General features: G+C 70.5%; 49 protein-coding genes and 1 pseudogene (2 of these 50 running past the window's edge). 29 read left to right on the top strand and 21 right to left on the bottom strand.

What is annotated here, in order from left to right; all coding sequences use genetic code 11:
- The 3 genes from A3CQ_RS64220 to A3CQ_RS0117810 all read left to right on the top strand — a co-directional run.
- Nucleotides 1–1389 carry the 3' portion of a hypothetical protein gene (locus A3CQ_RS64220; protein ID WP_020512306.1) on the top strand. 54 nt of this gene lie to the left of the window's left edge, so the window shows 1389 of its 1443 coding nt (coding positions 55–1443); its start codon lies off the left edge, out of view; the stop codon is at nt 1387–1389.
- A 126-nt stretch (nt 1390–1515) separates the two neighbouring features.
- Nucleotides 1516–2346: a siderophore-interacting protein gene (locus A3CQ_RS0117815; RefSeq protein WP_020512305.1), complete on the top strand. Its 831-nt coding sequence runs from the start codon at nt 1516–1518 to the stop codon at nt 2344–2346.
- A gap of 51 nt (nt 2347–2397) precedes the next feature.
- A complete protein-coding gene (locus A3CQ_RS0117810) occupies nt 2398–3600 on the top strand; it encodes a CynX/NimT family MFS transporter (RefSeq protein ID WP_020512304.1) in 1203 nt (400 codons plus the stop codon).
- Here the strand turns inward: A3CQ_RS0117810 and A3CQ_RS0117805 are convergent.
- Complete coding sequence (locus A3CQ_RS0117805) at nt 3597–4637, bottom strand: alpha/beta fold hydrolase (protein WP_020512303.1); 1041 nt, start codon at nt 4635–4637, stop codon at nt 3597–3599. The two genes, A3CQ_RS0117810 and A3CQ_RS0117805, sit on opposite strands and share 4 nt — an antisense overlap.
- 77 nt (nt 4638–4714) lie before the next feature.
- Nucleotides 4715–7336, bottom strand: coding sequence for a hypothetical protein (locus tag A3CQ_RS0117800; RefSeq protein ID WP_020512302.1), 2622 nt, complete (start codon nt 7334–7336; stop codon nt 4715–4717).
- A gap of 139 nt (nt 7337–7475) precedes the next feature.
- On the opposite strand from A3CQ_RS0117800, the gene A3CQ_RS0117795 reads away from it, so the two are divergent.
- Nucleotides 7476–8264, top strand: coding sequence for a class I SAM-dependent methyltransferase (locus A3CQ_RS0117795; protein ID WP_040432545.1), 789 nt, complete (start codon nt 7476–7478; stop codon nt 8262–8264).
- 51 nt (nt 8265–8315) lie between these two features.
- Here the strand turns inward: A3CQ_RS0117795 and A3CQ_RS0117790 are convergent, their stop codons facing one another.
- From A3CQ_RS0117790 to A3CQ_RS0117780, 3 genes are all read right to left on the bottom strand, one after another.
- Entirely contained in the window at nt 8316–8735 is a 420-nt protein-coding gene (locus A3CQ_RS0117790) for a hypothetical protein (RefSeq protein ID WP_020512300.1), read from the bottom strand.
- A 59-nt stretch (nt 8736–8794) separates the two neighbouring features.
- Nucleotides 8795–12841, bottom strand: coding sequence for an SGNH/GDSL hydrolase family protein (locus A3CQ_RS53250; protein ID WP_020512299.1), 4047 nt, complete (start codon nt 12839–12841; stop codon nt 8795–8797).
- A gap of 76 nt (nt 12842–12917) precedes the next feature.
- Nucleotides 12918–15572 (bottom strand): AfsR/SARP family transcriptional regulator, encoded by a 2655-nt coding sequence (locus A3CQ_RS0117780; protein ID WP_026205817.1) that lies wholly within the window; start codon nt 15570–15572, stop codon nt 12918–12920.
- Between the two features lie 179 nt (nt 15573–15751).
- Here A3CQ_RS0117780 and A3CQ_RS0117775 point away from each other — a divergent pair, with 179 nt between their 5' ends.
- Nucleotides 15752–16534: a polysaccharide lyase family 7 protein gene (locus A3CQ_RS0117775; RefSeq protein ID WP_020512297.1), complete on the top strand. Its 783-nt coding sequence runs from the start codon at nt 15752–15754 to the stop codon at nt 16532–16534.
- Here A3CQ_RS0117775 and A3CQ_RS0117770 read toward each other — a convergent pair.
- A complete protein-coding gene (locus A3CQ_RS0117770; RefSeq protein WP_020512296.1) occupies nt 16521–17339 on the bottom strand; it encodes an LLM class flavin-dependent oxidoreductase in 819 nt (272 codons plus the stop codon). The genes A3CQ_RS0117775 and A3CQ_RS0117770 overlap by 14 nt on opposite strands.
- 234 nt (nt 17340–17573) lie before the next feature.
- Here A3CQ_RS0117770 and A3CQ_RS0117765 point away from each other — a divergent pair, with 234 nt between their 5' ends.
- Nucleotides 17574–19637, top strand: coding sequence for a M4 family metallopeptidase (locus A3CQ_RS0117765; protein ID WP_157296022.1), 2064 nt, complete (start codon nt 17574–17576; stop codon nt 19635–19637).
- Between the two features lie 24 nt (nt 19638–19661).
- On the opposite strand, the gene A3CQ_RS0117760 is transcribed toward A3CQ_RS0117765, so the two are convergent.
- Entirely contained in the window at nt 19662–21482 is a 1821-nt protein-coding gene (locus tag A3CQ_RS0117760; RefSeq protein WP_020512294.1) for a M15 family metallopeptidase domain-containing protein, read from the bottom strand.
- A gap of 107 nt (nt 21483–21589) precedes the next feature.
- Here A3CQ_RS0117760 and A3CQ_RS0117755 point away from each other — a divergent pair, with 107 nt between their 5' ends.
- From A3CQ_RS0117755 to A3CQ_RS0117740, 4 genes are all read left to right on the top strand, one after another.
- Nucleotides 21590–21862, top strand: coding sequence for an NfeD C-terminal domain-containing protein (locus A3CQ_RS0117755; protein WP_020512293.1), 273 nt, complete (start codon nt 21590–21592; stop codon nt 21860–21862).
- Between the two features lie 17 nt (nt 21863–21879).
- A complete protein-coding gene (locus A3CQ_RS0117750) occupies nt 21880–23004 on the top strand; it encodes an SPFH domain-containing protein (protein ID WP_245577254.1) in 1125 nt (374 codons plus the stop codon).
- A 95-nt stretch (nt 23005–23099) separates the two neighbouring features.
- Nucleotides 23100–23855 carry a M23 family metallopeptidase gene (locus A3CQ_RS0117745; protein WP_020512291.1) on the top strand — a complete coding sequence of 252 codons (756 nt, stop codon included), beginning with the start codon at nt 23100–23102 and terminating at the stop codon, nt 23853–23855.
- A gap of 99 nt (nt 23856–23954) precedes the next feature.
- The gene (locus tag A3CQ_RS0117740; RefSeq protein ID WP_020512290.1) at nt 23955–24458 is read left to right on the top strand and encodes a CAP domain-containing protein; all 504 of its coding nucleotides are present in this window, start codon (nt 23955–23957) and stop codon (nt 24456–24458) included.
- Nucleotides 24459–24506: 48 nt separating this feature from the next.
- Here the strand turns inward: A3CQ_RS0117740 and A3CQ_RS53245 are convergent, their stop codons facing one another.
- The gene (locus A3CQ_RS53245) at nt 24507–25913 is read right to left on the bottom strand and encodes an aminobutyraldehyde dehydrogenase (RefSeq protein ID WP_020512289.1); all 1407 of its coding nucleotides are present in this window, start codon (nt 25911–25913) and stop codon (nt 24507–24509) included.
- The gene (locus tag A3CQ_RS0117730) at nt 25910–27187 is read right to left on the bottom strand and encodes a glycosyltransferase (RefSeq protein ID WP_020512288.1); all 1278 of its coding nucleotides are present in this window, start codon (nt 27185–27187) and stop codon (nt 25910–25912) included. Before A3CQ_RS0117730 ends, A3CQ_RS53245 begins: the two co-directional genes overlap by 4 nt.
- 101 nt (nt 27188–27288) lie before the next feature.
- On the opposite strand from A3CQ_RS0117730, the gene A3CQ_RS0117725 reads away from it, so the two are divergent.
- Genes A3CQ_RS0117725 through A3CQ_RS0117715 form a run of 3 tightly spaced genes read left to right on the top strand, consistent with a single transcriptional unit; the run spans nt 27289 to nt 30034 of the window.
- A complete protein-coding gene (locus tag A3CQ_RS0117725) occupies nt 27289–27900 on the top strand; it encodes a TetR/AcrR family transcriptional regulator (protein WP_020512287.1) in 612 nt (203 codons plus the stop codon).
- Nucleotides 27897–29096, top strand: coding sequence for a hypothetical protein (locus A3CQ_RS0117720; RefSeq protein ID WP_020512286.1), 1200 nt, complete (start codon nt 27897–27899; stop codon nt 29094–29096). Before A3CQ_RS0117725 ends, A3CQ_RS0117720 begins: the two co-directional genes overlap by 4 nt.
- Nucleotides 29093–30034: an SIS domain-containing protein gene (locus A3CQ_RS0117715; RefSeq protein ID WP_020512285.1), complete on the top strand. Its 942-nt coding sequence runs from the start codon at nt 29093–29095 to the stop codon at nt 30032–30034. The genes A3CQ_RS0117720 and A3CQ_RS0117715 overlap by 4 nt, the downstream gene beginning before the upstream one ends.
- Here the strand turns inward: A3CQ_RS0117715 and A3CQ_RS53240 are convergent.
- Nucleotides 30019–30441, bottom strand: a complete 423-nt coding sequence (locus A3CQ_RS53240; RefSeq protein WP_020512284.1) for a hypothetical protein — start codon at nt 30439–30441, stop codon at nt 30019–30021. The genes A3CQ_RS0117715 and A3CQ_RS53240 overlap by 16 nt on opposite strands.
- A gap of 53 nt (nt 30442–30494) precedes the next feature.
- On the opposite strand from A3CQ_RS53240, the gene A3CQ_RS53235 reads away from it, so the two are divergent.
- Entirely contained in the window at nt 30495–31022 is a 528-nt protein-coding gene (locus A3CQ_RS53235) for a YbhB/YbcL family Raf kinase inhibitor-like protein (RefSeq protein ID WP_157296020.1), read from the top strand.
- Here the strand turns inward: A3CQ_RS53235 and A3CQ_RS0117700 are convergent.
- Nucleotides 31019–31615 (bottom strand): hypothetical protein, encoded by a 597-nt coding sequence (locus A3CQ_RS0117700; protein WP_157296018.1) that lies wholly within the window; start codon nt 31613–31615, stop codon nt 31019–31021. The genes A3CQ_RS53235 and A3CQ_RS0117700 overlap by 4 nt on opposite strands.
- Nucleotides 31616–31743: 128 nt before the next feature.
- On the opposite strand from A3CQ_RS0117700, the gene A3CQ_RS0117695 reads away from it, so the two are divergent.
- Complete coding sequence (locus tag A3CQ_RS0117695) at nt 31744–32379, top strand: HNH endonuclease family protein (protein WP_020512281.1); 636 nt, start codon at nt 31744–31746, stop codon at nt 32377–32379.
- Here the strand turns inward: A3CQ_RS0117695 and A3CQ_RS0117690 are convergent.
- The 3 genes from A3CQ_RS0117690 to A3CQ_RS0117680 all read right to left on the bottom strand — a co-directional run bounded on the left by A3CQ_RS0117690 (nt 32376) and on the right by A3CQ_RS0117680 (nt 34757).
- On the bottom strand, nt 32376–33407 hold the full coding sequence (locus tag A3CQ_RS0117690) for a LysR family transcriptional regulator (protein WP_026205813.1): 1032 nt from the start codon (nt 33405–33407) through the stop codon (nt 32376–32378). The two genes, A3CQ_RS0117695 and A3CQ_RS0117690, sit on opposite strands and share 4 nt — an antisense overlap.
- A gap of 209 nt (nt 33408–33616) precedes the next feature.
- Nucleotides 33617–33829 carry a DUF397 domain-containing protein gene (locus A3CQ_RS0117685; protein ID WP_026205812.1) on the bottom strand — a complete coding sequence of 71 codons (213 nt, stop codon included), beginning with the start codon at nt 33827–33829 and terminating at the stop codon, nt 33617–33619.
- A gap of 40 nt (nt 33830–33869) precedes the next feature.
- Nucleotides 33870–34757: a helix-turn-helix domain-containing protein gene (locus tag A3CQ_RS0117680; protein ID WP_020512278.1), complete on the bottom strand. Its 888-nt coding sequence runs from the start codon at nt 34755–34757 to the stop codon at nt 33870–33872.
- A 230-nt stretch (nt 34758–34987) separates the two neighbouring features.
- On the opposite strand from A3CQ_RS0117680, the gene A3CQ_RS0117675 reads away from it, so the two are divergent.
- The 3 genes from A3CQ_RS0117675 (at nt 34988) to A3CQ_RS0117665 (ending at nt 37848) form a co-directional block, all read left to right on the top strand.
- Nucleotides 34988–35626, top strand: a complete 639-nt coding sequence (locus A3CQ_RS0117675; protein WP_020512277.1) for a GOLPH3/VPS74 family protein — start codon at nt 34988–34990, stop codon at nt 35624–35626.
- A 62-nt stretch (nt 35627–35688) separates the two neighbouring features.
- Nucleotides 35689–37221, top strand: coding sequence for an APC family permease (locus A3CQ_RS53230; protein ID WP_245577253.1), 1533 nt, complete (start codon nt 35689–35691; stop codon nt 37219–37221).
- 12 nt (nt 37222–37233) lie between these two features.
- A complete protein-coding gene (locus A3CQ_RS0117665; protein WP_020512275.1) occupies nt 37234–37848 on the top strand; it encodes a GNAT family N-acetyltransferase in 615 nt (204 codons plus the stop codon).
- Nucleotides 37849–37861: 13 nt separating this feature from the next.
- Here A3CQ_RS0117665 and A3CQ_RS0117660 read toward each other — a convergent pair whose 3' ends face one another.
- On the bottom strand, nt 37862–38413 hold the full coding sequence (locus tag A3CQ_RS0117660) for a GNAT family N-acetyltransferase (protein WP_026205811.1): 552 nt from the start codon (nt 38411–38413) through the stop codon (nt 37862–37864).
- Between the two features lie 498 nt (nt 38414–38911).
- Between A3CQ_RS0117660 and A3CQ_RS0117655 the strand changes: the two genes are divergently transcribed.
- Nucleotides 38912–40015, top strand: coding sequence for an alpha/beta fold hydrolase (locus A3CQ_RS0117655; protein ID WP_020512273.1), 1104 nt, complete (start codon nt 38912–38914; stop codon nt 40013–40015).
- 112 nt (nt 40016–40127) lie between these two features.
- Here the strand turns inward: A3CQ_RS0117655 and A3CQ_RS0117650 are convergent, their stop codons facing one another.
- Nucleotides 40128–41183, bottom strand: a complete 1056-nt coding sequence (locus A3CQ_RS0117650) for a LacI family DNA-binding transcriptional regulator (protein WP_020512272.1) — start codon at nt 41181–41183, stop codon at nt 40128–40130.
- Nucleotides 41184–41307: 124 nt separating this feature from the next.
- Between A3CQ_RS0117650 and A3CQ_RS0117645 the strand changes: the two genes are divergently transcribed.
- Both A3CQ_RS0117645 and A3CQ_RS53225 read left to right on the top strand, forming a co-directional pair.
- On the top strand, nt 41308–42846 hold the full coding sequence (locus tag A3CQ_RS0117645) for a GGDEF domain-containing protein (protein WP_020512271.1): 1539 nt from the start codon (nt 41308–41310) through the stop codon (nt 42844–42846).
- A 21-nt stretch (nt 42847–42867) separates the two neighbouring features.
- Entirely contained in the window at nt 42868–44319 is a 1452-nt protein-coding gene (locus tag A3CQ_RS53225) for an acyltransferase family protein (RefSeq protein ID WP_084699126.1), read from the top strand.
- Nucleotides 44320–44511: 192 nt separating this feature from the next.
- On the opposite strand, the pseudogene A3CQ_RS64425 reads toward A3CQ_RS53225, so the two are convergent.
- From A3CQ_RS64425 to A3CQ_RS0117620, 4 genes and pseudogenes are all read right to left on the bottom strand, one after another.
- Nucleotides 44512–45405 (bottom strand): annotated as a pseudogene (locus A3CQ_RS64425) (AF_0692 family protein); the annotation flags it as partial.
- A 417-nt stretch (nt 45406–45822) separates the two neighbouring features.
- On the bottom strand, nt 45823–46488 hold the full coding sequence (locus A3CQ_RS0117630; protein ID WP_020512267.1) for a response regulator: 666 nt from the start codon (nt 46486–46488) through the stop codon (nt 45823–45825).
- A complete protein-coding gene (locus A3CQ_RS0117625; protein ID WP_020512266.1) occupies nt 46485–47558 on the bottom strand; it encodes a sensor histidine kinase in 1074 nt (357 codons plus the stop codon). The genes A3CQ_RS0117630 and A3CQ_RS0117625 overlap by 4 nt, the downstream gene beginning before the upstream one ends.
- A gap of 11 nt (nt 47559–47569) precedes the next feature.
- The gene (locus A3CQ_RS0117620; protein ID WP_020512265.1) at nt 47570–48355 is read right to left on the bottom strand and encodes a DeoR/GlpR family DNA-binding transcription regulator; all 786 of its coding nucleotides are present in this window, start codon (nt 48353–48355) and stop codon (nt 47570–47572) included.
- A gap of 108 nt (nt 48356–48463) precedes the next feature.
- Between A3CQ_RS0117620 and A3CQ_RS0117615 the strand changes: the two genes are divergently transcribed.
- The 5 genes from A3CQ_RS0117615 (at nt 48464) to A3CQ_RS0117595 (ending at nt 53843) form a co-directional block, all read left to right on the top strand.
- Nucleotides 48464–49756: an alpha-glucosidase/alpha-galactosidase gene (locus tag A3CQ_RS0117615; RefSeq protein ID WP_026205809.1), complete on the top strand. Its 1293-nt coding sequence runs from the start codon at nt 48464–48466 to the stop codon at nt 49754–49756.
- Between the two features lie 85 nt (nt 49757–49841).
- Entirely contained in the window at nt 49842–50723 is an 882-nt protein-coding gene (locus tag A3CQ_RS0117610) for an SIS domain-containing protein (protein ID WP_020512263.1), read from the top strand.
- Nucleotides 50724–50752: 29 nt separating this feature from the next.
- Nucleotides 50753–52075: an ABC transporter substrate-binding protein gene (locus tag A3CQ_RS0117605; protein WP_040432542.1), complete on the top strand. Its 1323-nt coding sequence runs from the start codon at nt 50753–50755 to the stop codon at nt 52073–52075.
- Complete coding sequence (locus A3CQ_RS0117600; protein ID WP_020512261.1) at nt 52075–53019, top strand: carbohydrate ABC transporter permease; 945 nt, start codon at nt 52075–52077, stop codon at nt 53017–53019. Before A3CQ_RS0117605 ends, A3CQ_RS0117600 begins: the two co-directional genes overlap by 1 nt.
- Entirely contained in the window at nt 53019–53843 is an 825-nt protein-coding gene (locus A3CQ_RS0117595) for a carbohydrate ABC transporter permease (protein WP_020512260.1), read from the top strand. Before A3CQ_RS0117600 ends, A3CQ_RS0117595 begins: the two co-directional genes overlap by 1 nt.
- Nucleotides 53844–53885: 42 nt before the next feature.
- Here the strand turns inward: A3CQ_RS0117595 and A3CQ_RS0117590 are convergent, their stop codons facing one another.
- The gene (locus tag A3CQ_RS0117590; protein ID WP_157296014.1) at nt 53886–54791 is read right to left on the bottom strand and encodes a carbohydrate kinase family protein; all 906 of its coding nucleotides are present in this window, start codon (nt 54789–54791) and stop codon (nt 53886–53888) included.
- 195 nt (nt 54792–54986) lie between these two features.
- On the opposite strand from A3CQ_RS0117590, the gene A3CQ_RS0117585 reads away from it, so the two are divergent.
- From A3CQ_RS0117585 to A3CQ_RS0117575, 3 genes are all read left to right on the top strand, one after another.
- Complete coding sequence (locus A3CQ_RS0117585; protein WP_020512258.1) at nt 54987–55988, top strand: 1-phosphofructokinase family hexose kinase; 1002 nt, start codon at nt 54987–54989, stop codon at nt 55986–55988.
- On the top strand, nt 55969–56817 hold the full coding sequence (locus tag A3CQ_RS0117580; protein WP_020512257.1) for a class II fructose-bisphosphate aldolase: 849 nt from the start codon (nt 55969–55971) through the stop codon (nt 56815–56817). Before A3CQ_RS0117585 ends, A3CQ_RS0117580 begins: the two co-directional genes overlap by 20 nt.
- Nucleotides 56818–56892: 75 nt before the next feature.
- On the top strand, nt 56893–56916 hold the 5' end (the start) of the coding sequence (locus A3CQ_RS0117575) for an ArnT family glycosyltransferase (RefSeq protein ID WP_020512256.1). 2112 nt of this gene lie beyond the right edge of the window; the window shows 24 of its 2136 coding nt (coding positions 1–24); it begins with the start codon at nt 56893–56895; its stop codon lies off the right edge, out of view.

Here is a 56916-nt window from a genome sequence, read left to right as displayed (position 1 = left end):
CTCGCGGTCGGTGCGGTCATCGCCGCGCTGGGCGCGGTCGTCGCGTTCACCACGATCTCCAGCGCCGCCGAGAACGACGCGCCCGCGGGCAGCGGGGCCGGCAAGGTGGTCAACGGGCAGGTGATCCTCACCGACACATGCGTGGACAGCAAGCTGGAGGCGCACGACGGTTTCCAGAAGGGCGACCGCTGCGTCTCCACCGAGTTCGGCGAGGTCAGCTCCGCGGCGAACAACACGTCGCTGCTGATCACCGCGGCGCCCCGGCAGGTCACGGTCAACACGCCGTTCACGCTCAAGGTCAGCACCCGGAACCTGGTCCGCGACCGCTTCCTGGCGGCCGGCAAGGGCGGGTACTACGTGGAGAGTTCCGTCCTGGCGAACGGTATCGAGCGCGGCCACTTCCACACGGCATGCCGGATGCTGCCGAACACGACCGAGGCCCCCGACCCGTCGCCGGTGCCCGCGTTCTTCGTGGCCACCGAGGACGGCAAGGGCAGCAAGACCCCCGACGAGGTGACCATCCAGGTGCCGGGCATGCCGGCCATCGGCACCGCGCAGTGCGCCTCGTGGGCCGGTGACGGCTCACACCGCGTGCCGATGATGGAGCGCGCCAACGAGACGCCCGCCATCGACGCGGTCCGGATCACGGTCCGCGCGGCCCGCGGGAACAACGGCGGCGGCGGTAATACTGGCGGCGGCAACACCGGCGGCGGGAACACGGGCGGTGGCAACACCGGCGGTGGGAACACGGGCGGTAATACTGGCGGCAACACCGGCGGTAACAACAACGGTGGCGGGAACACGGGCGGCAACAACAACGGCGGTAACAACGGTGGCGCGACCACCGCCCCGACGCAGCCGCCGACCCAGGCCACCACCGCGCCGACGACCGGCGCCACCCAGCCCACCACCAAGGACGACTTCACCCCGAAGGCGACCCCGACCACCAAGAAGCCGGCCACCTCCACCACCAAGAAGGCCGAGTCGACGACCAGGACGACATCGCCGAGCACCGAGAAGACCGAGGCGCCGGCTTCCACGCGTACGGGAGACAACGACGCGGCCTCGGACGAGACGAACTCGGACGACACCGCCCAGAGTGAGAACACGCAGGAAGCGAAGCCGAAGGCGAGCAAGAGCTCGGCGGCGGCCACCGGCGGCGACTACACCTACTCGAACGACGACGGCGTCGCGAACTCGGGCAACGAGCCCCCGACGGTCGACCAGGTGGCCGCGAAGACCACCAACACCGACTCCAAGAGCGGCGTGCTCGCGCTGACCGGCAACAACACGGTCGCCTTCCTCGGCGGCGCGGTCGTGCTGATGCTCGCGGGCCTCGCGGTCATGGCGCTGACCCGCCGGCGCCGCCCGGGCACCCCCTGGGAGTAAACAGCCCGGAAAACGAAAAGGGGCGGTCCGCACGATGCGGGCCGCCCCTTCCGGCGTGTTAGGTGAATGAATGTGAGGGTAGCCTTACCGACGACGAGGCGATCAGCCGAGCGGAAGAGGATCAGCATGCCGAACAGGCCGGCGCGGCCCGCCCACCGGGCGACCGTCACGCGAGTCGAGCAGCTCACCCCGCACATGGTGCGCGTCGTTGTGGGCGGCGAGGGGCTCCGGGCGGTGAACGCGGGCGAGTTCACCGACCACTACGTGAAGGTGCTGTTCCCGCGGCCGGGCGTCACCTATCCCGAGCCGTTCGACCAGAGCGTGATCCGCGAGACGATGCCGCCCGAGACGTGGCCGGTCGTCCGCACGTACACGGTCCGTCGCTGGCTGCCCGAGATCCCCGAGATGTGGCTCGACTTCGTGGTCCACGGCGACGAGGGCATCGCGGGACCGTGGGCGGTCGGCGCCCGGCCCGGCGACCAGGTCACGTTCATGGGCCCCGGCGGGGCGTACCGCCCGAGCCCCGACGCCGCGTGGCACCTGCTGGCCGGCGACGAGAGCGCGCTGCCGGCGATCGGCGCGGCGCTGGAGGGCATGCCCGAGGGCGCGATCGTGCGCGCGTTCATCGAGGTCCCCGGCCCCGACGAGGAGCAAAAGCTGGAGACTTCCGCCGACGCCGAGATCGTCTGGCTGCATCGGGGCCGGCGCCGGGTGGGCGAGCTGCTCACCCAGGCGGTGCGGGCCTGCGAGTTCCCGCCCGGCAAGGTGCAGGCGTTCGTGCACGGCGAGGCCCACCTGGTCAAGGACCTGCGCGCCTTCCTGCGCAAGGACTGCGCGATCCCGCTCGACCAGCTGTCGATCTCCGGCTACTGGCGGCTCGGCCTGAACGAGGACGGCTGGCAGTCCTCGAAGCGCGAGTGGAACCAGCAGATCGAGCGCGAGCAGGAAGCGGTGTGAAGGCGGGCACTCCCTGACGCGTTTCCGGCGTGTAACGCCGATGATGTGTAAGTGGTGAACGTCGAAGAGGAGCTGACCAGTACACGGCCCGCACGCACGCGGGCCGTCGTCGTCGCCGTGGTCGCCCTGCTGCTGGCCGCCGTGAACCTGCGCCTGGCCGTCACCAGCATCGGCCCGGTGCTCAGCGAGATCCGCTCCGGGCTCGGCATGAGCTCGACGGTCGCCGGCCTGCTCACCTCGATCCCGGCGTTCTGCTTCGCGGTGCTCGGCCTGGCCGCGCCCCGGCTGGCCCGCCGGTTCGGCGCCGCCCGGGTCATCATCGTCGGCCTCGCCGTGCTGGCGGGCGGTCTCGCGCTGCGCGCCTACGCGCCCAACACCGCCCTGTTCCTGCTGCTCAGCGTGGTGTCCCTGGCCGGGATCGCGGTGGTCAACGTGCTGCTGCCGATGGTGGTGAAGGCGGAGTTCCCCACCCAGGTCGGCACGATGACCGGCCTCTACACGGTCGCGCTCAATCTGGGGGCGACCCTGGCCGCCGCCGCGACCGTGCCGCTGACCGACGCCTTCGGCGGTGACTGGCGGCTGGGCCTGGCCTGCTGGGCGGTGCTGGCCGCGATCGCGCTGCCGGCCTGGATCCCGCTGGCCCGGGAGCGCCACGACACCTCAGCCGTGGCGGGGACTCACGACCTCGTGCGCGTGAGCCGGCACCCGGTCGCCTGGGCGCTGGCCGTGTACTTCGGGTTGCAGTCCACCTCGGCGTACGTGATCATCGGCTGGCTCCCCCAGATCTACCGGGACGCCGGGCTATCGGCCGACGAGGCCGGCCTGCTCTTCGCCTCGACCTCGCTGCTGGGAGTACCGCTCGGCTTCGTGCTCTCCTCGGTCGCGGGCCGAGTGCGCAGTCAGAGCGTGATGGCGGCGGTGCTGGCCCTGTTCGGCGTCGCCGGCTACCTCGGCCTGTGGTGGGACCCGGCCGCCGCGCCCTGGCTGTGGGCGGTCCTGCTGGGCGTCGTGAACACGGCGTTCCCCCTGGTCCTGACCATGATCGGGCTGCGCGGCCGCAACCCGGCGACGGTCGTCCGGCTCTCCGCGTTCGCCCAGGGCGTGGGGTACCTGCTGGCCATCCCCGGTCCCATCCTGGTCGGCCTGCTGCACGACCACACGAACGGCTGGCGGGTACCCCTGGCCCTCATGGTCGCCCTGATGATCCCCCAGGGCATAGCCGGCGTCATCGCCGGCCGCGACCGCCAGGTCTAGAGCACCTTCAGCAGCTCGGCCGCGACCTCGGTAGGGCGCTCCACGTGCGGGGAGTGGCCGCAGTTCTCGTAGACGACCTCGGTGTACGCACCGCCGGCCGCGGCGTAGCGGTCCAGGACGGCCCGGGTCTGGCTCACCATGGGCTGGGGTGGGCAGGCGTCGGCGCCGGGCCAGCCGGGGACCGCGCCCAGCGAGCCCAGGTAGGCGAGGTCGAAGAACGAGGTGTCGGAGACGATCGCGTCCTTGTCGCCGCGCACCCACGTGATGGGCGGCTTGGCCGGGACCGCGACCAGGTCGGCGGCGACGTTGAAGTGGTTCGGCGCCATCGTGTTGAGGACGCCCCGGTCGCCGGGGGCCATGCCGGGCCAGTTGTCGCTCGGCTTGCTGTCGCCCGGGTAGTTGTCGTCGCCGATCGCGGTCGAGAGGACCGTGTCGAGCAGCAACTGCTCGTCCTCGCCCAGCGACGCGGGGTCGGCCACGTAGGCGCTGCGCAGCACGCTCAGCGGGCTGGTCGGGCCGTCCGCCCCACGGTCGCCCGAGGCGATGCGGCTGACGAACACGGGGTTCGCGGCGCCGCCGCCGGTGCCGGCGAAATCGGCGGTGGTCGGGGTGCCTTCGAGGTCGCGGGTGCCGCCGAAGCCGTACGGGCTCAGTGGCGCCTCCAGCAGCAGCGCCGACACCCGATCCGGGTGGTCGATCAGCAGTTGCATGGCCACGCCGCAGCCCATCGAGTGGGCGCCGACCGTGACCGGGCCGCCGCCCGGGAACAGCGACGGGTCGTCCAGCAGGGCCGCCACGTCGTCGGCGAAATCGCGCAGGCCGCGGGTGGCGTCGACGGGCGCGGTCTCGGAGCGGCCGTAACCACGCAGATCGGGCGCCACTATCCGCACCGTGGGCGGCAGGTGCCGCAGCAGCGGCCGCCAGAAGTCGGCGGACGAGCAGTTGCCGTGCACCAGCAGCACGGGGGTACCGCCGGCCGGGCCGGCGAGCAGGACGTTCAGCGAAATGCCGCGGACGGCAACCGTTACCTCTTCCATCGCCGAAGCGTCCCACCACCGGCCCGGTCCGGGCAGTGTGTTCAGCCCACATATCCTCGCTTCTACCAGCGGGCTCCCTACAGCCGGAACGCCCACAGGCCGCGACCGTGCGTCGCCGCGTACACCTTGCCGTCGGGTCCGATCTTGATTTGCAGGGTCACCGTGGTCGGCAGGCCACGGCCGAGCACCGACCAGCCGGTGCGGTGCGGCGCGCGGTAGAAGACGCCGGTGTCGGTGCCGAGCACCAGGCCGCCGCCGGAGACCATCTTGATCGAGTTGGCCGGCACGTCCGGCAGGTTGCCGGAGATGTCGGTCCAGGTGGCGCCCGCGTCGCGGGACTCGAAAACGTGGCCGACACCCGCGCCGGGTCCCTCGGTCCACTTCCGGGAGAAGCCGTTGACCGCGATGAGCACGTGCCGCGGGTCGGACTTGTCGATGTCGATGCCCGCGATGTACCGGTTGGGCACCGTGCCGTCGACCGGCAGGGTCAGCTGGTGCCAGCCGGTCCCGTCGGTGCGGCCGACCGCGATGCCGCGCGCGAATCCCTGGTTGTTGCAGGGGCCGCACCAGGCCGCGTACGCCCAGCCGCCCGAGGTCGCCACGGCCGTCGCCACATGCCCGGCCCCGAGGTCGGTGAGGCTGGTCCACTGTTCGCCGTCACGGATCGCGTACCCGAGGGTGTTGAGCCAGACGTGCTGGCCGCCGGCGACCCAGACCCGGCTGTTCCGCGGGTCCTGGGTGATCGGGGCGATGAACCGCGCCAGACCGTCGTCGGCGTCCGGCGGGGCCACCTCGTAGCTGGTGGCCAGCGACGGGTCCTCGGTCCACGACCCGTCGTTGACCGCGCAGTTGTTGGTCACCCAGACATCCAGGTAGACGTACTCCTCGGCGATGTTGCAGCCGTTTGCGGGGTCGACGATCGTGTCACCGCCGTCGCCGCCGAAGTCGGAGCCCATCACCCGGTCGCCGGGACGCAGCACCGACTCGCCGTTGTCCTGCAGGCCGCCGGAGATCGCGAGGCCGCCGCGGTCCCGTCCGCTGTCGACGGAGTAGTACTGCAGCACGTCCATCGTGCCGTCGTTGAGCGAGGTCCAGTCGGTGCCGTGCCAGTACTGGTCCAGGTGCCCGCGAACCGGCCGCTGGTAGACGCCGCCGTCGTCGCCCACCACGACATAAGGCTTGCCGTGGTCCCGGCCCACCGCGACGGAGTGCTGGTCGGCGTGCACGGTCTGGTGGCAGTCGCCGGTCTGCTTCGACGGGTCGATGCTCCAGCAGGGGAAGTCGAAGTTCCAGTACGGCCCTGGAGTGGTCCAGCTCATGCCGCTGTCGGTCGACTCGAAGACCTCCTCGAGACCGGCCCAGACGTGCGTGGGGTCGGCCGGGTCGACCTGGAGGAACTGGTTGTACCAGGCCTGGATGCCCGGCATGTAGCCCGGATCGGTCAGCGCCGAGCCGGACGCGGCCAGCTCGAGGTAGTCGGCGCCGAGCACCCACGGCCCGAACGGCGAGCCGCTCTTCGACACGTAGAAGCCGCCGAGCGCGCTGTCCGGGTTGGTGGCCAGTTGCGTCGGCGACTGCTCGATCGCGTACAGCCGCGAGCCGTCGGCCGCGGCCGCGAAGGTGACCAGGCCGACGTCGCCGGACCCCGAGGGAAGTCCCGCCAGCGTCGTTCGCTGCCAGCTTCCTCCGGCCGTACGCGTGTAGAAGCCGTTGTAGTCGTCGCCGCTCCGCCAGCCGGCCGCGATGATCACGGTGCCCGGATGCCGCGGGTCGACGGCGAAGTCGTTGACGATGTTCTTGTACGGCGCGTTCGGGTCGGCGGCGCTCGCCCCGCCCGGCAGGAAGGCCGGGTTCGGCGCGAACACCCGGGTCCACGGCCCGTGCAGGTTGCTCAGCGAGTGGGTCCAGGCGCCGCTGCTGGTCGCGGCCCAGACGGTGTTCCCGATGAACCGCAGCTTGCGGATGATCGTGCTCTCCAGCTCGGTGCCGCCGACCCGGTCGGCCGGGCTGAAGGACCCGGAGCGCGGGTTGCCGAGCACGTAGACGCCGGTGCCGACGAACGACGTGGCGCTCGTGTTGGCCTCGCCGGTCGCGTACCAGAGCCGGCCGCGCGAGTCGAGCCGCAGGTCGCCGGTGGACGGCGAGGGCAGCTTCTCGGAGATCGGCCGCCAGTGGCCGCCGCCGCTGCTCGACCGCCACACGCCGCCGTTGGCCGCGCCGGCGTAGACGTACCCGGAGTTGTCGGCGGCCAGGCCGGTGACGCGGCCGGTGACCAGGCCGGCGCCGCCGGACGAGTTGCTCTCGATGTCGCGGTAGCGGGGATCGTCCGAGTTGTACTTGATGTCGGTGAGGTGGTTCCAGGCGCCGGGCGTGCTCGGCAGGCTCTGCTGTTGCTGCCAGGCTGCCGAGTAGGCGCCGGGCGCGACGATCCCCGGCGCCGAACGGGCCTCGGCCCACTGCTCGGCCTGCTCGGCGATCTCCTCGGGGTCCTCGCCCCCGCCCTCGTCCTCGTCGGCCGCGGCCTTCTGACCGGTGGCCGCGAGCGCCCGCACCTGGGCGGCGTGCTCGGCGGCGGCCTGTTTGAGGTGGCGGTAGGGCATCGGGCGGGCCGAGCCGCCCGGCCCGGCCGCCGCTATGCCGGCCGGGGATATGACCAGGATCAATGCCGTGGCGGCCACGGCGACGAGACGAGGCTGCATTGCCCCTCCTTGACTACGCTGCGCGTCTGGCTGGTGACCACGCGCCCGCGCGAATCGTTCTCGCCTTTCCTGGGCCTGGGCAAGACCGTCCTACGAGTTGTAGGGGAAACCCTGTAGGCAAACCGGTACCTTCCTCCACATGGGAGACGTGTGGGCGGTGGCCGGTGGTTACGAGGCGTACGTGGGTCGATGGAGCCGGCCGGTCGCGGCCGAGTTCGTCCGCTGGCTCGGGGTGCCGGCCGGTGGCCGGTGGCTGGACGCCGGCTGCGGGACCGGCGCGCTGACCGGGACGGTGGTCGCGGCGGCGTCCCCCGCGGGCGTGACCGGCCTCGACATGTCCACCGGATTCCTGGCCGAGGCGCGGCGCGGTGCCGGTGGCCAGGCCTCGTTCGTCGCCGGCGACGCCGCCGCGCTGCCGTTCGCCTCCGGCCGCTTCGACGCGGTGGTCAGCGGGCTCGCGCTCAATTTCGTGCCCGGCCCTTCGCGGGCGGTCGCGGAGTTCGCGCGGGTCGCGGCGCCGGGCGGGACGGTGGCGGCCTACGTCTGGGACTACACCGACGGCATGCGGATGATGCGGTACTTCTGGGACGCGGCGCTCGAGGTGGACCCGGCCGCCGCTGACCAGGACGAGGGCCCGCGCTTCCCGATCTGCAAGCCCGGGGCGCTCGCCCAGGCGTGGGCCGACGCGGGCCTCGGCGAGATCGGGACCCGCGGCGTCGAGATCCCGACCGTGTTCGCCGATTTCGACGACTACTGGCGGCCGTTCCTAGGCGGCCAGGGCGCCGCGCCCGCCTACCTCATGCGCCTGCCGCCCGAGCAGCGGGAGGCGATCCGCGCCCGGCTGGACGCCCGTCTCCCCCGCCGCCCGGACGGCTCGATCGCAATGACCGCCCGGGCCTGGGCGGTGCGAGGCCAAGCTCCCCGCTAGGGCCTGAGCGGAGGCCCGGGCCGCGGTCCGGCCCGGGCCTCTACGTCAGGATCAGAACGCGTACGTCCAGTCGCCGTCGGCGTAGGCGCCGTTGACGTACTGGTAGGTGGTGGCGAAGCCGATCTTGGCGATGTTCTCGCTCGCGCTGAGCGTCACGTGCCGGGTGGAGCCGATCGAGCCGCCGTTGCTCGCGGAGCGGCAGGTGTTGGGCAGCTGGGCGGGCGCTCCGTTGTTCAGGAACTGGTCGGCGCAGATCTGGAAGCTGATCGACGCGCTGGAGTCCCGGTAGATGTAGACGTCCGCCGTGTACGAGTAATTGGTGAAGGTCACCGTGCCCCAGCTGGCGCCGTCGGCCGACGAGTTGCTGAAGCTCTTGGTGACCGCGGCCTGGGCCGGCGTGACGGCGAAGGCGCTGACTCCGAGCGCGACCGCGGTGGCCACGGCGGCGGTGAGCAGGCGGGTGGATTTCATGACGTGCCTCTTTTCCTGAAGGGTTTCCCCGTCGCCCCAGCGGCGCGGGAGAGAAGTGGTCACTGGTAACCGATCGCCACGAGGGCGTTGGTGACCGCGTCGCCCTGGCGAACCGCGCCGCTGGGCTTCGGGTGGAAGCTCGAGCGGCTCGCGCAGTCGTTCCCGGGCAGCCAGGTGAAGTCGCACTGCTCGACGTCGACGCCGTCCAGTTCCTCGAAATCGCCCGGCCCGGTCTGGCCGATGACCAGATCGTTGATGTCCACGGTCGGCGGCGGGGTGGACGTCTCGTCCTCCATGCAGGCGCCGTGGTTGCCGAACCCGGCGATCATGTCGACGAAGTTCGCCGTGCCGCTCGTCCAGCTCTGGGTCTGCCGGCCCACCATGGCGGACTGCTCGGTCCTCATCTGGTCGGCGAGCTCGTTGAGCATGGTCATCTCGGCGTCCGAGAAGCTGAACAGCGCGCAGGTACGCCCGTGCCGTTCGGCGAAGATCTTCGGATAGCCGACCAGCACGATCCGGGCGTTGGACGCCTTGGTGTGCACCTGCTGGATCAGGGTGGCCGTCCTGAGCTGGGCGTCCCGGATTTTCTGTTCGTAGGCGGCGCGGTTGAGCGTGCAGTCGGTCCGGCCGCACTGGGCGAGAACGTCGGGGAAGCCGGCGTCGTTGCCGCCCGCGGAGAGCAGCACCAGGGTGGTGTCCGCGCTCAGCACGCCGGAGTCCACCTGGTTCTTCTCGAAGAACTGCCCCTCCGCCTGGCCGTGCAGGGATTCCAGGTCCGGGGTGTTGGTCCAGTACGACTTCGTGGAGGTGTCGGTCATCTTCTCGGCGGTCGCCCCGGAACAGGAGACGAACTGGAAGTCGAGCGAGGGGTCGAACTTGTCGGCCAGCGTGCCCACGCCCGACGTCTGACCCGGCAGCTTGATCAGCCGTGGCCACGCCTTCGAGCTGCGGCGGCAGGCGTTCCAGTAGTAGGTGTCGAACCCGAGGTCGGTCTCCCGGTCGTACGCGCCCGAGCCCTCGCCGGACTGGTACGAGTCGCCGATCGCGACGACCATGTGTCTCGGCTTCTGCGTCAGCGGTACGAAGGCGGCCGCGTCCCAGGCGATGTCCTGGTTGCCCTGTCCGTCGCCGGTGAAGTTGCTGAGCTCGAGCCCCTGCTGGCTGACCGTGCCGAACCGGTAGGTGCCCAGCTCGATCCAGGTGTCCTTGGCGGCCCGGTTCATGGAGATGAAGCGGTCGCGGTCGGTGCCCGGGCCGTTGCCGGTGTGGATGACGTAGTGCGCCTGCTGGGTCCAGGCGCCCTCGTCCGGGATGTGCACCATGACCTGGGCCCACCCGGTGAGCGAGGAGCCGGGCGTCCAGGTGCCGGTCACCTTGAGCGATTGGGTGGAGGGCGTCTGCGTCTGCGTGTGCGTGAACCAGAAATGGCCGCCGAAGCCCGCACCGATCTGATGGAAGTCCACCTTCGACGGATAGGCGCCGGACTTGTCGGCGAACTTGAGGGAGAAGGTGCCGCCGCGGGTCACCCCCCAGCAGCCGTTCGGCCCCTGCGGGTTGCCGGTCGGGTTGTCGCTGGTCATGAGGTCGTCGACGATCCGGGCGCCGGCCGGCAGCTTGGTCGTCGAGCACTCCTCCGGGTGGATGTTCGTCGCGTACGGCCGGGGCTCGACCGCGGTGTACACGCGCGACTCCCCGCCGCAGAGCTGGGTGCAGTCGACCCACTGGACACTCTCGTGCCACCAGCAGTAGGTCAGGTCGTCGATCTGGCACGGCCCGGCCGGCTGGTCGTCGTAGGGCGGGGCCGGCTTGTGCGGCGGCGCGGCCGGGTCGCAGTGGTTGATCGTCGCCACGCAGGCGATGTTGTGGCCGGGCTGCGCGTCGACGAAGGTGGTGTCCCCCGGCGGCCACAATCCCGTCTGGTACGTCGAGGTCCAGTTCCCGCCGTTGAGGTAGTCGGGCAGGATGACCGATTTGTGGGCCCAGCCCATGATCCGCTCGGGGTAGGACCAGTCGCTCGGGTGCTTGGCGTTGTCGTAGCCGATGTTGTCGTTGTGGGTCGGGGTGTCCAGCGGCACGACCAGGTACGGATGCCGGTCGGCCGGGAAGAGCGGGTTGGCCGGGTTGTTCACCCAGCCCAGGCCCCACGGCCCGTTGCCGGTGTTCGGGTGCAGCCCGGTGTTGTACGCCCACACCGCGAAGAACCAGTTCTCGATGAACTGCGGGTCGCCGTTGTTGGCGATGATGTGCGCCGCCTGCAGGTCGGCCCACGCCTGCTCGAGCATGTGCGCCGAGGCGGCGATGTTGGTGGCGTAGTCGATCACGACGGCCTTCTGCTGCAGGTCGGTGAGCCCGCCGGCCGCGTTCGTGTCGATCGTCCGCATGCCCGAGGTGATCTGCCCGACCCCATAGCCGCAGTCGTACGTGCCCGTGCCGATGCTGTTCGGGTCCTGGCTCTTGTTGAGGGCGTAGAAACCGGAGGACGTGAGCGGATTGCCCGAGGAGCCGTCGGTGACGTGCCAGCTCGCCTGCCGCAGGTTCGACTCCTGCGCGAGGACGCCGAGCAGCACCTGGGCCGGCAGCCAGCGGGTCTCCCCGGCCTGCGTCTTCGGCATCATCGGCGTGAAGAGGCTCTGCGGCGAGAACTGCGGGAGCCCACTGTTGAGCCAGTTCGCCGCCCGAGTGATATTGAGCTGGCCGTGCGAGGCGAGGTCGGCCGCCCACTCCACCTGCTTCGGGGTCGGCTGATAGACCTGGATCGCCGGGTCGTTGCGGGGCACCGCGCAGGTGCGGTTCAGATCCCACGGCGTCGTCGACGGGTCCGTGGCGGCGAGGCTGCTGGCCTTGGGGGCGGCGGCGGCCGAAGAAGGAAGGCCCGGGGACGACCGAGTGCCCGCCGACGACAGCGACGGCCGCAGGGAGAACTTGAGCGCGGCGCCCCCGGTCAGCCGGGCCGAGATGCCGACCTGGTCGGGCTCGCCGTCGACCGCCGCGCCCGAGGACGACGCCGCCGCCTCGGTGTGCGAGCTGGCCGAGAGCACGGTCAGCTCGCCGAGGCCGGAGACCTCGCTGTCCACCGGCGCGTCGACGCTCTGCCAGCCGGACGGGCGGGAGCCGGACCAGCGCACGCCGGCCGGGTCGCCGACCACGAACACCTTGCCGGCCGCGCCGGGCCGGAGCCGGGCGGCCCCGACGGGAGCGGTCGCCACGGGCCGGACCCGGCCGCCGGCGAGCCGGTCGAACCGGGTGGTCTTGCCGTCGTTCAGCTCGTACGTGAGGGCGCCGGCGCCGTCGGAGGTCAGCCGGTACGGCGTGCCCCGGGTCGGCGCCACCAGCGTGGTCCCGCCGTTGCGCACCCGCACGACGCCCGAGCCGGACGCCGCGTACAGGTCGCCGCCGACCACGGTGGGCGAGGTGACCTGCCCGCGCAGGGTGTGCGACTGCCGGGTCTTCCCGGTCGCCGTGTCGATCACGGTGATCCGGGTTCGCGGCGCCTTCTCGTCCCCGGTCAGGGCCGAGACGACCGCGGTCTCGCCGGCGTTGCAGGCCGGGTTGTAGTAGGCGAGGCTCACCCGCTCGGCGAGCTTGGTGACGGTGCCCGAGTCGAGGTCGACGATCGCCGCGAAGGCGCCGCCGGTCATCAGGTCGGCCTGGTTGGCGTACTGCCGAGGGGCGTAGACGACGACCGCGCGCCGCTGGGACCCGGTCACGCAGTACTGGCCGATCCACTGGTCGGTGTCGATGCCGGGCTCGGCGAGCGTCGCGGCTGTCCGCCAGTGGTAGCCGTCCCGGCGATCGGCCACCAGCAGGTGCAGCCCGGTCTCGTCGGTGGAGGTGGTCACGCCACGGTCGGCGGCGGTGCGCCAGTGCGGCCCGAGCACCCGGTCGGGATCGGTGACCCGGTCGGGCCCGGCCGGATCGGCCGGGTCGGGCGGCGGCGCGACTGCGGTGGGCGCGGCGGCGGCTTCGTCGGCGGAAGCGCTCGGCGGCGTGGAAGGCCCGGCGGCCTGCGCCGGAACCGCGCCGGAAGCCGCGGCCAGCGCCGCGCATAAACCGGCGATCGCGACGGGGCTTCTTCGGAAGACATGCAGCCTGCGGATGGTTTTCACGATCTCGCTCCTTCGCCGCTGGTCGATGCCTGTGCATCGTGCGGGAGGGCGTTTGCAGATCGTTTGCAGTCGATGGCTACGGCGAGATCTTGGCCCGGATCCGGAGCGCGTTCGGGTGATCGAGCCGCTCGAGAATGGCCACGGCCTCGCGCCAGGCGTCCACGGCGTCGGCATCCCGGCCCTCGGCGGCGTGCGCGTCGCCGAGATGGTCGAGGATGTCGGCCTGCTGGAAGAGGTCTCCGGTCTGCCGGTGCAGCGTCAGCGCCCGGTCCAGGGCCGCGATCGCCGGGCCGAACTCACCCCGGCGGTGATGGATCCAGCCGATGCTGTCCCAGGTGGCGGCCTGCCCGTACCGGTCCTCCAGGCGAGTCGCCAGCGCCAGCGCCGCCTGGCAGTGCTCGATCGCGTCGTCGTACTCGCCGAGATGGGCCTCGAACCAGCCGAGCGCGTTCAACGCCCGCGCCACGCCGTGTTCGTTTTCCACCAGCCGGTACAGCTCGAGCGCCGCCGAGATCTCCCGTACGCAGTCCTGGTAGCGGTCCCGCTGCTCCCACATCCAGGCCATCGCGAACAGCGTGTTGGCCCGGCCGGTCAGGTCGCCGACCGTGGCGTAGAGCTCGATCGCGGCGGCATAGTGCGGCTCGGCCTCGGCGAACCGGCCGGTCTGCACGTACGCGCGGGCGAGCAGCCGCTCGGCGAGAGCCTCCGCGAGCGGCTCGTCGCACCGGCGGGCGGCCTCGACCGCGCACCGCTCGGCGATGATCCAGTCGTCCCAGTACCCGCGCCGGTCGAGGTGGTCGACCATCGTCCACGGGATCTGCCAGCCGTACTCGGCCGGCTCGGCGGGATGCCGGAGCACGGCCATGAGGTTCGCGTGCTCGGCCGCGAACCAGGCGAGCGTCTCCTGCTCGTCGGCGAGCGACTCCGGGAAGACGTCGGCGCCGGCCGGCTTGAGGTCGAGCGGCTGGCGCTGCGGGTCCAGCAGCATCGCCCCGGCCCGGCCGGTGTGCAGATAGTGGTCGAGGAGCCGCTGGCGGGCGGCGTCCCGCTCGCCCGGCTCGACCAGCGAGGCCGCGTACTCGCGCAGCAGGTCGTGCAGGGCATACCGGTTCGGGCGGTGCTCGGTCAGCAGGCTCGCCGCGGTCAGCTCGTCGAGCGTGGCGACGGCGTTCTCCCCGGCGAGGCTGTCCACGGCGGCGGCCGAGATGTCGGGGCCCAGGTGCGCGCCGAGCAGCCGGAACAGCCGCGCCGCCGGCGGGGTGAGCGCGTGATAGGACCAGGAGAAGACGGTACGGGGGTCGGCGCCGGCGTCCAGCCCGCGCAGCCCGTCGAGCCGGGAGCGGGACAGCTCGTCGGCGACCACGGCCAGCGAGTGGCGGGTCGCGGCGCGGGCCGCCACGGTCGCCAGCGCGAGCGGCAGCCCGGCAGTCGCCGTTACGAGAACTCGCACCGAGTCGGCGTCGTGGGCGACCCGGATAGCGCCGAGGCGCCGGGCCAGCAGCGCTTCCGCCTCGTCCGGCCGCAGCGGCGCCAGCGCGAGCGGTACCGCGCCGTTCGCCGCGACCAGGCCCGGGATGCGGTTGCGGCTGGTCACGACCACGGTGCAGCCGGCGCCGCCGGGCAGCAGCGGGCGGACCTGGGCGGCGTCGCGGGCATTGTCGAGCAGCAGCAGCATCCGGCGCTCGGCGAGCTCGCTGCGCAGCAGCGCCGACCGGGCGGCGAGCCCGACCGGGATGCGCTCGGCCGGGATCAGCGCGACCAGCAGGTCGCGGGCCGCGTCGTCGGGGGTCATCGCGCCCTCCGGGTCGAAGCCGCGCAGGTTGAGATAGAGCTGGCCGTCGGGGAACCGTTGCCGGGTCCGATGTCCCCAGTGGATCGCGAGCGCGGATTTGCCCACCCCGGGCGGACCCGAGATCACCACCATTTCCCGTACGCCGTCGAGCCGCTCCGTTTCGGACCGGCGCCCGGTGAAATCGGCCGGCGCGGCCGGCAACTGCGCCGGGACGTGCCGCGCCGCCGGCCCGCCTCGGAGGATCTTGGCGTTGAGCGCCAGCAATTCCGGGGACGGGCGGCCGCCCAACTGCTCGGCGATCGCATCGTGGGCACGGGCGTAGTGCCGGAGGGCGGCCGCGGACTGACCGGTCTCGGCCAGCGCGGACATCAGCACGGCCACCAGCGGCTCGGCGGTCGGGTGCTCGGCGACCAGCGGATCGAGGACGGCGATGGCCTGCTCGCGCCGGCCGAGACCGGCCAGCAGGCGCCCGTACTGGGCGAAGGCGTCGAGGCGTTCGCGGGCGATGACGTCGCGGACGCCGGCGGCCCAGGCGCCGGGCACCCCGGCCAGCGCCTCCGGCTGCCAGCCGTCGAGCGCGCCGGCGAACAGATCCACCGAGCCGGTGTCGGCGGCCAGCCTGACCTGCTTACGGACGAGATGCAGGTCGATGAGATCGGGGTCGATGTCGAGCAGGTAGCCACCCGCCACGTGGTGCAGTTCGCCCGCGCCCGGTACCGGCTCGAGGACCCGCCGCAGCCGCGTGACGTAGGGCGCGACGGCCGTCGCCGATCGGGGCGGCGAGCCCTCCCAAAGGCGCTCGGTCAGCGCCTCGACCGAGACCCGCCGGCCCGGCGTCAGCAACAGCGACGCGAGAACGCAGGACTGTTTTCCCCGGCCAGGATCAATCTCCCCCGAATCCGTCGTCAACCGCACGGGCCCCAGCAGCCGCCATCTCATTCCGCCCCCGTACTACTCATCGGCCATCAACGATGCTCTCACTGGCGGCCGCGGGTGCGGTGCTCCCGGCGTACGGGAAAAGGGTCTGGATTTTTAAGGTTGTTTAAGGTCAGATCGGGACGGAACGCCTTACTGTTAGCTACCTTGCCAATTCCCCGACGGCACCCCGAGGTATCCCCATGAACAAGCGGAAGCTGCTCGCCATCACCTTCTCCGCCGCGGTGGTCGGCACGCTCGGCGTTCTCGGCATCACCAACGCTTCGGCCGCCACGCTCGACCCCACGCTGCCGCCCGGCGGCAACTTCAACCTGTCGGTCTGGCAGCTGCAGTTGCCCACCGGCTCCCCCGGCAAACCGGACACCATCCAGCCCGCCCAGCTCAAGGGCGTCAACGGCTACAGCAACCCGGCCTACTTCTGGACCGACAAGACCGACGGGTCGATGACCTTCTGGGCGCCGGAGAAGGGTGTGACCACGCCGAACTCCAACTACGCCCGGTCCGAGCTGCGCGAGATGAACGCGAACGGCAGCGCCGCCGACTGGACGCTGGCCGGCAACCACACGCTCAGCGCCCAGCTGCGCATCCCGTCGGTCACCAAGAACGTCTGCGTCGGCCAGGTGCACCTCGGCTCGGGCGGCAGCTCGACCAAGCCGCTGCTGGAGCTGTACTACCGCCCGAACGGCGACATCTACCTGGGCACGGAGAACTCGCCCGACGGCGGGCAGACCCTGCACAAGGTCGGCAACGTGGCGCTCGGCGTGAAGTGGACCTACGTCATCAACGTGACCGGCAACAAAATCAACCTGACGGTCAACGGGACGAAGACCACGTACTCGATCCCGTCCTCGTTCAACGCGTACCGCCAGTACTTCAAGGCCGGCTCCTACAACCAGTCCTCGTCGGACAGTACGACCAATGGCGCGAAGGTGAAGTTCTACGCACTGACCATCACGCATTCCTGAGCAGCTCGACCACCGGGGCGAACTGTTCCATGAACAGGCCGCTCACCCCGATGTACGAGACGTCGAACTCCTCCCGGCGCCGGCAGAGCAGGTCGGCGATCCGCTCCGCCGAGCCGGTGAGGAAGGCGATGCCGCCGGCCTCGGCCATCGCCCGCGCGTCGCCGCCGACCATCCGGGACGCCCACGGCGGGATCTCGGCCGGCGACGGCGCCACGGCCGCCACGTTCAGGTGCAGCTCGATCTCGTCGAAGCGCTCGCCGGCCGCGTCGCGCAGCACCGACACCGTGCGGGCCAGCTCCGGCTCGGTCGCCTGCGGTCGCAGGCCGAGCGCCACGATGTCGGCCTGCGCGGCCGCCAGTCGCAGCATGCGCGGGCGGCTCGCCGCGAGCAGCACGGGCGGCGCTTCGTCCAGCTTGCGCACCGCGGCGATCGTCTCGGCGACCCGTTCGATCCGCGCTCTTGGCGTGCCGAACTCCGCGCCCAGCACCTCCGCGTCCCGCTCGGCGCCCGGCCGGCCGCCACCCAGCCCCAGCTCGAAACGGCCCCCGCTGAGCTGCTGCAGAGTCTCGGCCTCCCAGGCGACCAGCCCGGGCGGCCGGTTGGGCGCGCTCAGCACGTACGTCCCCAGGCGTAGCGTGCTCGTCACGGCGGCGGCCGCGGCCAGCGCCGGGAACGGGGCGAACGTGTTCAGGGTGTCGGGGATGAGCAGGGTGTCGTAGCCCAGCTCCTCGGCCCGCCGCGCGGTGCCGGCCCACTCCGCGCCCGAGGGCGCCTTACCTGCGACAACTCCGAAGCGAAAGTCCATGGGGAGCATCCTTCGCCGCGGTGGCCGCGGGCGCGTCCGCCCGGGGGCTACATCGCTCGTACGACCTAAGTCGTATGACCCGGAAAACGTTCTCTGGACGGGCGCAAGGGTTTTCCCTGTTCCCAAAGACATGTATCGATGCCTAGCGTCTCACCTCAAGTCGTCCAGGCGTGACCCATCGTCACACCGGACCTTGAGCCTGCCCAAACCCCCGGGCGGGAAAGGAGTACCCGCGTGAAACGTCGAACCCCCCTGATCATCGCGCTGGCGGCCGGAACAGTGGCCGCGACAGCCGTGGTCGCGGTGGCCCAACCGGCCACCGCACAGCCGGTCGACCCGGCCGCCGCGGCCAAGACGGCGGCCACCAAGGCCGACGCGCTCGTCGCGAGCAAGCCGGCGGTCCTGCAGGCGAGCGGCTACGACACCTTCCAGCAGCAGAAAGTCGTCTCGTCGCACGGCCTCAACTACGTCCCCTACACCCGTACCTACAAGGGCCTTCCGGTCTTCGGCGGCGACTTCGTCGTCATGACCGACGCCAACGGGGCGACGAAGTACACCTCGGTCGCGCAGTCGAGCCCGATCGGCGAGCTCTCCACGACGCCGAAGATCGCCGACACCGCCGCCGCGGCAACGGCCAAGAAGCAGCTGAAGTCGGTGTCCAAGGTGGAGGGCACCAAGCTGGTCGTGGTCGCCGCCGAGGGCAAGGCCGCCAAGCTGGCCTGGCAGACGACGGTCAACGGCATCGGCGCCGAGGGCGTCAGCCGGCTCACCGTGAACGTCGACGCCCAGACCGGCGCCGTGCTCAGCACCCAGGAGCACGTCACCGACGTCACCGGCTCGGGCACCGGCTGGATCAACGGTTCGGTCTCGATCGACACCACCCTGTCCGGCTCGACGTATTCGATGCAGTCCTCGACCCAGTCGACTCTCAAATGCCAGGACGCGGCATCCAACACGACGTTCACCGGCTCGGACAACGTCTGGGGCAACGGCACCGGCACCAACCGGGAGACCGGCTGCGTCGACGCCCTCTACGTGGCCGAGAAGCAGACCTCGATGCTCTCCACGTGGCTGGGCCGGACCGGGCAGAACGGCTCCAACGGCGCGTGGCCGCTGCGGGTCGGCCTGAACGACCAGAACGCGTACTACGACGGCACCCAGGTGCAGATCGGCAAGAACACCGCCGGTCAGTGGATCTCCTCGGCGGACGTGGTGGGCCACGAGCTCGGCCACGGCATCGACGACAACACGCCCGGCGGCATCTCCGGCGGCAACACGCAGGAGTTCGTGGCCGACACCTTCGGCGCGGCGACCGAGTGGTACGCCAACAACCCGAACGACCCGCCGGACTACCTGGTCGGCGAGGAGGTCAACCTGGTCGGCAGCGGTCCGATCCGCAACATGTACAACCCGGGCGCGCTGGGCGACGACAACTGCTACTCCTCCAGCATCCCGTCGGAGGAGGTCCACGCGGCGGCCGGTCCCGGTAACCACTGGTTCTACCTGCTCGCGCAGGGCACCAGCGGCAACGGCCAGCCCGCCAGCACGACCTGCAACAGCAGCACGGTGACCGGCCTCGGCATCCAGAAGGCCATCACGATCATGTACAACGCGATGTTGCTGAAGACGAGCAGCTCGTCGTACCTGAAGTACCGGACCTGGACGCTGACCGCGGCCAAGAACCTGTACCCGGGCGACTGCACCGCGTTCAACACGGTCAAGGCGGCCTGGACCGCCGTCAGCGTGCCGGCCCAGACGGCCGACCCGACCTGCACCGGCAGCACCACGTCGCCGACCAGCTCGCCGACGTCGTCGCCGACCTCGAGCCCGACCGGCGGCCCCTGCACCTCGGCGCAGCTGCTCGGCAACTCCGGCTTCGAGAGCGGCGCCACCACCTGGTCGCAGACCAGCGGCGTCATCTCGACCGCCTCGGGCACCAACGTTCCCTACGCGGGCAGCTACTTCGCCTGGCTCGACGGGTACGGCACCACCCACACCGACACACTGTCCCAGTCGGTGACGATCCCGTCCACCTGCTCGACCGCGACGCTGAGCTTCCAACTGAAGATCACGTCGTCCGAGACCACCACGTCGACGGCGTACGACAAGCTGACGGTCAAGGCGGGCTCGACCACCCTGGCGACGTACTCCAACCTGAACAAGAGCGGCTACACGCTGCGGACGTTCGACGTCTCCAGCCTCAAGGGCCAGACCGTTTCGATCTCGTTCAGCGGCGTCGAGGACTCCTCGCTGCAGACGTCGTTCCAGATCGACAACACCGCGCTCAACGTGAGCTGATCTCCACCAAGGGCCCGGCTCCTCTTACCGAGGGGCCGGGCTCTGCCCTGCCGTCTTGAGGAACTTGCGCCCCTCGGCCAGCTCGAAGTGCATCGGGTCGGACCCGCCCCGCCAGGCCATTCCGGCCTCGAAGCCGTGGCTCACCATCGCCTTGATGAACGCCAGCCCGTAACCGTGCTGCCCGCTGAACTTCCCGGAAGCGGCGTCCGACGAGCCGCCCTCCTGGTCGGGCGTGAAGAAGCCGCCCCGGTTCTCCGGCATCAGCCCGAGCAACTGGTCGATCGCCGGGTCGTCGGTGGCGAGCTTGCCTCGGAACACGAACCCGTTCGTGTTGTTCATCAGCCCGTCCTTCATGCCGCGCAGCGTGATCAGCTGGAACTTCTCGTCGATCAGCTCCTGCACCTGCTTGCGGCCCTTCGCGAGGGACGCCTTGTCGGTGCCGCCACCCAGCTCGGCCGCCTTGTCCTCGCGGTACTTGCGGCGGGCGGCGATGTCCTCGAACGCCTTCTTCCGCGCGTCGGCGTCCTTGAGCGCCGCGGCCTTCGCCACTTTCGCCTTCAGCCCGAAATCGCTGGTGAGCTGCTCCTCGTCGATCCCGGCCTGCGCGAAGTGCCGGTCGATCGCGTCGATCCGCTCGTCGATCTTCTTGGTCCACGGCTCGAACAGTTTCGGCAGGTCGGGGACGATCGCGGTGCGGACCTTGTCGTAATGCTCCTGCGCGTCGGTGATCGCTTTCTTCGCGGCGTCGATCTCGTCCTTGGTGGCCTTCGGCTTCTTCCGGGCGGCCAGCCTGGCCAGCGCGCGCTGGGCCGTGATCACCGCGTACCGGGCCTGCTCGAGCTCGCGGAGCCGGTCCAGCGTCTCGTCCGGCAGGTCGGTCTTGAACTTGTCGGAGGCCTCGGTGAGCCGGGTGTACTCGGCGTCGACGGAGTCGAGCAGCTTCTTGGACTCGGCCGGATCGGCCGTGCCCTGACCCATCTTGATCTCCAGGTCGATCCGGGTGTCGGACTCGACGCTGGCCTTCATGTCGGGCCGGCCGCCGGTGACGATCTCGAACAGCTTGATCAGGCGCTCGTCGGTGATCCGGGGCGTCTGGTAGGCCCGCCAGTCCACGGCGAAGCCGACCGCATGCGTGAACCAGGTGCGCCCCTTCGTACCCCGGCTCAGGTGGTCGCCGCGCATGCCCAGGCCGACCGTGGTCTTCGGCATCGGGATGCCCTGCGCCTCCAGCTCGGTCTTGACGGTCGCCAGGCGGTCGCGGACCGAGGAGTGCGCCCACAGCTCGTCGCCGTCGCCCACGTCGATCGGCGCGATGTCCTGGAAATGCTTCTGGATCACGGCGTCGTCGTCGCCCATCGCCCAGCGCATGGTCCGCATGAACGTGACCCGGTTGCGGGCCTGTGCCTCCGCCAGCCGCTGGTCGCCCTGGCCGGCCGCCTTCTCCTGGTCGGGAGTGAAGTTGTCGATCTGCTGCTTGATGTGCCCGGGCAGGCTCTCGATCCAGTCGATCGGCGGCGGTTCCACCGCCTTCGCCGGCGTCGTCGTGTGTTGCGCTCCGGGGTTCGGCGCCGGCTGCTTCTGCTGTACGGGGGAAGCCTGCGTCGCCCCGGGTGCGGGGGCGGCACTGACCCCCGTACCGGATGAGGAGCCCAGCCATTGTGCGACCGCGCGGTTGCCCGCCGGCCCGCCGAGGTTCGCGACGTTGTCGCGGCCGACGGCGGCCGGACCGGGACCGCCCAGCAGGTCCGCCGCCTCCCGGTTGCTGACCGGAGCCGGCGGCCGCACCACGACCGGCGCGGGCTCCTGGTCTGCCGTTTCCTCCGCCGCGCGGAGACGTTCCGCCATTCCGCGACGGTAGCCCGCGAGGGTCGATCGCGGCTCGCCCACAAGTTGTCGGCTACACGTCGACCGGGGGCAGGCGAAGGCTCGCGGGGCAGGAGCACAATGCAGTCGTGGCGAGTCAGACGCTGGTCGGCAGGGTGGGCACGGTGATCACCGCGATCCGCGGCGGCGAGCGCGCCGGGGAGGTGCGCCTGCTGGTGGACGGCATTGCGCACTACTACCTGGCGTACGCGGCCGAGCCCTTACCGACCGGCACGGAGGTCCTCGTCATCAACAACCGTGGCGCGCGCCAGATCGACGTCGAGCCATGGCCCACTGTTCCTCCAGGTTCTAGTGCGCCGCCGGACGGGATCGCCCGCGGCTTCTTCGAAGAAGGGCTGTAGAAGTGTTCGGTTATCGGGTGCCCGCCCCCAACGAGGCGTTGCTGATCAGCGGCCGGAAACAACGGGGTGCGGACGCGTTGCCGTTCAAGATCGTCACCGGGCACGGCGTGTTCGTCGCGCCCATCTTCTCCAAGGCCACCCGGCTCACCCTGGCCATGCAGGAGGCCGAGGTCGTCGAGGACTGCTACACCCAGCAGGGCCTCACGCTCGCAGTCCAGGCCGTCATCGCCTTCAAGGTCGGCGACGACCACGAGTCGATCGCCGCTGCCGCCCGCCGCTTCCAGGGCGACCAGGGCCAGATGTCGACGCTGGTCGGGCGGATCTTCTCGGGCCACCTGCGCAGCATCATCGGCAGCATGACCGTCGAGTCGATCATCCGCGAGCAGCAGACGCTGGCCGACGCGATCGTCGACGCCAGCAAGACCGAGATGGCGCGGATCGGCCTGGCCGTCGACTCGCTGCAGATCAGCAGCATCGACGACAAGGGCGTCGGCTACATCCGGGCGCTGGCCGCGCCCCACCAGGCGCGGGTCAACCAGGAGGCGAAGGTCGCGCAGGCCGCCGCCGACCGGCAGAGCGCGGAGGCCCAGCAGGAGAGCGTCCGGCACCAGGCCGAGTACGCGCGGCAGACCGCGATCGCCCAGGCGCAGTACCAGGCCGAGATCGACCAGGCCCAGCAGACCGCCGCCCAGGCCGGCCCGCTCGCCTCCGCCCGCGCCGCCCAGGAGGTGCTCGCCGAGCGTGCCCTGGTCGCGGCCAAGAACGCCGAGCTGCGCGAGGCCGAGCTGATCGCCGAGGTGGTCCGCCCGGCCGAGGCCGAGGCCCAGCGGATCCGCGCCCTGGCCAGGGCCGAGGCCGACGCCACCAAGCTGTCGGCCGAGGCCGCCGCCGCGCAGGACCGGATCGCCCTCGACCAGGCGATCATCGAGAAGCTGCCCGACATGCTGCGGGCCGCCGCCGAGGGCCTGCAGGGGGCGAACGTCACGGTGCTCGACGGCGCCGAGGGCCTCAACAGCGTCGTCGCGTCGCTGGCCGCCCAGGGCCTGACCATGCTGGAGACGATCCGCAACGGCCTGCACGTCGAGCCTGCGGGCCGGCCGGGCAATGCGGTCGCCCCGATCAGCCCCAAGTCTGTCGCCTGAGAATTACTGACACCCCGGCCCGGCCGCCATCTCGCGGCCGGGCCGTTATATTGGGCCGTCGGTCCGGTCGCTCCCGAGTAGGAAAGAACGAGCTGTTGCCTCTCTCCATCCGGAAACTCGTCCTCGTCGGTCTGAGCGTCGCCACGGTCGCGGCCTGCTCCTCACAGCCGAAGGCCGAGCCGGTCTGGGCCGGCTCCGAGCAGGGCCTCGAAACGCCGGCCATCATCCCGTCGGCCACGGCCCCGGCCCCGACGCAGGCGTCGGCCGCCGCGCCGAACGCGAAGGTCGTGCAGTCGCCGACCCCGAAAGCGTCGTCCAAGGCCGCCGTGAAGGTCACCTACACGTTCCCGGTGATCGGCAAGAGCTCGTACGCGCACACCCACCACGACTACCCGGCCACCGATGTGATGACCGCCTGCGGCCATACCTTCGTCGCCGTGACCAGCGGCGTGGTGCTCGCGACCAGCAAGAAGGACACCTGGACCGCCAAGGTCAACGCCGGCGCCACCCGGGGCGGCCTCTCGGTCTCGATCCTCGGCGACGACGGCGTCCGCTACTACGGCTCCCACCTGTCGGCCGTGGCGAGCGGCATCAACCCCGGCGTCCGGGTCAAGACCGGCCAGACCCTCGGCAAGACCGGCGACACGGGCGACGCCAGCGCCTGCCACCTGCACTTCGGCATCTCCCCGCCGTGCGCCAGGACCGGCGACTGGTGGAACCAGCGCGGCACCGTCTACCCCTGGCCCTTCCTCGACTCCTGGCGGGCCGGCGGCCAGAAATCCGCCGTCGCCACGGTCAAGGCCTGGCAGAGCAAGCACGGCTGCCCGAAAGCTCCGACCGTCGACAGGTAGCGCGTCGGTTCGGCCCCCGGTGCAGGGTGGTTGATCGACTCACGGGGGTGTGCTCCGCCCCGATCGGTAACACGTCACCGATCGTAGGAGGAGCACCACGTGAAGCGTCTCGTCGTCATCGCCGCCCTCGCCGCCGTTCCCGCGCTCGTCGCCGCTCCGGCGTTCGCCGCCGACTCGCCCCGCAAGGCGGTGAGCAAGCCGTCGGCGGAGGTCATGACTTCGTACGAGAACGAGGTTGTCCGCCTCACCAACGTGCAGCGGACGGCCAAGGGGTGCCCGGCGCTGCGGATCGACGACCGGCTCGTGAAGGCCGCCCGCGGGCACAGCGCCGACATGGTGACCGAGAACTACTTCAGCCACACCGGGTCGGACGGCAGCAACTTCGTCGCCCGTGAGGTGGCGGCGGGCTACCCGCGCCGCGGCGCCTCGGCCGAGAACATCGCGTGGGGCTACCGCACCCCGAAGGACGTCGTCACCGGGTGGATGAACAGCTCGGGGCACCGCGCCAACATCCTCAACTGCGGGAGCGTCGCGGTGGGCGTCGGCCTGGCCTACACCAACGGTGGCGCCGCGTACTGGACTCAGGATTTCGGACGCAGCTGAAAGAGGCGGTGGCCTGCACTGGCGGGCGCAGGCCACCACCGGCGGACCTCAAGCCGGCCGGAACGAGTCCCGCGCGACCGGCGCCGCATGCTTGATCATCAGATGGCGGGTCACCGAGTACTCGCCGACCGCCTCCTGGCTCATGTCCTTGCCGAAGCCGGAGCCCTTCACCCCGCCGTGCGGCGCCTCCGACGCGATCGGCAGGTGATCGTTGATCCAGGTCACGCCGACGTCGAGCCGGTGCGCGACCCGCAGCGCCCGGGCCACGTCCCGCGTCCAGATCGACGAGGCCAGACCGTACCGGGTGTCGTTCGCGAGGCGTACCCCCTGGTCCTCCTCGTCGAACGGCACGACCACCACGACCGGCCCGAAGATCTCGTCCTGGACGATCTCGCTGCGCTGGTCGGCGTCGAGCACCAGCGTGGGCGGGAAGTAGAACCCCGGCCCGCCGGGCACCTCGCCACCCACGGCCACCCGGGCTCCGTCCGCGACGGCCCGGCGGACAAATCCGGCGACTCGCTCCCGGTGCTCCGCGGAGATCAGCGGGCCAATGTCTGATTTGTCGGACATCGGATCGCCGGCCCGGACGCGGCCGAGCGCGTCGGCGAGCGCGTCGACGGCAGCGGCGTAGACGGATCGCTGAACGTAGACCCGGGTGGCGGCGGTGCAGTCCTGCCCGGTGTTGTAGGTCGCCCCCATCGCCACGCCGCTCGCCATCTCGGCGAGGTCCGCGTCCTCGAAGACGAGCGCCGGCGCCTTGCCCCCGAGCTCCAGGTGCACGCGCTTGAGCCCGTCCACGGCTCCCCGCATGACCTCACGCCCGGTGGCGGTCGACCCCGTCACGCTCACCATGTCGACCCCGGGATCGCGTACGAGGGAAGAACCGATCTCGGCACCGCCCGTGACCACGCCGACCAGCCCTCGCGGCGCCCCGGCCTCCTCGAAGAGGCGCGCCAGCGCCAGTGTGCTCCGCGGCGTCCGCGGCGCCGGCTTGATCACCACGGCGTTCCCGGCCGCCACCGCCGGACCGATCTTCCACACGGCCATGACCAGCGGAAAGTTCCACGGCGCGATCGATCCGACCACGCCGATCGGACGCCGTATCAGCATCGACGTGTACCCGGACGAAAGCACACCCGCGCCCGTGCCGTCGAGCGAGCGCGCCGCTCCCGCGAAGAACCGCAGGTTGTCGACGCTGAACGGCAGCTCCCCGTCGCGCATCACGGCCAGTGGCTTTCCGGTCTCCTCGACCTCGCGCTGGGTGATCTGCGGAGCGTCCCGTTCGACCAGATCCGCCACCTTGAGCAGCACCTTCGCGCGCTCGCCGGGCGTGGCCTCCCGCCACTGCTCAAAAGCCGCGCGGGCCTCGGCGACCGCTTTCGCCACGTCCGCGACCTCACTGTCCGCGATTTCTTCCAGCCGTACGCCGTCAGCGGGGTTGACGAGTTCGGTCACTGCGCGTCCGACCCGATCTTCTCGATGGCGTCCGCGGCTACGCGCAGTCCGTCCGCGGCCCGGATCTCGGCGGAGTCCTTCTCGAGCCGGTCGCGCAGCGCCGCGTCGCCGAGCAGCCGGTCGATCGCGGCGTACAACTGCTCGTCGGTGAAGCCGTACGTGTCCAGCCGCAGCCCGTAGCCGCGCTCGTGCACCCGCTGCGCGTTGTCGTACTGGTCCCAGAAGAGCGGCAGCACGATCATCGGCTTGCCGAAATGCATGGCCTCGGTGGTCGTGTTGTTGCCGCCGTGGGTGATCACCAGGTCGACCATCGGCAGGATCGTGGTCTGCGGCAGGAACTCCGCGCCGATCATGTTGCCGGCCAGCTCGATCTCCTCGTGCAGCGGGCCCTTCGACACGATGTACCGGTGGTCGGTCTTCGCGAGCGCCGCGATGATCCGCCGCATCAGCGCGACGTCGGCCGACCCGAGCGAGCCGAGCGAGAAGTAGATCAGCTTGTGCCCGTCGGCGAACCCCTCGGGCAGCTCCCACGCGTCGTCGGTCTCGCGCACCGACGACTCCAGCCGCTTCCAGGTCGGGCCCAGCCGCCGGGAGCCGATGTAGTCGAGCACGCCCGGGTAGACGTACAGGTTGAGGGCGCCCTCGTGGATGAACTCCAGGTCGGGCAGCGCCGGCGCGCCCTGCTCGACGACCCAGTCGTTGAACTGCTCCCACATCGGACGGTGGGTCCGGTCGTACTCGGCCAGGAAGTCGGCCCAGCCCTCGCGGTCGTCGGCGGGGTATCCGGAGAAGACCGGCGCGATGTCCGGCCCCTTCACCTCGAGCGGGTTGCACGAGACGATCCGCACGAACGGGACGCCCGCCGTGGTCAGCGCCGGGAACGCGACCACGTTGTCCTCGACGATCACATCCGGCCGGACCCGCCCGATGATCTCCAGCAGCCGCGGTTGGCAGAACTTCGCGCCGTCGATCAGCTCCTGCCAGACCGGCTTCACCCACGTCTCGAGCTGGTCGATCGTCGGCTTGCGGAACTCGGGCGCGGTGTCGCGGATGAAGTCCTTCCAGAACTGCCCGGCGTCCTGCGGCTCGTCCGGCGCCGGCGCCAGGCTCACGAGGTCTTCCTCGAATCCGAGCGCGGTGAGCTTGCCCTCCCACGACGCCTCGGCCGCGAAGACCACCCGATGCCCGCGGCGGCGCAACACATCGCCGATGCCGATGCAGTTGTTGGTCGGCCCGTAGGCGCTCTCGGGCATGAACAAGACCGTCAGGGCCATCGAGCCTCCTTTGTTGAAGGCCGATTCAACAAGCGCTCTTGCGCATAGTCAATACGCAGAGCCTATGGTGGTGCGGCTCGTGTTGACGAGGAGGTGAAACCATGGCGACGCGGAAGTCGCGCACCGAGCGGCGGGCCGATCTGATCGAGGCGGCGCGGCGCGCCATGCTCCGGCACGGCCCCGACGGCGTGCTGCTCAACCAGGTCGCCGAGCAGGCCGGTCTCACCTCCGGCGCCGTGCTCTACCACTATCCCGACCTCTCCGACCTGCTGCTCGAGGCCAACCAGGCCGGGATGGAGCGCTTCTACGAGGCCCGCATGCGCCGCCTGGCGGGCCTGACCGACCCGGTGGAGAAACTGGTGGTGACGATCCGCTCGGGCCTGCCGGTCGACGCCGACGACGCGGACGTGCGCCTGCTGTGCGAGCTGGGCGGCTCGGCCGGGCGCAACCGCGTCCACGCGGCGCTGCTGACCGCGCTCTACGACCGCCAGGTGTCGATGTACCAGATCATCCTCGAGACGGGCTCGGCGCAGGGCGCCTTCGCCCTGGCCACCGATTCGCTCACTATCGGGCGCAACCTGGTCGCCCTCGAGGATGCGTACGGGTACCGCATAGTCGCCCGGCATCCGAGCCTGACCGCGCCCGAGGCGGCCGAGCTGATCCTCTCCTACGCCCGTCAGGTGACCGGCAACCCGCTACGGATCGCCGAATGAGGATCACCCCCGGGTCGTCCGCCGCCCTGGTGGACGCGATCGTCGCCGGCCACTCCCCCGACGGCCTCGCCGTTCGCGTCTACCTCCCCCTGACACCCGGCGACCGCACCGAACGCCCCATCACGGTCGACCAGACGAACGTCTCGGTGGTCGTCGGCGAACGCGTCGTCGTCAAGTGGATGCGCACCCCCACCCCCGACGCCCGAGCCCCCCGCCTGCTGGCCCACCTGGCCGCCGCCGGCTTCACCCGCATGCCCACCCCGCATGCGGCCGCCTTCCGCGACGGCGCCCTGGTAGCCCTGGTCACGGCCTATCTTCCGGAGGCCGAGGACGGCTGGGACTGGTGCACGAACGCCCTGCTCGCCTGGCTGAACGGCGGCCCACCCGCCAACTTCGCCCCAGCCCTGGGCACCCTCGCCGCCGACCTCCACGCCGCCCTGGCCGCACCGTCCCCCGCCGGTCCGAGCGCCGTCTTCCCCACCGCCGACCGCCCCGGCTCGGCCGGCGGCTCCTCCCCCGGCCCTCTCGTCCCGGCGGCCGACGCCCCTGCCACCGCGGCCGATACCCTCGCGGAGGCGCAACCCACCGCAGGCGTCATCAGGGCAGAGGCGCAGCCCACCGCAGGCGGCATCAGAGCGGAGGCGCAGCCCACCGCGGCCGATACCCTCGCGGAGGCGCTGGCCTGCGTTGGTGACGACGAGGACGGCGCGTGGGTCCGCTCAATCGCACCCTTGATCTCTGCCGACATTTCCGTTTTATCGGGCTATCGCACCCCGGCGCCGCGCCTGCACCTGCACGGCGACCTGCACGTCGGGCAGATTCTGCGCTGGCGGGGTGGCCACCTGGCCGTCACCGACTTCGACGGCAACCCGACCGCCGCGCCCCGCCCCGAGCCGGTCGCCCGCGATCTCGCCCAGCTCCGCACCAGCGTCCTGCACGTCGCCGAGATCGCCAACCGCCGCACCGAGGGCCGCCACCGCCCGGCCCTGCTGGACTGGGGACGCGAGGCCGCCGACGATCTCCTGGCCGCCTACCGCGCCGGTCTCGACGCCCACGGCGTACCGCATCTGCTCGATGAGAAGCTCCTGCGCCCGTTCGAGGTCGAGCAGGAGTGCCGCGAGTTGATCTACGCGGCCCGCTTCCTCCCCCGCTGGCGATACGCGCCGCTGGGCGTCCTCCGATCCTGGTACGGGTGATCACGATAGATCCGGCACTGTTCCGCGCCGACCTGGAAGCGAAGCCCGCCTCCCTGCGCGCCCTCGCCGACCGCCTGGCGACCCGCAACCCCTGGGAGTTCGTCGGACCCACCCGCCGCGTGATCTTCCTGGGCATGGGCAGCTCGCGCTACGCCGCCCAGGTAGCCGCCCGCCGCCTGCGCGCCGCCGGCATGGACGCGGCCGCCGAATACGCCTCGGCGGAAGGCAGACCGCCAAGCGATTCCCTGGTCGTGGCGATCTCCGCGACCGGCAAGAGCCAGGAAACGCTGGACGCCATTTCGGATTTGTCGGATTTCGTGGCGCTGACCAACGACCCGGACTCCCCACTGGCTCGCCGAGCCACCGCCACGGTCGAGATGCACGCCGGTGCCGAAGAAGGCGGCGTGGCCTGCCGCTCCTTCCAGCACACCCAGATTCTGCTCGACGCCCTGGTCAGCCACCTCACCGGCAGCGAGCCCGCCCCGATCCGCCGCGCGGCCGAGGCGACCGAGAATCTGCTCACCCGCCGCCCGGAATGGCTCCCGCGCTGCGGTGACCTGCTCAAGGGCGACGGCGTCTTCCCGATCGCCCCGGTCGAGCGCCTCTCCTCCGCCCTCCAATCGGCCCTGATGTTCCGCGAGGGCCCCCGGGTTCCCGCCGACGGCTGCGAGACCGGCGACTGGTCCCACGTGGACGTCTACCTCACCAAGACCCTGCGCTACCGGGCGCTGTTCTTCCCCGGTTCCCGCTACGACGATCAGGCCCTCGGGTGGCTACGCGAGCGCGGTTCCACCGTGGTCGCCGTGGGCGGCGACGTGCCGGGCGCGGCCCAGGCGATCCGCTTCCGGCATGACGACGATTCGCGCGTACGACTGCTGACCGAGACCCTGGTCGCGGAATTGGTGGCCGCCGATTGGTGGATTCACGGCACCGCGTGACCGTGCGCCCGCAACACCGCGAGATGGTCGCGATCCCGTTCCCGGCCCATCATCAGTTTCGTGGTCGCGACGACGTCGAGCGTCATGAATCGCAGGCCGCCGAAGAGATCGGCGCCCGCGATGAGCTCGTCGACCGTTCCGATTTGCGGAAACCAATCGTCGAAGACGTCGAGGTCGCCGTCGAACAACGACACCCGGCGGGCCGCCGAATAGGGCGCCGGCTCGACCGGCCCGCGCCCGGCGACGATCCGCCAGGCCTCGCCGCGGGCGACTATGTCCAGGTCGGTGGGGTCGTCGATCCAGCCGCGGGCGTAGAGCGGGCCGCTGCCGCAGATCACGAAGTCGCCGACCGGCAGGCGCAGGGAAAGCAGCTCTCGGAAGTACCGATGGGCGAGGAAGTTCCGCATCGCGCCGCCTGGAGTCGGGGACCGGTCACGGTCGCGGAACTAGAATACGGGTCGTGCGTCGTCGCGGTTTGCTCCTGCTGAGCGCCCTTTTCCCGGCCGCCCTGGCGTCCGGCTGCGGCCATTCCCGACCGGCCGCGCCCGCACCCACGGCATCGGCGACGCTCACTGTGACCAGCTCCGCGTTCACCGAAGGCGGCGCCATTCCGGCCGAGTTCACCTGCTCCGGCGCCGGAAATCGCCCGCCTCTCGCATGGTCGGGTGCGGCCTCCCCGGCGTACGCGATAGTGGTGGCCGACCCCGACGCACCCGGCGGCAACTATCTGCACTGGATCGTCGTCGATCTCCCGGCCGGCACGGCCGAGGTCGGCGCGACCGTTCCGCCCACCGCCCGCCAGCTCGACAACTCCGCCGGCAGACCGGAGTGGATGCCGCCGTGCCCGCCCTCGGGCACCCACCACTACCACTTCACCGTGTACGCGCTCTCCGCGCCCACCGGCGCCACCTCGGTCTCCGACGCCTTCGACGCCATCGAACGCACCACCGTCGCCACCGGCACCCTCACCGGTCTCGTCACGCATTAGCCGTCGGCGCGCTCGAGGTAGGCGCGCATCCGCAGCCGGGCGTGCTCGTTCTCGAGGTGCATGATCGTCTGCTCGGCCTTCTTCCGCAGGCCGGCCGCCCGATCGGTCTCCTCCTCGGCCGCCCAGTACTTGTACGTACGGATCCGGTGGATGCGCGCGGTGTCGTCGTTGGATCCGATCGCCTTCAGCCCCAGCCCCATGTGCTCGCGCCCCTCCTCGGGCCGCCCGGCCGCGAAGAGGAAGAGCGCGTATCCCCGGTGCGCGAACAGCACCTGGGTCGGCCCCTCGTCCTCGGCCTCGACCAGCGCCTCTCGCCAGCACTGCTCGGCCTCGGCCGGGTAGCCGGAGCGGCTGAGCGCGGCGCCGAGCGTCCGGTACTCGGGGCTGGTGACGTCGTGCAGCGTCCGCTGCAGCAGGAACGCCTGCACGGCCGGAATCTCCGCGTTCTCGCCGTCCGGCAACCGCTGGAGATCCTCGACCAGGGTCATGAACCGCAGCCGCTCGGACCGGCGGGCCACACCGCGTCGATCGACGATCCCGTAGAGCGAGACCGCCAGCGCGACGAGGCTGATCGCGAGCACCCCAGCTTGCATGCACCCCAGTCTATGGACACCAAGGCTTTCCATAGCCGTACATCTATGGATGTTTTGGCATTGGCGGGCGATCTCCCTCCGGGCCGAGACTGCTCGCAACAGCCGCACTTGCGACTCGGAGGCCCCTCGTGAGAAACCGCCTGCTCTCCGCCGCGCTGGTCGTCGCCCTGCTGGCCACCCTGACCCAGTTCGGGTTCGGCGGCCCGGCGTACGCCACCCCGCCCGGCATCCCCACCGCCGCGGCGGCCAGGACTCAGCTCGCCGCGCTGACCGTGGCCGCCTCGACCCATACCACCACCTACGACCGTGATCTCTTTCCGACCTGGGACACGATCTCCGGTACCTGCAACACCCGGGAGACCGTGCTCAAGCGCGACGGAACCAGCGTCGTGGTCAACTCGGCCTGCGCCGCCACCTCGGGCCGGTGGTACAGCCCGTACGACGGCGCCACCTGGACGGCCGCGTCCGACGTCGACATCGACCACATGGTGCCGCTGAAGAACGCCTGGATCTCGGGCGCCTGGGCGTGGACCACCACCAAGCGCGAGTCGTTCGCGAACGACCTGTCCGACCCGCAACTGTTCGCGGTGACCGACAACGTCAACCAGTCCAAGAGCGACCAGTCGCCGGACTCCTGGAAGCCCCCGCTGAGCAGCTACTACTGCACGTACGCGAGGGCGTGGGTGCGGGTGAAGTACGTCTGGGCGCTGACGGTCACCAGCACCGAGAAGTCGGCCCTGACGAGCATGCTGGGAACCTGTTAGGCGATCATCGGGTCGCTCCGGCCGGCGAGGCCGGAGCGGCCCGGCAGTCCCGGGCCGTGCAGCAGCGTCACGGACTTCTGCACGCCGAGCTCGGGCTGCCCGGCCAGCCACCGGGAGTACCGCCGCCGCTGCGCCACGATCTCCAGGTACGCCTCCACCGCGTACCCGAAGAGCTCGGCGGCCTGCGCGGCGGCCGGACCGTCCGGATCCCACCCGAGCAGGTGCCGCCAGCGCAGCGGCACCCCGCGCAGCGGGACCGCGATGACACCGGGCGCCGACCGCACGGTCCCCTGGCACAGCGCGATGGCGCCGCCCGCGGCCACGAGGTCGAAGGCGCTGCTCGCGTCGATCTCGGTGGGCGTGCGCGGCGCGAACCCCTCCCGGGAACAGGCAGCCGCGAAGCACTCGTGGAAGCAGCCGTCGCCGGGTGCGGTGATCCACTGCTCCTCGGCCAGCTCGCCGAGCCCGACCTCGTCCCGCCCGGCCAGCGGATGCGCCTCGTTGAGCAGCACCCAGACCGCGTCGATCGAGACCACCCGCCAGGTGAGCCCCGGGGGCAGCCCGGCCGGCGGCGTGGAGCACGCGCCGAGCAGGGCATAGTCGAGCCGCCCGTCGACGGTCATCCGGGCGACCTCGTTCTCCGACCACGTCGAGTGGATCGAGACCGGCCCGCCGGGGTGCGCGTCGTTGAGCCGGCGCACCAGCCCGGCGACGATCGGCCCGTTGGTGGCGCCGACCCGATAACGGGCCGTCCCGCCCAGGTTGATGAGCTCGCTGGCCTCGTCGTGCAGCCCGGTCACGGCCGGAATCAGCACCCGGGCGCGGGCCAGCACGAGATCGCCGAGTGGCGTCGGTAAAACGCCCCGGCGGTCCCGGGTGAACAGCGCTCCGCCGAGGATCCGCTCGATGCGCTGCAGTTGTGTCGTGAGTGCGGGTTGAGCGAGCCCGAGGCTGGCGGCGGCTTTCGTGACACTGCCGGCCTCGGCTATCGCGAGCACGATTCGTAAGTGGCGCAACTCCAGCTCCACACACGGGAACCTAGAGCCGTCGGAGCCACTCCGAAAGCCTTTTCACGTTAATTTTGGTCCATCTGAGTCCATCAATGCTCGGGCCACGTAAAGTGCCCGGGCTGCAACGCCCCGTGAGGGGCGTTGCAGCTTCCGCTAGACCACATGGTGGAAAGTTGACTTTGCGTAAGCACTTCCCATCGGTGCGTGCCTATCGGTAGGCTCTCGGTTCAGGAAAGGTCGAACTCGCCATCCTTGGCCGAGTCCACGAAGGCGGTCCACTCCGCCTGCGTGAACAGAAGAGCCGGGCCCTGCCGGTCCTTGCTGTCGCGGACGGCAACAGCGTCGTCGAGGAACGCCACCTCGACGCAGTTATTGCCGCCACTACCGTTGCTGCGGCTGCCCTTCTTCCAGGCAGCATCGCTGAGATGGTGCGTGAGCAATGTCAAGCACCCCCCTCCGTTATTCGCTTGTCTCGGAGCCCTACGCGACCAGCAGGCTCTCGATCATCTTGATTGTCTGGCGATGGTCGAGCGCCTTGGTGCTCAATCGCTCGAACTCACTCCGGTAACGGGCAACCTCGCCAGGTTGCTCTTCGTAAGAGTCTCCCGCAAGACCTTCAAGATATACAACATCCAGATGGGTGGTTTCGGGCCTGGAAATCCCATGGTTCATCTGTGCGTCCACACCACGGAACTCCAATAGCGCCACCGGGCCACCGAGGAACCCGTGTTCGCCGGATCCGAACGGCAGGATCTGCAGGTTCACATTCGGTAATTGAGCCATTTCTATTAGGTGCCGAAGCTGTTCCTGCATCACTTCCGGGCCGCCCACAACACGGCGCACTACCGATTCGTCCATCAGCGCGGCGAACTCCAGCGGCCGGCGTTCGGTGAGCCGGCTCTGACGCGTCAGCCGCAGCCGCACGCGGCGCTCGGTCTCGTGCGGCGGATCGAACGAGCGACCGGTCCGCAGGAGCGCCCGGATGTACCTCTCGGTCTGCAGCAGGCCGGGCACGATCACCGGTTCCCAGGTCAGCATCGAGGAGGCGCCGGCCTCCAGCCCGACGAAGTTGCCTGGTCGGATGACGTCCCGGTAGTCGCTCCACCACGTGCGCTCGCGCGACATGCGCGCGAGCTCGATCAGCGCCTCGCGGTACGCCTCGTCGCGGACGTGATAGAGATCCAGCAGGTCGCGGACGTCACGGGCGGTCACCGCGACGCGCGCGGTCTCGATCCGCGTGACCTTGGCAGCATGCCACTCGAAATGGCGGGAGACATTTTCCTGCGTCAATCCCGCCGCCTCGCGGCAGCGCTTCAGCTCAGCGCCCAGCCGGCGACGCCGTAGCGTCGGGCCCTCGTCAACGGACACCTGGACTCCCCTTGTCCGTCAGGTTTCCTCAGGTAGCCGATCCTACGACCGGCACGCTCATGATCCAACGTGGACTGAGGAGCCCTGAAGCTCAGAACAAGAAGTCTAGTACTTCTTGCATTGACCTTGAGGTCGGGTACATGATGCGCCGGACATCGAGTTATCACGTCATGTACAGACAGTGATCAATCACAACTTGGGTCTACTTGGGTTCTAAGGGGCGTGGCAGCGTGTTGGCTGACCAGTACTTCCTGATCGCACACCAGGACCGCACCGGGCGTTCTCGACTCCATCCACGAGCGACCGGTCTGGGCCTGGCCGCAGCGCTGCTGGGGGAACTGATCCTTGAAGGACGGATCGGGATCGCCGACGGCGACCTCGTCATCCTCGATCGGCACCCACCGGCTGACGCGTTGGCGCACGACATTCTAGACCTGCTGATAGCCCAACAACGGCACCGTGAGGTCCGCACGTGGCTCGCCTTCCTCTCCCAGGACGCCGAGGTCCGGGTGGGCGAGCGCCTCGTGCGCCTCGGTGCGGTCGACCTGATCACCCGCCGGCGGATGCTGTCCACCGAGGTGGTCTACATGCCGAACAGCCCCGAGCAGCGCAACGCCGCGGCGTGGGCGCCGGCCCGGTTGGCCAACCTCCTCGTCCGGGGCATCGAGCTCAGCCTCACCGACCGGGTACTCGTCGGCCTCGTGGCCGCCACCGGCCTGACCAGGCACGTGCTCTACGACTTCGAGATGCACCGGCAAGCATTCCAGTCCCTGCCGAGCGCCGTGGACGCGTTGCCCGGCGATCTACGGGACCTCATCGAGTACACCGAGGCCTCAGTGGGCTCGGTCCTGACCGTCGGTCGGCGGTGAGTGCCAACGGGCGTCACCACCTCCGGCGAGAAAATTTCGACCAATGGGCCGGGAGGATGTTGATGACGCAAAATGACCCCGTCGAGCCGGACATCGTGGCGCGGGCGCTGGCCAAGAACAGGCTTGGCGTCCCGTCCGTGGTGTTCTTCGGCGTGGCCGGGGCCGCTCCGCTGACAGTGATCATCGGAGCGATCTCCGCGACGTACGCGATCATCGGGAGCACGGCCGTCCCGATCGCGTACGTGGCGGTGGCCGTAATTCTCTCCCTGTTCACGGTGGGCTTCGTGGCGATGAGCCGGCACATCGTGAACTCGGGAGCCTTCTACTCCTACATCAGTCATGGATTGGGCCGGACCGTCGGGGTGGGCGCCGCCTTCGTCGCTCTCCCCGCGTACTCGGCGATGCAGATCGGCCTGTTCGGGCTGTTCGGCTCGGCCGCGTCCGGCATTCTCGCCGCGTTCGGCGTCATCACCCCGTGGTGGGTGTGCGCGATCGCGGCCTGGCTGATCGTCACCGTGCTCGGCCTGCTCTGGGTCGACCTCAGCGGTAAGGTGCTGGCCGTCCTGCTGGTCGCCGAGATCAGCATCGTGCTCATCTACGACCTCACCATGCTGGGCCACCCCCACGGTGGCGAGATCACCTTCACCTCGTTCAGCCCGGCGCCGCTTCTCACCCCGGTCGTCGGCTCGCTCCTGGTGATCGCGATCGCCGGCTTCGTCGGCTTCGAGGCCACAGTGGTGCTCTCCGAGGAGGCCAAGGACCCGAAGCGCACGATCGCCCGGGCCACCCACTGGGCCGTGATCATCGCCGCCTTCATGTGCAGCATCTCCGCGTGGGCCATGGCCGTCACCACCGGCCCGGAGAACATCGCCTCGACCGCCGCCGAGCATCAGACCGACCTGGTCTTCTTCCTGGTCGGCAACCACCTGCCCACGGCCCTGGTCGACCTCGGCTACCTGCTGTTCCTGACGAGTGTCTTCGCGGCCTTGCTCGCCTTCCAGGCCGCTGTCGCCCGCTATCAGTTCGCGCTCGGCCGCGAGGGCGTGCTCCCCGCGATGTACGGACGCACTCACCCGCGGACCGGCGCGCCGCTGGCCGGCTCGGTCACCCAGAGCGTCATCGCGATCGTGGTGCTGAGCCTGTACGCAATGTCCGGCGCCGACCCGCTGGTCTACCTGTTCGCCTGGATGAGCACGATCGGCGGCCTCGGCGTGCTGATCCTCATGTGGGCCACGTCGGCCGCGGTCATCGGCTTCTTCGCCCGTGGTCGCCGCCGGGAGAACGTGTGGCGGGCGATGATCGCCCCGTTCCTGTCCTTCCTCCTGCTCTCCGTCGTGCTGACCGCCACGGTGATCGGCTTCGGCGAGCTCCTGCAGGTCGACGGCGATTCGCCGTTCCAGTGGCTGATCCCGGTGCTCTACGTGGGCGTGGCCGCGATCGGGTTCTGCTGGGCGGGAATCATGAAGGTCGCCCGTCCCGAGGTGTACGCGCAGATCGGCCGCGGTGCCGACGGCCGAGTCAGCCTGCTCAACGAGAACGACTTCCCCAAGCCTCTGCACGCCGACCCGGTCGGCGCCCGGGGGTACCCGTATTAAAAGGACAACCCTATGACGTACGCCGTTAAGGATCTGGTCATACGTGACCTCGCGCCAGTCGGAGTCCCGGAGATCAGCGACCTGATCGCCGTGGCCATGCGGGACACCCCGACGGCGCGATGGCTGGAGCCGGACACGGAGTTACGTCACCGGAGCGCCGACGATTACTTCGCCATTTTCGTCGAGCATGCCCTCCGTCATGGTGACGCCTACACCATGGCGGAGGGCGGCTCCGGCCGCCTGACCGGAGTCGCCCTCTGGTTCCCATTGACGACCGTGGTGCCACCACCGCTCGACTACGACCGGCGGCTGAAGGAAGTAGCCGGCGATGCCTACGACCGGGCATGCCGGCTGGACGCGGCACTCGACGCTGAGCACCCGACCGGCGACCACCACTACCTGGCCTTCCTGGCCGTACGTCCCGATCAGCAGGGACGCGGGCTGGGCAGCACGCTCCTTCGCCGGCACCACCGACGCCTCGACGCGGCGGGTATCCCGGCTTACCTCGAAGCGAACGACCCTCGCAACCGCGACCTCTACCTCCGGCACGGATACCAGGTCCGGTCCGTGATCGACCTACCCGACGGGCCACCCATCTGGTGCATGTGGAGGTCGCCTATGGAGTGAGGCCGACCGATCGCTACGCGGCGGACGGGAATTCGTACAGCCAGTACGACTGCTGGTCGATCCGGTTGAACCGCATGTTGTCCGAGTTCCGGGCGATCATCAGCCGGAATACCCGGGACATGTGGCGGACATCGTCGTTGTAGGAACAGATGTCCAGCCCGACCAGGCCGTTCTGGATGGATACGACCAGGTACATCTGCTCCACCATCTGCGCGAACGCCTCGCGCCCTTGGTGTTCCGGGCTCACGGCAATGAACCCGATGTACCAGATCTTGCGTGCCGCGTAGTGCTCGGGCCAGTGACGCTCGAAGTACTGAGGTGAGATCAGCGGCACGGCGTCCAGGTCGTTGGTGTACGTGGTGACGCCGGCAAGCGTCCCGTCGTCGGTGAGAGCGAGGTACTTGTCGACCCGCGGGTCGCGCATCACCTCGTCGAACTCCGACTTGTACATCATGTGGCGCTGGACGGCGAGCGTGTTCAGCTCTTCGAAACAGTCCTGGTAGAGCTGCCACGCAGCGCTGTGCAGATCCTCATCGATGATCTGGTCGACCACTTTGATAAGCATGCTCTGCTCCCCCGGGGGACGGAGATCGGCCCGGCTTCCTCGCACTCACACCGATCAATGATCTATTGAGCACAGAGTACGAACAGTGACCGCGTCGACACAATGCGTGTTCGCCAATTGAATGTGCCAATGTCGGCGAGAGGCCGTCCCGCGCCCCCTTTTCGTGCAACTTGCGAATGCACGGACCTTCCGAGTGAAGATCAATTCCGCCGCCGGCCGCCTCGAGCGGCCGGCGGCCGGGCGCCTCCGGTGAATCTACCGGCGGGGACTCTTCCCTGCTAGCGGGCCTGTATGCCAAGCGATCACCCGCGGTCCAAATCGGACAGGACCGTGCGGACTGCCCCTTTCTGACCAGGCAGCGGAATCGCATTTTCGGCCGGTCCTCGTGAACTGCACTCCGAGGCCAGTACTCAAAGGACTACGCATCTGCGTACTTAATCCGGCCGTGGTTATCGCCATACGCTGTGGCGCGGCTCTGAACCGATCGAAGGGAGAAGCATGAAAACAAGCCTGCGCTTACTGGCGGCCCTCCTGCTGACCGCCTGCGCGGTCCTGGTGAGTCCGGCCGGCCCGGCGTCCGCCGCATCGCTGCCCGGCATGGTGCTCAGCTCGACCACGGCGACCCTGCCGCCCGAGCTCGCCCCGCTGGCCACGGCCAAGCGCCTCCAGTACGTCAGCACCGACATCAACGGCAACCTGATCACCGCCACCGGCCTGATCATGACCCCGAAGAGCTACAAGCAGAACAAGGTCGTGGCCTGGGCACACGGCACCACCGGGCTCGCCGACCAGTGCACCCCGTCCACCAACCAGGGCGTCTTCTGGCCCGAGGCCCGCACCGCGGTCGCCGCGCTGCTCGGCCGCGGCTGGACGATCGCCGCCACCGACTACCCCGGCCTCGGCACGACCCAGGCCCACCCCTACCTCATCGGCATGAGCGAGGCCCGCGCGATCATCGACAGCGTCAAGGCGGCCCGCAACCTGGACTCGGCCCTCTCCGCCCAGTACGTGATCGACGGCCACTCGCAGGGCGGCCAGGGCGCGCTGTTCGCCAACCAGATCGCGACGGCGTACGACGGCAATTTGGTCTTGAAAGGCACCTCGAGCATCGCCCCGGTCTCGAACGCCGGGATCCTGGCGCCGCTGATCCCCGGTACCCCCAACCAGGGTTACCTGGTCATGGGCCTCTACGGCCTGCAGGCGATCGACTCGAGCTTCAGCGCCAACTCGGTGCTGGCGCCGCCGGCCAAGTCCAAGACGTCGGTCCTCGGCACGGGCTGCCTCATGGAGATCCTCGCGTCCTATCAGAACCTGACTCCCTCCCAGCTGCTGGTCGGCGGCGCGCTGCCGGACAGCGTCGTGGCCAAGCTGGACCACTTCGACAGCCCGGCGCAGACCACCACGACCGCGCCCGTCCTGCTGATCCAGGGCACCGACGACGAGTCGGTCCCGCAGTTCCTGACCCACGACTACCTTCTGCCGGAGCTCCAGGCCTACAACCCGCCGGTGACCTATGTGGAGATTCAGGGCGCAACGCACGACTCGGCCGTGATCGACTCGGCCAACACGGTAGCGACATGGATCGCGGGCCGCTTCTCCTGAGCGTCCCGTCCGTCAAGGCATTGCTCCCAGGAAGCGACGTCCGGTCCGCCCTGCCGGACGTCGCTTCCACACCAGCCGGGACTTCGGGGGCTGCGGGCCGGCCGGGCTGCGATTATGCGGCGGGGATGCGGGACTGCTTGGTCACGCGGCGGGCCGGGGCCGCGGCGGTCGAGCCTCGGACCACCAGCTCGGCCGGGAAGATGTACTCCGAGCGGGGGGCCGCGTGGCCGTTGATCTCGTCGACCAGCGCGCGGACCGCGGCGTTGCCCATGGCCGCGACCGGTTGGCGGAGGGTCGTCAGGGGCGGATCGGTGAAGGCGATCAAGGGGGAATCGTCGAAGCCGACCACCGACAGATCGCGCGGCACCGTCAGGCCCCGGCGGTGGGCGGCCCGGATCGCGCCCAGCGCCATCAGGTCGGAGCCGCAGACCAGCGCCGTCACCTCGCGGTCGAGCAGCTGGCCGGCCGCCACCTCGCCGCCCTCCACGCCGAAGAGGGTCAGGGCGACCAGCTCGTCGGGGGAACGGTGGTCGTACGCGGGAACGTGCCGGCGCATCGCGTTGTGGTAACCCTCGAGCTTGCGCTGCACGGCGCGGAAGCGCTCGGGGCCCGAGACGAAACCGATGCGCTCGTGGCCCAGGGCGGCCAGGTGGGCGACGGCGGACTCGGCCGACTGCTTGTCGTCGCAGGAGATGAAGGGCGCGGCGATGCCTTCCGCGTACCCGTTGACGAAGACGATCGGCATCGGGCGGTCGATCAGGCGCTGGTAGCGCTCGTGGTCCGCGGTCGTGTCGGCGTGCAGGCCGGCCACGAAGACGATGCCGCTGACCTGGCGGTCGAGGAGCATCTCGAGGTACTCGTCCTCGGTGACGCCGCCGGGGGTTTGCGTGCACAGGACGGGGGTGTAGCCCGTCTGGGCCAGGGCCGACTCGATGACCTGCGCGAAGGCCGGGAAGATCGGGTTCTCCAGCTCGGGGACGATCAGGCCGACCAGGCCGGCGCTGCGCTTGTGCAGGCGCTCGGGCCGCTCGTAGCCGAGGACGTCGAGGGCGGTGAGAACGGCCTGGCGGGTGTCGGCCGAGACACCGGGACGGTCGTTGAGGACGCGCGAAACCGTCGCCTCGCTGACGCCCGCCTGCCGGGCGATATCCGAGAGACGTGCACGCATGCGGTCACAATAACCCTTCGCCTATTCGGATGCGCTCGGCTGAGCCGCAGGCCACGCCGGTCGCGCGCAAGCTTCGTTTCATCGGGCCCTCATGCCGAGGGATCTTTGGCCGATACGTGGACTCGTGGACGCATCCGGGCTCGGGCAGCAGCGGCCTTCGCTGCGCCGCGACCCGTTGCTGATCGGGGCGACCGCCTGGACCGTGCTGGCCGCGGTCCTGTTCGTCGCGCTCGCCGGGAACACCGCCACGGACACTCTCTGGCAGGTCCGCACCTTCTGGTTCTTCCAACTCCCGCTCGACGCGCTGCTCGCGTACTCGTCCTGGCGGGTTTTCCGGATCGCGACCGGCGCGACGCGGCGATTCTGGCGGATCCTCGCCTCGGTGGCGTCGCTGTTCCTGTTCGGCGACTCGTTCCAGACACTGCTGACGTTCGTCTCGAAACCGGGCACCTGGTCGACCACCGGCGGCATCGTGCAGTCGGCGTGCTTCACGCTGGGCCTGGTCGCGATCGTGCTGGCGATGCTGGTGCATCCGCATCCCGGGCGGTCCGGGCGGGAGCGCCTGGCGTTCTGGCTCGACTCGGCGACCGTGCTGGTCGGCGGCGCGGTCATCGCCTGGAGCTTCGCGGTGAAGCCGGGCGAGTACAACCGCACCGACATCCTGGCCACGCTCGGGCTCGGCGCCGTCGCGCTGACCTCCGGCTTCGCCGCGGTGAAGATGATGCTGAGCGGGAACGCGCCGATGCGGAGGATCGCGGCGATCCCGATGATCGTCTCGGCCGCGTTCACGATGATCGGGCTGTTCCTGGCGCCGCCCGCGGTCGGCAGCCTGCCGGCGTACGTCTATCTGGTGCGACTCATGCCGTCGCTGCTGATCGCGCTCGGGCCGCGGATCCAGGAGCTGATCGCCCGCTTCGATCCGGAGCCGTTCGGCGAGCGCCGCCGCAAGCCGTACAGCCTGCTCCCGTACGGCTCGATGGTGGTTGCGTTTGTCGCCCTGATCGCGGTCATGCCCCACGGGGTGGACGTCCGGCTGTGGGGTGTCGTGGTCGGGCTCGGCCTGATCTGCCTGCTGGTGGCGGGCCGGCAGCTGGCCGCCTTCCACGACAACACCGACCTGATCCACAAGCTCGACACGACGCTCGCCGAGATGTCGTACCAGGCGCACACCGACGGGCTCACCGGGCTGGCCAACCGCACCCATTTCTACGTGCAGCTGGAGAACGCGCTCGAGCGGTCGGCCGGGGCGTCGGTGCTGCTGGTCGACCTGGACGGGTTCAAGACCGTGAACGACACGCTCGGCCACGCGGCCGGGGACACGCTGCTGATCTCGGTGGCCGACAAGATGCGCGCCGCGCTCCGGGCCGGCGACCTGGCCTCCCGGCTCGGCGGCGACGAGTTCGCGGTGCTGCTGCGGGACTGCGCCGGCCCCGAGGCCGAGGACACCGCGCGGCGAATCCTCGACGCACTCTCCCGGCCGGTGGAGATCGACGGGACCACCGTACGAGCCAACGCCAGCATCGGCGCCGCGAGTGCCGAACCGGGCGAGGGCGCCGGCGCGCTCGTACGCCGCGCGGACGTGGCGATGTACGCGGCGAAATCGGCCGGCAAGGGGACGTGGAAGCGCTACGAAGCGGGCATGGAGTCCGCGGCGTCCTACTGATATCGCGAGTACCCTTCGCGGATGCCGCAGCGAAGGATGGCGTGGCTCGACGCGCTGCGCGCGATCGCGGCCCTGCTGGTCGTCTACGCGCACCTGAGCCACTACCTGCTGCGCGGCGCCCGGGACGTCTCGGCCGAGTGGCTGCACGCCGGCCCGGCCGGGGTGATGCTGTTCTTCCTGGTCAGCGGGTACATCATCCCGGCGTCGCTGGAACGGCACGGCGACCTGCGGCGCTTCTGGATCGGCCGGCTGGCCCGGCTCTACCCGCTCTACCTGGTGGTCTGCGGCCTGGTGGCGGCGACCGCGGGGATCACCGCCTCCGGCGCGGTCGCCCACCTGACCATGCTGCCGCAGCTGCTGAACGCGCCGCTGATCACTCCGGTGGTCTGGACGCTGAGCTTCGAGATGGCGTTCTACCTGATCGTGGCCGCGCTGTTCGCCCTGCGCCTGCACCGCGCGAGCGCCGCGGCCGCGATCGTCTTCGCGGTGGCGGCCGTGGCCACCGCTCCCCTGTCGCCGAGCCGGCTGGCCTCGCCCGCTCTACCCGTCGTCGTGGCGGTGCTTCTGACCCTGGGCCTGGCCGCCCTCGCCTCCCGCCACCGTTGGCCCGCGATCGCCGGCGCCGTCCTGCTGCTGGCCCTGGCCGGCACGCTGCTGGTGGCCGACCAGGACTTGTCGCACGTCTGGGACGGCCTGCTCATCCCGGCCGTGATGTTCACCGGCACCACGATCTACCGAGCCCAGCACGGCCAGATCCCCCGGTGGCAGGCCGGCGCGGTGGTCGCCCTCGTCGCCGCCGCGCTGCTGACCAACTGGTTCGCCGAGCTGGCGTCGCTGCACGCGCTCATCCCCCGATACATGGCCCGCTCGGTCATCACGCTGCTGGTCATCGGCGGCTCATTCGCGATCGGTCTGGCCTGCCGCAACCGCCGCACGCCGCGCTTCCTGGCCTGGCTCGGCGTCATCAGCTACTCGATCTACCTGCTCCACGTCCCGCTGATCACCGTGCTGGCTCCCCAACTCACCGACCTCGGCGTCCGCCTGCACGGCCCGGTCGAGCTGCTCGCGGTGGCCGGCTTCCTCACCGTCCTCTTCGGACTCTCGTGGTTGGCCCACCGCTTCGTCGAACTCCCTGGCCAGCGCCTCGGCCACCGGCTCACCCAGCCCCGCACCGCCAGACACGGCGGCGACGCCCGGCGCGGCGACACAGCTGGGTGCGCCCTCCCCGCCGAGCAGGGCGACGCCGCTGGGCACGACCGCCCCGCCAGGCACGGCGACGCCACTGGGCACGACCGCCTCGCCAGGCACGGCGACGCCACTGGGCACGACCGCGTCGCTGGGCACGGCGGCCGGGATGCGCCGCAGACCCGCGACGCCGAGCACGGCCGTGAGCAGCGCGACGCCGGCCAGGAAGAGGCGGTCGGCCGAGGTGTCCGCGTTGGCGACCAGGCCGAACAGGGTGTGGGCAACTAGCGCGCCGCAGCAGGCCGCGATCAGGTGGCGCGGCGTCATCTCCCAGCGGCGCGGCACGACCACAGCGGCGACGACGACAGCCGCGGCGATGGTCATCGGGATCAGCGGCCACCAGCCGTGCCGCTCGCTGTCGCCGAACGGCCAAACGAGCGCGAGGAAGGCGAAGGTAGCAACGGCCGCGCCGATCGCGACCAGGGCAGGGCGCGCCAGTGCCGACCGGCGAGCGTGGCGCGGCGCCGGCAACCGGCGCGCCGGCAACAACGAAGCCGACCGGCGCGCGGGCAACAACGAAGCCGACCGGCGCGCGGGCAACAACGAAGCCGACCGGCGCGCGACGCGCGGCGCCGGCAACCAGCGCGCTGGCGACAACGACGCCGGTCGACGAGCGATGCGCGGTGCCGCCGACCAGCGTGTGGGCAGCAACAACGCCGACCGACGCGTGGGGCGAGACGGCGGTGACTGACGGGCAGGGCCGAAGCGCAGGCGGAGACCCAGCACGAGGGCGGCGACGATCAGGGCCGCGACGATCACGACGGCGAGCAGCGGCATGGTGTAGCCCGGGTCCTCGGCGGGCGGGATGCTCACGCGCAGCAGGGCCAGGGCGAGCAGGGCGATCACGCCGGAGGCGATCATGCCGCCGCGGCGCAGGTAGGGACGCGGGCCGTGGCCGGCGAAGATGAGCTCGGTCAGGACGACCGGGATCGTGACGCTGAAGACGGCGTGGTAGACCAGGTTGAGCTCGGTGTAGGCCGTGTTGATGCCGAGCAGGCGCGGGGCCCAGCCGGCCGCGCCGTACAGATGCGGGCTGGTCAGGCTCTGCAAGGCCAGGCCCTCCTCGGCCAGGCCGTAGGCGACACCGAGGATCAGCAGGTTCGCGTAACCGCCGCCGGTGCGGCGCAGCGCCTCGCGCAGGAACAGGACGCCCGCGGAGTAGACGGGGGCGAAGACCAGCCAGGCCCAGGCCATCCGCAGCGGCACGGTGCCGAGACTCACCTCGGCGACGACCGGGGCCAGCAGGGCGAGAACCAGCGCGGCGCGCCGATTGCGCGGCCGAAGGTCGGGCACCCTGGGAAATGCCGCGCGCATGACCGGCCGGTTCACCGCCACGATCAGCGCGGCCAGCAGCGTCAGCTGCGCCACCTGCAGCGGCCGGAACCAGAGCGGGTAGGCGGCGGCGACCAGCTGCCAGGCCACGGCGACGAACCCGGCCGCCGAGACGATCCGCACCCGCCGGTACGCGGCCGGCGAGCCCGCGCGCAGCTTGCGGATCACCCAGACGTACAGGATGGCCACCAGGAAGATCAGGATCTGGTTGGGACCCAGCTTGGCGGCGTGGGTGGCCACGGCGAGGCCGGTGGACAGCACGCCGGCGCCGATGCTCGCGATCAGGAGGACCACCACGAGGCGGACCGCCCGCTGCTGCGGTGACGAAGTCATGACCCGAAGCTAGGGATCGGCGGAGATCATTGCGTCGGGCCGCGGTCTGGTCTTCGGTCTCCGACTTCAGGAGGAGGGTCGGGGCCGAACCAGCCCGAGGTCGTACGCCAGGACCACCGCCTGCACGCGGTCGCGCACCCCGAGCTTGCGCAGGATCGCCGACACGTGCGTCTTCACGGTCGCCTCGGTGACCACCAGCCGCTCGGCGATCTCGGCGTTCGACGAGCCGCGGGCCAGCAGCGTCAGCACCTCGCGCTCCCGCTCGGTGAGCCGGTCGAGGCTCCCGGCCGGCGCCTCCGGCGTCACGTCGGTGACCAGGAAGCGGTCGAGCAGCCGCCGGGTCGCCGTCGGGGCGAGCAGCGCGTCGCCGCCGGCCACCACCCGGATCGCCTCGACCAGGTCGGCCGGGCGCACGTCCTTGAGCAGGAAGCCGCTCGCCCCGGCCCGCAGCGCGGCGTAGAGCGGTTCCTCCAGGTCGTACGTGGTCAGGATGATCACTTTGGGCGGAAGAGCTGCCGCGGTGAGCCGGGCGGTCGCTGCCACCCCGTCGAGGCCGGGCATCCGCACGTCCATCAGCACGACGTCGGGCCGGGTCTGCTCGGCGAGCCGGATCGCCTGCTCGCCGTCGCTCGCCTCGCCGACCACCTCGAGGTCGTCCCGGGACTCGAGGATCATCCGGAAGCCGGAGCGGACCAGCGCCTGGTCGTCGGCGATCAGCACCTTGATGGTCACGGCCGCCCCCGTACGGGGAGATGGGCCTCGACCTCGAACCCGCCACCCTCGCGCGGCGCGGCGGCCAGGGTGCCGCCGAGCAAACCGACCCGCTCGCGCATGCCGAGCAGCCCGTGCCCGCCCTTGCGGGCGTCGACAAGACCGACCCCGTTGTCGCGCACCCGCACGTACACCTCCGACTCGTCGATCCGCAGCAGCACCTCGGCCTCCGAGGCCCGCGCGTGCCGCAGCGTGTTGGTCAGTGCCTCCTGGACTATCCGGTACGCCGCGGCCTGCACGCCCAGCGGCACCGCGCCCGAACCCTCCCGCCGCAGCATCACGCGCAGCCCGGAGTCACCCATCGTCCCGGCGAGCCGATCGACGTCGTCCAGCGTCGGCTGCGGCGCGGCATCGTCGTCGTCGGTCTCCTCGCGCACCGTACGCAGAAATCCGCGGAGCTCGGCGAGCGCCTGCCGGCCGGCCTCCTCGGTGCGGCGCAACGCCTCCCGGGCCTGCACCGGGTTCGACTCCCAGACGTCGTCGGCCGCGGCCGCCTGCACCACCATCACCGACACCGTATGGGACAGCACGTCATGCAGGTCGCGCGCTATCCGGGCGCGTTCCTCGAGCACCGCCTGCCGCCGCTCGGCCACCCGCCGCGCGCCGCGGGCCCGGGCGAGCGCGCCCCAGCTCCAGGCCAGCAGCACCCCGCCGAGCCAGAGCGCCGCGAGATCCCATCGGCCCTGCAGCGCCGCGGGCCCGCACGCCGTCACCACCGCCAGCCCGAGAACCCACAGTGTTTCTCCGGCCGGGCGCAGCCACGCGTAGGTGCACAGAACCACAAAGGCAATCCCCGGCCCGTACGCGGGATGAATCGTCTGAAGCCCCGCGCTGATGAGCAGCACCGCCGCCGTCGCCGGGGCGGGCCGGTCGCCGAGGAACCACACGGCCACGGCCTGCGCCGCGATGAGCGCCACCGCCGGAAGAGGCGCGGACCCGGACGTCACGACCGGGATCGAGAGCGCGACCGAGCCGAGGACGAACACCGCACGCCACTGGCGCGGCAGGCGTGCCGTGTAGCCGTCCCCCATGACGGGTCACGCTACTCGCGCGGCACCCCGGCCACGATGACCTCGGTGCCGGTGCGGCGGATCGCCTCGACCCCGACCGGGTCGGCGCTCGCGTCGGTGACCAGCGCGGACACGTCGGTGACCGGGCAGATGCCGGCCAGGCAGACCTTGCCGACCTTGGAGCCGTCGGCCACCACGATCACCCGGTCGGCGCGGCGGATCATCGTGGCGTTCGTGTTCGCCTCGATCTCGTCGTGAGTGGTGAGGCCGCCGCGCGCGCTGATGCCGTCCACGCCGACGACCGCGACCGCCATGTTGAGGCCCTGCAGCGCCTGGTCGGCGATCGGCCCGACCAGCTCGTACGACTGGGTGCGGGACACGCCGCCCGTCATGATCAGCTTGAGCCGGGGGCGCAGCGCCAGCTCGGCCGCGATGTTCAGCGCGTTGGTGACCACGGTGAGGTCGACCCGCTCGGCGAGCAGCCGGGCCAGCAGGTGGGTGGTGGTGCCGCCGGTCAGCCCGAGGGTGAGCGGCCCCCTCGGCAGCAGCGCGGCGACGGTCTTGGCGACCAGCGCCTTCTCCTCGCGGTGCTGGCCGACCCGGTAGCGCACGGGCAGCTCGTAGGCGACGTCGACGGCGACCGCGCCGCCGTGGGTGCGCGACAGCAGCCGCTGGTCCTCGAGCACCTGGAGGTCGCGGCGGATCGTGGCGGGCGAGACGGCGAACTCGTCGGCGAGGTGGCCGGCGTCCACCGAGCCGTGGCTCGCGACCCGCTCGAGAATGGCCGACACGCGGTCGGCCCGGCGCAACGAACTCATGGGCCCTTCTTCAAACCATTGATCAAACGAGCAGTCAATGTAGTTCGTTTTCAAGCGATACACCAGTTGGTATTGCGCGTTCTTGGCGAACACGCCAAGAATCCGGCCATGACAGTGATCGCCTTCCTGGGCGCCGGCAGCGTGGTGTTCACCCGTGAGCTGCTGGCCGACATCCTTTCCTTCGACGAGCTGCGCGACGTGACCCTGGCCCTGCACGACATCGACCCCGAGCGGCTGGAGACCGGCGAGGCGATCGCCCGCCGCACCGCCGAGCAGCTCGGATGCCGCCCGGTCATCACCACCAGCCTCGACCGGCGGCGCGCGCTCGAGGGCGCCGACTTCGTCATCAACTCGATCCAGGTCGGCATGTACGCGGCGACCGTGCGCGACTTCGAGATCCCGGCCAAGTACGGCCTGCGCCAGACGATCGCCGACACGCTCGGCGTCGGCGGAATCTTCCGAGCACTCCGGACATTCCCGGTGTTGGACGGGATAGCGAAAGACATCGCCGAGGTCTGCCCGGACGCCTGGCTCCTGAACTACACCAACCCGATGGCGATGAACATCGCCTACCTCGCGGCGGTGAAGCCGGAGCTCAAGGCCGTGGGTCTCTGCCACTCCGTCTTCTGGACCGTGCACGACCTCGCCGCGCTGCTGGACGTGCCGCTCGACGAGATCGACTACCTCGGCGCCGGCGTCAACCACCAGGCCTGGCTGCTCCGCTTCGAGCACCGCGGCGAGTCGCTCTACCCCCGGCTGGACGCCCTGCTCGAGAAGGACCCCGAGCTGCGCCGGCGCGTACGGATGGACATGTACCAGCGGCTCGGCTACTTCCCGACCGAGACCAGCGAGCACTCCTCCGAGTACCTCCCCTGGTACCTGCACCACGACGAGGAGATCGCCCGCCTGCGCATCCCGGTCGGCGACTACCTGCGGATCAGCGCCGACAACGTGGCGGAGTACGAGAAAACGCGCGCATCGCTCCAACGCGGCGAACCGCTCGACCTCACCCGCGAGGCCACCGAGTACGCCCCGCAGGTCATCCACAGCATGGTCACCGGCACCATGCGCCGGATCCACGCGAACGTCCCCAACCGCGGCCTGATCAGCAACCTGCCCGAGGGTTACGCCGTCGAGGTGCCGGCCGTGGTCGACCGCCTCGGCGTGCGCCCCGAGCGGGTCGGCGACCTGCCCGTCCAGTGCGCGGCCCTCAACCGGAGCTTCGTCAGCGTCGGCCAGCTGACCGTGCGGGCGGCGGTCACCGGCGACAAGCGGATGGTCCGCCAGGCCGCCATGGTCGACCCGAACACGGCCGCCACGCTGACCGTCGACCAGATCTGGGAGATGTGCGATGAGCTCACGGCCGCGCACGGCGACCTGATCCCGGAATCGCTGCGGTAGAGGCTCAGAAGCAACGCTCAATCGGGACTGTTCGTTTGACGCTCACATCTTGTGAAGCGATCACAAACGAGCATAATCCTCGAACATGAATGACACCGCGGCCGAGATCGCCAGCCAGCCCGATGTGTGGCTGGAGAGCCTGGCCTTCACCGACCAGGCCCAGCACGAGCTGATCGCTCCCGGCGAGCGGATGCTCGTGCTCGGCTGCGGCACCAGTTGGTTCGTCGCGCAGAGCCTCGCCGAGCTCCGGGAGCGGGCCGGGTTCGGCGAGACCGACGCCATCTGCGCATCGGAGTTCCGGCCCGGCCGCCACTACGACCGGATCGTCGCGGTCACCCGCTCCGGCACCTCCACCGAGGTGCTCGAGGCACTGCGGATGGTCCCGGCCGCGACCCGCACGGTCGCGATCACCGCGGTGCGCGGCGAGCCGGTCGACGAGCTGACCGACGCCCAGCTCGCGCTCGACTTCGCCGACGAGCGCAGCGTGGTGCAGACCCGATTCCCCACCACCGTGCTGGCGCTCGCCCGCGCCGCGTACGGGAAAGATCTTGAACCGATCGTGGCCGACGGCCGCAAGGCCCTGGACATGCCGTTGCCGGCCGACCCGGCCGACATCGACCACCTGGTCTTCCTCGGCACCGGCTGGACCTTCGGCCTGGCCAACGAGGCCGCGCTCAAGGTGCGCGAGGCGGCCCAGGCGTACTCGGAGTCCTACCCGGCGCGCGACTTCCGGCACGGCCCGGTCGCGGTCTGCGGTCCGCGCTCGCTGGTCTGGTCGCTCGGTGACACCGATCGCGAGCTCGACGACGTCGCGCGGGCCGCGGGCGCCACCGCGTACCGCAATGAATTGGATCCTCTCGCTCAGCTCATACTCGCTCAGCGTTTCGCGCTGGCACTGGCCGCACACCGCGGCCTCGACCCCGACAATCCCCGACTGCTCACCCGATCCGTCGTACTCACCCCCTGAGGCCACTCAGACGAACATCGAGGTGTTTGATGAAGACTTCCCTTCGGCGCGGCCGGGTGTTCCGGCTGCTGGCGAGCGGCGCCGGTGCCGCTCTGTTGCTCTCCGCCTGCATGGGCGGCACCACCGATGACGGCAAGGACGCCGCCGTGGGCTACGACCCGAAGGCGAACGTCGAAATCACCTGGTGGACCGGCCAGACCGAGGAACAGGAGAAGGTCGCCGAGCAGCTGGCGGCCGAGTACCACACCGCGCACCCGAACGTGACGATCAAGGTGTCGCCGGGCGCGCCCACCACCGACGACCTGCTCACCAAGCTCTCGGCCGGATTCACGGCGGGCAGCTACCCGGACGTCTCCTACGCCTACGGCAACTGGGCGGGCGATCTCGGCGCCAGCGGCAAGACGCAGGACCTCACCTCGTACGTCAATGATCCGTCCTTCAAATGGAACGAGATCCCGGAGGCGGCGCGTCTCGTCGCGACCGCCAACGGCAAGGTGATCGGGATCCCGGCGCTGGTCGACAACCTCGCGCTGATCTACAACAAGAAGCTCTTCGACCAGGCCGGGCTGGCCTACCCGACGGACAACTGGTCGTGGGACGACTTCCGGGCCGCGGCCAAGAAGCTGACGAACACCGCGACCAAGACGTACGGGACGGCCTTCTCGGTCTCCGGCAGCGAGGACACCACCTGGCACCTGTGGCCGATGCTCTGGCAGCACGGCGGCAAGATCCTCGACGGCACGAAGCCGGCCTTCAACTCCGACGCCGGGGTGGCCGCGCTCGAGACGCTGCGGCAGATGGCGGTCGACGACAAGTCGATGTACCTCGACCAGACCGACGAGAAGTACGGTCCGCTGTTCAACAGCGGGCACGTCGCCATGATGCTCTCCGGCCCCTGGTCGCTGCTCGACATCAAAACGGCCAAGCTTTCGTACGGTGTGGTGAACCTGCCCGGATACAACGGGGACCACCAGACCGTCTCCGGCCCGGACCTGTGGGTGTTGTTCAACCACGACGACGTGAACCGGGCCGGCGCCTCGCGCGACTTCGTCACCTGGCTGACCAGCGCCGAGACCGATCCGAAGTGGAACCTCGCGATCGGCAACCTGCCGCTGCGCAGCACCGAGAAGGACTCCCCCGAGTTCAAGAAGTACGTCGAGGAGTACCCGGGCGGCGACAAGTTCTTCGCCAACCTGGCCAACGCCAAGCAGGCCCGGCCCACGGCGCCCGGCTACGAGGAGCTGTCCCGCAACGTCGGCGACGCGATCGCGAAGGTACTGCAGGGTCAGGCCCAGCCCAAGGAGGCACTGGACGAGGCGGCCAAGAAGTCGGCCGATTCGATCGGCAGCTGATGGCGGTCACCTTCGCGGCGACCCCGCGTGCGCACCCGTCGACCGTTCCCGCAAAGCGCGGCCCGCGTGGCCGCGCTCTGCGGCGCGGCCTCACCGGCTGGGCCTTCGCCGGCCCGGCCACGGTGATCGTCGTCGGGCTCTCGATCTTCCCGGCGGTCTGGGCGTTCTTCATCTCCCGGGCCAAGTGGAACGGCATCGCCCCGGCGACGATGGTGGGCTGGGGCAACTACCAGAAGCTGCTCCAGGACCCCGACATGATCGCGGCCACCCGGCACACGCTGATCCTCACCGCGATCTTCGTACCCGGCTCGATCGTCCTCGGCATCCTCATCGCGGTCGCGCTCAACCAGAAGATCAAGCTGATCGGGTTCTACCGCACCTGCATCTTCGTGCCGTACGTGGCGTCGGCCGCGGCCACCGGCATCCTGGCCAACTTCGTCTTCAACCCGCAGTTCGGCGCGGCCAACGACATCCTGCGCACTCTCGGCCTGCCGCAGTCGCAGTTCCTCGAGAACCAGCATCTCGCGATCTACATCATCTGCCTGATCCTGCTCTGGGGCGAGGTCGGCTTCACCACGGTCATCTACCTGGCCGCGCTGCAGGACATCCCGCGTGAGCTGGTCGAGGCGGCGGTCGTGGACGGCGCCTCGAAGTGGAAGGTGTTCCGTCACGTCACGCTGCCCGAGCTGCGGCCGGTCACCGTCTTCGTGGCGGTCTGGCAGACGATCACCGCGATGCAGCTGTTCGACCTGATCTACACGACCACCCGCGGCGGTCCGCTGAACAGCACGCAGACCGTCGTCTACTACATCTACGAGCTGGCATTTCAAACCCAGAGGCTGGGGTACGGGGCGGCCGCCGCGTACCTGCTGTTCATCGTCACGATGGTGCTGAGCCTGGGCGTGATCCTGTACGGGCGCCGGCGCGGCTCGGAGGTGTTCTGATGACCCGTTGGAAGCTTCCGTTCAGTCCCTGGCACCTGTTGCTCATGCCGCTGGCGCTGATCTTCGTACTGCCGCTCGTGCAGATGGTCCTCACCTCGTTCATGAGCAGCGCCGAGATCAACCAGTTCCCGCCCAAGCTGATACCCACCAGCCTGCACATCGAGGGCTACCGCCACCTGTTCTCCGAGACCAAGGCGCTGCGCTGGCTGCTCAACTCGGTGATCGTCTCGGGCATCGCGGTCATCTCGCACCTGGTGCTCTGCTCGATGGCCGGCTACGGCTTCGCCCGGCTCAAGTTCGCGGGCCGCGGTCTCGCGTTCGTGCTGATCCTGGCGACCGTGATGATCCCGATCCAGCTGCTGATGATCCCGACCTACCTGATGTTCGCCCGGATCGGCATCGTCGACACCCTCGCCGCCGCGTTCGTGCCCTGGCTGGCCTCGGCGTTCGGCATCTTCCTCATGCGGCAGTTCTTCCTCGGGCTGCCGGTCGAGCTCGAGGAGGCGGCGCTGATCGACGGCTGCGGCCGATGGCGCACGTTCCGCAGCATCGTGCTGCCGCTGGCCAAGCCGGCGCTGACCACACTCGCCATCATCACGCTGCTGTGGAGCTGGAACGACCTGCTCTGGCCGCTCGTGGCGATCTCCGACGACAGCCGGTTCACACTGCAGATCGGGCTGGCCAACTTCCAGGGCATGCGGCGCACGGAATGGTCGCAGCTGATGGCCGGCAACGTGGTGGCCACCATGCCGCTGATCCTCGCGTTCCTGTTCGCCCAGAAGAAGTTCATCGCCACGATGACCTTCACGGGCATCAAAGGCTGAGGTGGGCGCGCGGACGGGGACGGGCGACGGCCCTTCCCCGCGTCACGCGCCCAGGTCCGCCGGGAACGCCTGGGCTGCGGTCCCACCCGCGGCCCGGGTGCTCAAGGATCCGGCGACCGCGGCCCAGCCGACCGCTTCCTCGATGGACTTGCCGCCGAGGCGGGCCGCGAGGAAGCCGGCGTTGAAGCTGTCGCCGGCGCCGGTCGTGTCCACGACGTCGACCGCGCGGCCCGGAGCCGCTGTTTCTCCGCCGGGCCACCAGGCCCGGGCGCCCCTGGCGCCGTCCTTCATCACCACGGTGGTTCCGTTCTTCACCAGCGCGGCTGCCGCCTCATCCGTCTTGTCCAGGCCGGTGATGGCCCGGAGCTCGTTCGCGTTGGGAAGGAAAACGTCGGTGTGGGCCAGGATCTCGCCGATCGATTCCCACCTCTCGGCCGGGTCCCAGTTGGTGTCCAGCGAGGTGGTCAGCCCGATCTGCCGGGCACGGGCGAAGACTCCGGCCAGCCCTTTGATCAACTCGGGCTGGAGATACAGCGAGGACACGTGCACGTGCCGGGCCCGGCCCAGCAACTCGTCGGCGACGTCCGCCGGGCGCAGCGCGGAAATCGCGCCGAGCAGCGTCAGGATCCCCCGGTCGTCCTTCTCCGACAAAACGACCGTGACGCCGGTGGGCGCCCCGCGCCCGTCGGCCGCCAGCAGCGTGACGCCCCTCTGCTCCAGATCGGCGCGGACGAGCCGGCCGAAGACGTCGTCGGCCACCGCCGCGAACAGCGCCGTGCGCAGCCCGAGCCGCGCGCACCCGGCCGCCGTGATCGCCGCCGAGCCGCCCAGCACCAGGTCGGCCGCGGTCAGCAGCTGCTCGGCCTGCCCGAAGCGCGGCCGCACGTCCCCGCGCAGCAGCAGGTCGGGGTTGGCGTCCCCGACCACCAGAACGTCGAACTCGGCCACGGCCGCCTCCACTGTCCATATGAACAATTCGCGAGCACAATACGCTCATGATCAGCTATTGACACCTGAGCGTTCGATCAGATCCAATCGAGCACGACGCGATCGAGCCCAGCCGGTGACCAGTCCGGCAGTCCGGTTCGCCAGGGCGGTTCTCGACGAGCCCGAGGCGGGGCAGATCCCTTGGGGAGCCCTCGCATGATCGTCACCGTCACCTTGAACCCGGCCCTCGACCTCACCTACGCGGTCGACGCCCTCGTGCCGCACGGCACCCACCGGGTCGCGACGGTCGCCGAACGCGCCGGCGGCAAGGGCGTGAACGTGGCCCGCGTCCTGCACGCGCTGGGCGAGCCGGTCATCGCCACCGGCCTGCTCGGCGGCGCCACCGGCGGCCGGGTCGAGTCGCTGCTCGAGGCGGAGGGTGTGCGGTCGAGCTTCGTCCGGATCGCCGGCGAGACCCGCCGGACGGTCTCGGTGGTCGACGGCACCGACGCCACCGGTTTCTGGGAGCCCGGCCCGGCGGTCACGGCCGACGAGTGGTCGCTCTTCGTCGCCGAGTTCCGCGAGCTGCTGGGCCCGGCCATGGTGGTCACCCTGAGCGGTTCCCTTCCGCAGGGCCTGCCGATCGACGCGTACGCGACGCTGATCGCGCTGGCCGCGGCGGCGGGAGTGCCCACCCTGCTCGACACCAGCGGCCCGGCCCTGCTCGCCGGGCTGCGCGCCACCCCGACCCTGGCCAAGCCGAACATCGACGAGCTGGCCGCGCTCGTCTCCCGGCGGCCGGGGCCGCAGGGGCTCGCCGACGCGGTCCGCGGACTGGCCGACGGGCCGGTCGTCGTGTCGCGCGGCGCGGCCGGCCTGCTCGCGGTCACGCCGGACGAGGTGTGGGAGTGCGCGCCGCCGGTGTCCATCGCGGGGAACTCGACCGGCGCGGGCGATGCCTGCGTCGCCGCGCTCGCCCGCGGCCTGCGCGACCACACGCCCTGGTCCGCCCTGCTGCCCGACGCGGTCGCGCTCTCGTCGGCGGCGGTCGCCGCGCCGGTGGCCGGCGCCTTCGACCCCGACGTCTACCGGCGCACCCGCGCCAGCGCCCCGGCGGCGACCACAACACCCACGGCCCTCGCCGGGCCGGCCGTGCCCGCCACAACCGCCTCACCCGCCTCACCCCCAGGAGGAAACCGTGCTCGCTCCTACCGGTGAACTGGTCGCCGCCGCGCGCGCGGACCGCGGAGCGGTCGGGGCCTTCAACGTCATCACCATCGAGCACGCCGAGGCGATCGTGGCCGGCGCCGAGGCGGCCGGGCTGCCGGTGATTCTGCAGGTCAGCGAGAACGCGGTGCGCTTCCACCACGGGCGGCTCGCGCCGATCGCGGCGGCCGCGCGCAGCATCGCCGAGGCCGCGGACGTGCCGGTCGGGCTGCACCTCGACCATGTCGAGTCCGACGACCTGCTCGACCAGGCCGCGGCCAACGGGTTCGGCTCGGCCATGTACGACGCGTCCCGGCTCCCGTACGCGGAGAACGTGGCCGCCACCACCGATGCCGTGCGACGCTGCCACGCGGCCGGGCTGTGGGTGGAGAGCGAGCTCGGCGAGATCGGCGGCAAGGGCGGCGCCCACGCCAAGGGCGCCCGCACCGACCCGGACGAGGCGGCCGCCTACGTGGCCGCGACCGGGGTCGACGCGCTGGCCGTCGCGGTCGGCTCGTCGCACGCGATGACCACGCGCAGCGCGAGGCTCGACCACGACCTGATCGCCCGGCTCGCCGCGGCCGTACCGGTGCCATTGGTTCTGCATGGCTCCTCGGGGGTGCCCGACGACGAGCTGAGCGAGGCGGTCCGGGGTGGGATGGCGAAGATCAACATCGGCACGGCCCTGAACACCGCCTTCACCGGGACCGTTCGCGAAGCGCTGGGCGACCAGCCCGATCTGGTCGATCCGCGGCGCTACCTGGCGTCGGCGCGGACCGCGATGGCCGAGACGGTGACGGCCGCTTTACGGGTTCTCAAAACGGGTGTAATCCGCGCGTAAACCCCAGGAAAGATCTACAGCCTGCGCACAGCTTCTGCCTAAGGTCCGCGTAGCACGCCCGGCGACAGTAGCCGCATGACGTTGACGCTCGACCCTGCC

The sequence above is a fragment of the Paractinoplanes globisporus DSM 43857 genome (assembly GCF_000379645.1).
Classification (GTDB): domain Bacteria; phylum Actinomycetota; class Actinomycetes; order Mycobacteriales; family Micromonosporaceae; genus Actinoplanes; species Actinoplanes globisporus.
Note: the sequence above shows the minus strand (reverse complement) of the source record. Positions and strands in the feature narration are given on the sequence as shown.

Bases quoted from the DNA above. Each gene is read 5' to 3' on its own strand.
- A3CQ_RS0117595 (WP_020512260.1), top strand. From the start codon at position 53,019: ATGACCCGTTGGAAGCTTCCGTTCAGTCCCTGGCACCTGTTGCTCATG.
- A3CQ_RS0117795 (WP_040432545.1), top strand. From the start codon at position 7,476: ATGGGAGACGTGTGGGCGGTGGCCGGTGGTTACGAGGCGTACGTGGGT.
- A3CQ_RS0117660 (WP_026205811.1), bottom strand. From the start codon at position 38,413: ATGCTTATCAAAGTGGTCGACCAGATCATCGATGAGGATCTGCACAGC.
- A3CQ_RS0117760 (WP_020512294.1), bottom strand. From the start codon at position 21,482: ATGGCGGAACGTCTCCGCGCGGCGGAGGAAACGGCAGACCAGGAGCCC.
- A3CQ_RS0117620 (WP_020512265.1), bottom strand. From the start codon at position 48,355: ATGAGTTCGTTGCGCCGGGCCGACCGCGTGTCGGCCATTCTCGAGCGG.
- A3CQ_RS53230 (WP_245577253.1), top strand. From the start codon at position 35,689: ATGACGCAAAATGACCCCGTCGAGCCGGACATCGTGGCGCGGGCGCTG.
- A3CQ_RS0117815 (WP_020512305.1), top strand. From the start codon at position 1,516: ATGCCGAACAGGCCGGCGCGGCCCGCCCACCGGGCGACCGTCACGCGA.
- A3CQ_RS53240 (WP_020512284.1), bottom strand. From the start codon at position 30,441: ATGCGGAACTTCCTCGCCCATCGGTACTTCCGAGAGCTGCTTTCCCTG.
- A3CQ_RS0117600 (WP_020512261.1), top strand. From the start codon at position 52,075: ATGGCGGTCACCTTCGCGGCGACCCCGCGTGCGCACCCGTCGACCGTT.
- A3CQ_RS0117700 (WP_157296018.1), bottom strand. From the start codon at position 31,615: ATGCAAGCTGGGGTGCTCGCGATCAGCCTCGTCGCGCTGGCGGTCTCG.
- A3CQ_RS0117650 (WP_020512272.1), bottom strand. From the start codon at position 41,183: ATGCGTGCACGTCTCTCGGATATCGCCCGGCAGGCGGGCGTCAGCGAG.
- A3CQ_RS0117625 (WP_020512266.1), bottom strand. From the start codon at position 47,558: ATGGGGGACGGCTACACGGCACGCCTGCCGCGCCAGTGGCGTGCGGTG.
- A3CQ_RS0117805 (WP_020512303.1), bottom strand. From the start codon at position 4,637: ATGGAAGAGGTAACGGTTGCCGTCCGCGGCATTTCGCTGAACGTCCTG.
- A3CQ_RS0117730 (WP_020512288.1), bottom strand. From the start codon at position 27,187: ATGGCCCTGACGGTCTTGTTCATGCCCGAGAGCGCCTACGGGCCGACC.
- A3CQ_RS53225 (WP_084699126.1), top strand. From the start codon at position 42,868: ATGCCGCAGCGAAGGATGGCGTGGCTCGACGCGCTGCGCGCGATCGCG.
- A3CQ_RS0117610 (WP_020512263.1), top strand. From the start codon at position 49,842: ATGAATGACACCGCGGCCGAGATCGCCAGCCAGCCCGATGTGTGGCTG.
- A3CQ_RS0117775 (WP_020512297.1), top strand. From the start codon at position 15,752: ATGAACAAGCGGAAGCTGCTCGCCATCACCTTCTCCGCCGCGGTGGTC.
- A3CQ_RS0117665 (WP_020512275.1), top strand. From the start codon at position 37,234: ATGACGTACGCCGTTAAGGATCTGGTCATACGTGACCTCGCGCCAGTC.
- A3CQ_RS0117800 (WP_020512302.1), bottom strand. From the start codon at position 7,336: ATGCAGCCTCGTCTCGTCGCCGTGGCCGCCACGGCATTGATCCTGGTC.
- A3CQ_RS0117720 (WP_020512286.1), top strand. From the start codon at position 27,897: ATGAGGATCACCCCCGGGTCGTCCGCCGCCCTGGTGGACGCGATCGTC.
- A3CQ_RS0117605 (WP_040432542.1), top strand. From the start codon at position 50,753: ATGAAGACTTCCCTTCGGCGCGGCCGGGTGTTCCGGCTGCTGGCGAGC.
- A3CQ_RS0117770 (WP_020512296.1), bottom strand. From the start codon at position 17,339: ATGGACTTTCGCTTCGGAGTTGTCGCAGGTAAGGCGCCCTCGGGCGCG.
- A3CQ_RS0117615 (WP_026205809.1), top strand. From the start codon at position 48,464: ATGACAGTGATCGCCTTCCTGGGCGCCGGCAGCGTGGTGTTCACCCGT.
- A3CQ_RS0117585 (WP_020512258.1), top strand. From the start codon at position 54,987: ATGATCGTCACCGTCACCTTGAACCCGGCCCTCGACCTCACCTACGCG.
- A3CQ_RS0117780 (WP_026205817.1), bottom strand. From the start codon at position 15,572: ATGAGATGGCGGCTGCTGGGGCCCGTGCGGTTGACGACGGATTCGGGG.
- A3CQ_RS0117655 (WP_020512273.1), top strand. From the start codon at position 38,912: ATGAAAACAAGCCTGCGCTTACTGGCGGCCCTCCTGCTGACCGCCTGC.
- A3CQ_RS0117790 (WP_020512300.1), bottom strand. From the start codon at position 8,735: ATGAAATCCACCCGCCTGCTCACCGCCGCCGTGGCCACCGCGGTCGCG.
- A3CQ_RS0117725 (WP_020512287.1), top strand. From the start codon at position 27,289: ATGGCGACGCGGAAGTCGCGCACCGAGCGGCGGGCCGATCTGATCGAG.